Source organism: Nocardiopsis chromatogenes YIM 90109, assembly GCF_000341185.1.
Classification (GTDB): Bacteria; Actinomycetota; Actinomycetes; order Streptosporangiales; family Streptosporangiaceae; genus Nocardiopsis_A; species Nocardiopsis_A chromatogenes.
In genome coordinates this window covers 1-45,660 of record NZ_ANBH01000147.1, presented here as the reverse complement: position 1 = coordinate 45,660, position 45,660 = coordinate 1, and the positions used below count along the sequence as shown (strand labels likewise).

The 45,660-nt window shown below is 73.3% G+C and carries 49 protein-coding genes; 31 read left to right on the top strand and 18 right to left on the bottom strand.

Annotation, left to right across the window (positions count from 1 at the left end; translation table 11 throughout):
• The first annotated feature begins 753 nt into the window (after positions 1-753).
• From D476_RS0115565 to D476_RS0115545, 5 genes are all read left to right on the top strand, one after another.
• Positions 754-1,737 (top strand): siderophore-interacting protein, encoded by a 984-nt coding sequence (locus tag D476_RS0115565; protein WP_017624870.1) that lies wholly within the window; start codon positions 754-756, stop codon positions 1,735-1,737.
• 180 nt (positions 1,738-1,917) lie between these two features.
• On the top strand, positions 1,918-2,886 hold the full coding sequence (locus tag D476_RS0115560; protein ID WP_017624869.1) for an ABC transporter substrate-binding protein: 969 nt from the start codon (positions 1,918-1,920) through the stop codon (positions 2,884-2,886).
• Between the two features lie 118 nt (positions 2,887-3,004).
• The gene (locus tag D476_RS0115555; protein ID WP_017624868.1) at positions 3,005-4,000 is read left to right on the top strand and encodes a FecCD family ABC transporter permease; all 996 of its coding nucleotides are present in this window, start codon (positions 3,005-3,007) and stop codon (positions 3,998-4,000) included.
• A complete protein-coding gene (locus D476_RS0115550) occupies positions 3,997-5,109 on the top strand; it encodes a FecCD family ABC transporter permease (RefSeq protein WP_017624867.1) in 1,113 nt (370 codons plus the stop codon). The genes D476_RS0115555 and D476_RS0115550 overlap by 4 nt, the downstream gene beginning before the upstream one ends.
• Positions 5,110-5,287: 178 nt before the next feature.
• Positions 5,288-5,881, top strand: a complete 594-nt coding sequence (locus D476_RS0115545; RefSeq protein ID WP_017624866.1) for a hypothetical protein — start codon at positions 5,288-5,290, stop codon at positions 5,879-5,881.
• A gap of 13 nt (positions 5,882-5,894) precedes the next feature.
• Here the strand turns inward: D476_RS0115545 and D476_RS0115540 are convergent, their stop codons facing one another.
• The 3 genes from D476_RS0115540 to D476_RS33455 form a co-directional block, all read right to left on the bottom strand.
• Positions 5,895-6,800 carry an SGNH/GDSL hydrolase family protein gene (locus tag D476_RS0115540; protein WP_017624865.1) on the bottom strand — a complete coding sequence of 302 codons (906 nt, stop codon included), beginning with the start codon at positions 6,798-6,800 and terminating at the stop codon, positions 5,895-5,897.
• A gap of 279 nt (positions 6,801-7,079) precedes the next feature.
• Entirely contained in the window at positions 7,080-7,928 is an 849-nt protein-coding gene (locus tag D476_RS37965; protein ID WP_026123535.1) for a hypothetical protein, read from the bottom strand.
• 316 nt (positions 7,929-8,244) lie between these two features.
• Complete coding sequence (locus D476_RS33455; protein WP_083939530.1) at positions 8,245-8,736, bottom strand: MarR family winged helix-turn-helix transcriptional regulator; 492 nt, start codon at positions 8,734-8,736, stop codon at positions 8,245-8,247.
• A 316-nt stretch (positions 8,737-9,052) separates the two neighbouring features.
• On the opposite strand from D476_RS33455, the gene D476_RS33450 reads away from it, so the two are divergent.
• From D476_RS33450 to D476_RS0115490, 8 genes are all read left to right on the top strand, one after another.
• Complete coding sequence (locus D476_RS33450; RefSeq protein WP_017624863.1) at positions 9,053-10,765, top strand: CocE/NonD family hydrolase; 1,713 nt, start codon at positions 9,053-9,055, stop codon at positions 10,763-10,765.
• 146 nt (positions 10,766-10,911) lie between these two features.
• Positions 10,912-13,347 carry a crotonase/enoyl-CoA hydratase family protein gene (locus D476_RS33445; RefSeq protein WP_017624862.1) on the top strand — a complete coding sequence of 812 codons (2,436 nt, stop codon included), beginning with the start codon at positions 10,912-10,914 and terminating at the stop codon, positions 13,345-13,347.
• On the top strand, positions 13,344-15,404 hold the full coding sequence (locus D476_RS0115515; protein WP_017624861.1) for an acetoacetate--CoA ligase: 2,061 nt from the start codon (positions 13,344-13,346) through the stop codon (positions 15,402-15,404). Before D476_RS33445 ends, D476_RS0115515 begins: the two co-directional genes overlap by 4 nt.
• Complete coding sequence (locus D476_RS0115510) at positions 15,401-16,399, top strand: 3-hydroxyacyl-CoA dehydrogenase NAD-binding domain-containing protein (RefSeq protein WP_017624860.1); 999 nt, start codon at positions 15,401-15,403, stop codon at positions 16,397-16,399. Before D476_RS0115515 ends, D476_RS0115510 begins: the two co-directional genes overlap by 4 nt.
• A 44-nt stretch (positions 16,400-16,443) precedes the next feature.
• Positions 16,444-17,343, top strand: a complete 900-nt coding sequence (locus D476_RS0115505) for a 4-hydroxyphenyl-beta-ketoacyl-CoA hydrolase (RefSeq protein WP_017624859.1) — start codon at positions 16,444-16,446, stop codon at positions 17,341-17,343.
• 231 nt (positions 17,344-17,574) lie between these two features.
• Entirely contained in the window at positions 17,575-18,201 is a 627-nt protein-coding gene (locus D476_RS0115500) for a VOC family protein (RefSeq protein WP_017624858.1), read from the top strand.
• 131 nt (positions 18,202-18,332) lie between these two features.
• Positions 18,333-18,743, top strand: coding sequence for a VOC family protein (locus D476_RS0115495; protein ID WP_040726448.1), 411 nt, complete (start codon positions 18,333-18,335; stop codon positions 18,741-18,743).
• A 256-nt stretch (positions 18,744-18,999) separates the two neighbouring features.
• Positions 19,000-19,455 (top strand): pyridoxamine 5'-phosphate oxidase family protein, encoded by a 456-nt coding sequence (locus tag D476_RS0115490; protein ID WP_017624856.1) that lies wholly within the window; start codon positions 19,000-19,002, stop codon positions 19,453-19,455.
• A gap of 466 nt (positions 19,456-19,921) precedes the next feature.
• Here the strand turns inward: D476_RS0115490 and D476_RS0115485 are convergent, their stop codons facing one another.
• Positions 19,922-20,566: a response regulator gene (locus D476_RS0115485; protein WP_017624855.1), complete on the bottom strand. Its 645-nt coding sequence runs from the start codon at positions 20,564-20,566 to the stop codon at positions 19,922-19,924.
• Complete coding sequence (locus tag D476_RS0115480; protein WP_017624854.1) at positions 20,563-21,672, bottom strand: sensor histidine kinase; 1,110 nt, start codon at positions 21,670-21,672, stop codon at positions 20,563-20,565. The genes D476_RS0115485 and D476_RS0115480 overlap by 4 nt, the downstream gene beginning before the upstream one ends.
• Before the next feature lie 111 nt (positions 21,673-21,783).
• Between D476_RS0115480 and D476_RS0115475 the strand changes: the two genes are divergently transcribed.
• Positions 21,784-22,527: an ABC transporter ATP-binding protein gene (locus D476_RS0115475; RefSeq protein WP_017624853.1), complete on the top strand. Its 744-nt coding sequence runs from the start codon at positions 21,784-21,786 to the stop codon at positions 22,525-22,527.
• Here the strand turns inward: D476_RS0115475 and D476_RS0115470 are convergent.
• The gene (locus D476_RS0115470) at positions 22,524-22,928 is read right to left on the bottom strand and encodes a transposase (RefSeq protein ID WP_017624852.1); all 405 of its coding nucleotides are present in this window, start codon (positions 22,926-22,928) and stop codon (positions 22,524-22,526) included. The two genes, D476_RS0115475 and D476_RS0115470, sit on opposite strands and share 4 nt — an antisense overlap.
• A gap of 23 nt (positions 22,929-22,951) precedes the next feature.
• Between D476_RS0115470 and D476_RS0115465 the strand changes: the two genes are divergently transcribed.
• Entirely contained in the window at positions 22,952-23,755 is an 804-nt protein-coding gene (locus tag D476_RS0115465; RefSeq protein WP_017624851.1) for an ABC transporter permease, read from the top strand.
• Between the two features lie 118 nt (positions 23,756-23,873).
• On the opposite strand, the gene D476_RS0115460 is transcribed toward D476_RS0115465, so the two are convergent.
• Positions 23,874-25,001 (bottom strand): adenosine deaminase, encoded by a 1,128-nt coding sequence (locus D476_RS0115460; RefSeq protein WP_017624850.1) that lies wholly within the window; start codon positions 24,999-25,001, stop codon positions 23,874-23,876.
• A 95-nt stretch (positions 25,002-25,096) separates the two neighbouring features.
• Positions 25,097-26,473: a NupC/NupG family nucleoside CNT transporter gene (locus D476_RS0115455; RefSeq protein WP_017624849.1), complete on the bottom strand. Its 1,377-nt coding sequence runs from the start codon at positions 26,471-26,473 to the stop codon at positions 25,097-25,099.
• A 282-nt stretch (positions 26,474-26,755) separates the two neighbouring features.
• On the opposite strand from D476_RS0115455, the gene D476_RS0115450 reads away from it, so the two are divergent.
• Positions 26,756-27,754, top strand: a complete 999-nt coding sequence (locus D476_RS0115450; RefSeq protein WP_017624848.1) for a LacI family DNA-binding transcriptional regulator — start codon at positions 26,756-26,758, stop codon at positions 27,752-27,754.
• A gap of 164 nt (positions 27,755-27,918) precedes the next feature.
• On the opposite strand, the gene wrbA is transcribed toward D476_RS0115450, so the two are convergent.
• Positions 27,919-28,533 carry an NAD(P)H:quinone oxidoreductase gene (gene wrbA, locus D476_RS0115445; protein ID WP_017624847.1) on the bottom strand — a complete coding sequence of 205 codons (615 nt, stop codon included), beginning with the start codon at positions 28,531-28,533 and terminating at the stop codon, positions 27,919-27,921.
• Between the two features lie 227 nt (positions 28,534-28,760).
• On the opposite strand from wrbA, the gene D476_RS0115440 reads away from it, so the two are divergent.
• The 4 genes from D476_RS0115440 (at position 28,761) to D476_RS0115425 (ending at position 31,389) form a co-directional block, all read left to right on the top strand.
• Positions 28,761-29,345 (top strand): hypothetical protein, encoded by a 585-nt coding sequence (locus D476_RS0115440; protein WP_239648720.1) that lies wholly within the window; start codon positions 28,761-28,763, stop codon positions 29,343-29,345.
• Positions 29,346-29,456: 111 nt separating this feature from the next.
• A complete protein-coding gene (locus tag D476_RS0115435; protein ID WP_017624845.1) occupies positions 29,457-30,152 on the top strand; it encodes a DsbA family protein in 696 nt (231 codons plus the stop codon).
• On the top strand, positions 30,149-30,814 hold the full coding sequence (locus D476_RS0115430) for a vitamin K epoxide reductase family protein (protein WP_017624844.1): 666 nt from the start codon (positions 30,149-30,151) through the stop codon (positions 30,812-30,814). The genes D476_RS0115435 and D476_RS0115430 overlap by 4 nt, the downstream gene beginning before the upstream one ends.
• Before the next feature lie 206 nt (positions 30,815-31,020).
• Positions 31,021-31,389, top strand: a complete 369-nt coding sequence (locus tag D476_RS0115425; protein WP_239648719.1) for a hypothetical protein — start codon at positions 31,021-31,023, stop codon at positions 31,387-31,389.
• A gap of 61 nt (positions 31,390-31,450) precedes the next feature.
• Here D476_RS0115425 and D476_RS0115420 read toward each other — a convergent pair whose 3' ends face one another.
• The 3 genes from D476_RS0115420 to D476_RS0115410 all read right to left on the bottom strand — a co-directional run bounded on the left by D476_RS0115420 (position 31,451) and on the right by D476_RS0115410 (position 32,791).
• The gene (locus tag D476_RS0115420) at positions 31,451-31,636 is read right to left on the bottom strand and encodes a DUF397 domain-containing protein (protein WP_017624842.1); all 186 of its coding nucleotides are present in this window, start codon (positions 31,634-31,636) and stop codon (positions 31,451-31,453) included.
• A gap of 127 nt (positions 31,637-31,763) precedes the next feature.
• Positions 31,764-31,949: a DUF397 domain-containing protein gene (locus tag D476_RS0115415; protein ID WP_040726446.1), complete on the bottom strand. Its 186-nt coding sequence runs from the start codon at positions 31,947-31,949 to the stop codon at positions 31,764-31,766.
• Positions 31,950-31,951: 2 nt separating this feature from the next.
• Positions 31,952-32,791: a Scr1 family TA system antitoxin-like transcriptional regulator gene (locus tag D476_RS0115410; protein ID WP_017624840.1), complete on the bottom strand. Its 840-nt coding sequence runs from the start codon at positions 32,789-32,791 to the stop codon at positions 31,952-31,954.
• A 272-nt stretch (positions 32,792-33,063) separates the two neighbouring features.
• Here D476_RS0115410 and D476_RS0115405 point away from each other — a divergent pair, with 272 nt between their 5' ends.
• Positions 33,064-33,366 (top strand): hypothetical protein, encoded by a 303-nt coding sequence (locus D476_RS0115405; protein ID WP_017624839.1) that lies wholly within the window; start codon positions 33,064-33,066, stop codon positions 33,364-33,366.
• A gap of 92 nt (positions 33,367-33,458) precedes the next feature.
• Positions 33,459-33,989, top strand: coding sequence for a hypothetical protein (locus D476_RS0115400; RefSeq protein ID WP_017624838.1), 531 nt, complete (start codon positions 33,459-33,461; stop codon positions 33,987-33,989).
• Positions 33,990-34,257: 268 nt separating this feature from the next.
• Here D476_RS0115400 and D476_RS0115395 read toward each other — a convergent pair whose 3' ends face one another.
• A complete protein-coding gene (locus D476_RS0115395; protein ID WP_017624837.1) occupies positions 34,258-34,770 on the bottom strand; it encodes a hypothetical protein in 513 nt (170 codons plus the stop codon).
• 94 nt (positions 34,771-34,864) lie between these two features.
• Here D476_RS0115395 and D476_RS33440 point away from each other — a divergent pair, with 94 nt between their 5' ends.
• From D476_RS33440 to D476_RS0115380, 4 genes are all read left to right on the top strand, one after another.
• Positions 34,865-35,347, top strand: a complete 483-nt coding sequence (locus tag D476_RS33440; RefSeq protein ID WP_017624836.1) for a hypothetical protein — start codon at positions 34,865-34,867, stop codon at positions 35,345-35,347.
• 113 nt (positions 35,348-35,460) lie between these two features.
• Positions 35,461-35,787: a hypothetical protein gene (locus D476_RS33435; protein WP_152529360.1), complete on the top strand. Its 327-nt coding sequence runs from the start codon at positions 35,461-35,463 to the stop codon at positions 35,785-35,787.
• 303 nt (positions 35,788-36,090) lie between these two features.
• Positions 36,091-37,056, top strand: coding sequence for a LysR family transcriptional regulator (locus D476_RS0115385; protein ID WP_017624834.1), 966 nt, complete (start codon positions 36,091-36,093; stop codon positions 37,054-37,056).
• A gap of 139 nt (positions 37,057-37,195) precedes the next feature.
• Positions 37,196-37,750 (top strand): cysteine dioxygenase family protein, encoded by a 555-nt coding sequence (locus D476_RS0115380; protein ID WP_017624833.1) that lies wholly within the window; start codon positions 37,196-37,198, stop codon positions 37,748-37,750.
• Positions 37,751-37,857: 107 nt separating this feature from the next.
• On the opposite strand, the gene D476_RS0115375 is transcribed toward D476_RS0115380, so the two are convergent.
• Positions 37,858-38,421, bottom strand: coding sequence for an RBBP9/YdeN family alpha/beta hydrolase (locus tag D476_RS0115375; protein ID WP_026123534.1), 564 nt, complete (start codon positions 38,419-38,421; stop codon positions 37,858-37,860).
• A 54-nt stretch (positions 38,422-38,475) separates the two neighbouring features.
• On the opposite strand from D476_RS0115375, the gene D476_RS0115370 reads away from it, so the two are divergent.
• The gene (locus D476_RS0115370; RefSeq protein WP_017624831.1) at positions 38,476-38,826 is read left to right on the top strand and encodes a MerR family transcriptional regulator; all 351 of its coding nucleotides are present in this window, start codon (positions 38,476-38,478) and stop codon (positions 38,824-38,826) included.
• A gap of 55 nt (positions 38,827-38,881) precedes the next feature.
• Here the strand turns inward: D476_RS0115370 and D476_RS0115365 are convergent, their stop codons facing one another.
• Both D476_RS0115365 and D476_RS0115360 read right to left on the bottom strand, forming a co-directional pair.
• Positions 38,882-39,601, bottom strand: a complete 720-nt coding sequence (locus tag D476_RS0115365) for an adenosylcobinamide amidohydrolase (RefSeq protein WP_017624830.1) — start codon at positions 39,599-39,601, stop codon at positions 38,882-38,884.
• Positions 39,602-39,610: 9 nt separating this feature from the next.
• Positions 39,611-40,153: a hypothetical protein gene (locus tag D476_RS0115360; RefSeq protein ID WP_026123532.1), complete on the bottom strand. Its 543-nt coding sequence runs from the start codon at positions 40,151-40,153 to the stop codon at positions 39,611-39,613.
• Positions 40,154-40,323: 170 nt separating this feature from the next.
• On the opposite strand from D476_RS0115360, the gene D476_RS0115355 reads away from it, so the two are divergent.
• The gene (locus tag D476_RS0115355) at positions 40,324-41,802 is read left to right on the top strand and encodes a cellulase family glycosylhydrolase (RefSeq protein ID WP_017624828.1); all 1,479 of its coding nucleotides are present in this window, start codon (positions 40,324-40,326) and stop codon (positions 41,800-41,802) included.
• A gap of 176 nt (positions 41,803-41,978) precedes the next feature.
• Here D476_RS0115355 and D476_RS38515 read toward each other — a convergent pair whose 3' ends face one another.
• Entirely contained in the window at positions 41,979-42,143 is a 165-nt protein-coding gene (locus tag D476_RS38515) for a hypothetical protein (RefSeq protein ID WP_017624827.1), read from the bottom strand.
• Positions 42,144-42,218: 75 nt separating this feature from the next.
• Here D476_RS38515 and D476_RS33430 point away from each other — a divergent pair, with 75 nt between their 5' ends.
• From D476_RS33430 to D476_RS0115335, 3 genes are all read left to right on the top strand, one after another.
• Positions 42,219-42,395 (top strand): hypothetical protein, encoded by a 177-nt coding sequence (locus D476_RS33430; protein ID WP_017624826.1) that lies wholly within the window; start codon positions 42,219-42,221, stop codon positions 42,393-42,395.
• A gap of 102 nt (positions 42,396-42,497) precedes the next feature.
• The gene (locus D476_RS0115340) at positions 42,498-43,109 is read left to right on the top strand and encodes a TetR/AcrR family transcriptional regulator (RefSeq protein ID WP_017624825.1); all 612 of its coding nucleotides are present in this window, start codon (positions 42,498-42,500) and stop codon (positions 43,107-43,109) included.
• A gap of 122 nt (positions 43,110-43,231) precedes the next feature.
• Positions 43,232-44,479: an MFS transporter gene (locus D476_RS0115335; RefSeq protein ID WP_017624824.1), complete on the top strand. Its 1,248-nt coding sequence runs from the start codon at positions 43,232-43,234 to the stop codon at positions 44,477-44,479.
• 84 nt (positions 44,480-44,563) lie between these two features.
• Here the strand turns inward: D476_RS0115335 and D476_RS0115330 are convergent, their stop codons facing one another.
• On the bottom strand, positions 44,564-45,391 hold the full coding sequence (locus D476_RS0115330) for a DUF4253 domain-containing protein (protein WP_026123530.1): 828 nt from the start codon (positions 45,389-45,391) through the stop codon (positions 44,564-44,566).
• Between the last annotated feature and the right edge of the window lie 269 nt (positions 45,392-45,660).

The following is a 45,660-nucleotide window of genomic DNA, read 5'->3' as shown; positions in this document are numbered from 1 at the left end:
TGCGGGGCCGATATCGGCTACACGCGGTGACACTGGGCCCGGCAAATGGCCCCGGTGTGCCGTTTAGGGGCCTCGTGGCGCCAGAACCTGTTCCGGTATCGCGATGACCGTGCACCCGCGCCGCCTGTCGGGCCGCCCCGGCCGTCGAACGGTGCGCGGGAGGCGCCCCGGCGCCCGGGAAGCCGGGCGAAGCGGACACCGGGCCGGCAGCGGCAGGGCCGGAACCCGCCTTCCGGCCCCCGCACGCACCCCGGGGGCATCCTTAGTGGTGGAACCGCCACGAAATCGCCGATCGGGGGGCGGTTCCACCACGCTGGACCGCCGATCCCTATCCCGTGTGCCCGGTATGCACCCCCGGAGGGGGTGCCCCGCCGGGCCTGCGCACCGGCCCGGCGGCCGCCACGAGCGCGGGCGGGAACCCGCCCTCCCGGCCGCGCCGCCTTCCCGGACCACGGGGAACCCGCCGCCCTGCAGGCCGGGCCAGGGGACCCGCCCCGCTCGCTCCGTCGCCGCCGATCACGGCGACCACGCACACGCCCGCCACCCGACAACGCTGCCGGAAGGGGGCCGACCTGCTTCGTCGCCGCTGTTCTTCCTTGCGCCCCGGTGGCCCGCCGCCCGGCCGGGGCCCGCGAGCGGGGCACCTGTTCTGTCGTTCCGCCGGATCGTTCTACCTCGGTGACCGGCCGATTCGCGGCTGAGGCATCATGAAGCGGTCCTCGCCTGTCCCGCCGGGTTGGAGCCATCGCATTCATGCCGTCGTTCACCGCCTCCCCCAATGTCCTCTTCGACACGCGGGTGTGTGCCGTCCGGCGGCTCTCGCCCGGGTTCGTGCGGCTCACCCTCACCGGGCCGCACCTCGGGCACTTCGGACCATATGGGCTCGACCAGCGGGTCAAGATCCTCGTGCCCGACGGTCCGGTGCCGGACGTGTTCGATGCGGGGGTCGGGGGCGGCTCCGGCAGCTCCGGTGAATCCGGCGGCGGGCCGCCCACCGAGGCCGAATGGCGGGCGCGCTGGCGCTCGCTCCCCGTCGGGGAGCGGCCCCTCCTGCGCAGTTACACCGTCGCCGGCGTCCGCCCGGCCGACCGGGAGGTGGACATCGACTTCTACCTCCACTCCCGCCCCGGACCGGCCAGTGCACTCGCCGCGTCCGCGATCGGCGGTGAGCGGGTGCTGCTCTCCGGGCCGGACGTCCGCCGCGGCCGCCCCTCCCACGGCATCCAGTGGCGGCCGGGGCCCGCGCAGCGCGTGCTCCTCGCCGGTGACGAGGCCGCCTTCCCCGCGATTCGCAACATCCTCGCCGCCCTTGAGCCGTCCGTCCGCGCCGACGTCATCGTCGAGGCGGCGGACCGCGCGGACGCCGCCGTGGTGGCCGAGGGGGAGGGGGCGCGGCTAGGCACCGCCGCCGAGCCGACCGTGGTGCTCCGCACGCCGGACTCCGGCCACGGCGGCCCGCTGGCCGACGCGGTCGCCGACTGGGCGCGCGAGCACGCCCCCGGCGCGGCGGCCCTCGGCTCCGGCTTCTACGCCTGGACGGCCGCCGAGAGCACCCGCGTCGCGCGGATGCGGGACCTGCTGCGCGGTGCGGGCATCGCCCCCGACCGCGTCCACGCCCAGGGCTACTGGAATGCCAGGGGCCGCACCGGCGAGCGGCGCGACGCGGCCGGGGCCGCAGGGCCGGGCGCCGTCGATTCGGGGACACCTAGACCAGTGGGCTCCGGATCGGGGGCCTAGACGGCGGCGGGGCGGAGGGAGCGAGCGGCGACCCGGAGGCGGAGGTTCCGACGTGTGATCCGGTCGTCACCGCATTCGACCAGGCAGGGGGCTGGACAGGATGAGGTGAGCCTTTGCTAAGTTAGGGTCCGCTTAATTGGCCGGACCCGGCCACCCCCGTACCGGCGGATTGGATCCCCCATGCCCCAGACCACCCGTGGCCGCACCGTGCCGCGCCTGCTCCCCATCGCCCTCCCGGCCGCCGCCGTGCTCGCCGTGTCCGCGTGCGGAGGCGGCGCCGACTCCGGCGGCTCCGGCGGATCCGGGGACGCCTCCGGCGAGACCCGCACCGTCGAGCACGCCCGGGGCACGACCGAGGTCCCCGCCGACCCGCAGAAGGTCGTCGTCCTCGAACCGGTCCAGCTCGACACCTCGGTCGCCCTGGGCACGATCCCGGTCGGCGCAGCGCTCTTCGACGAGGCCGCCGGGGTCCCCGACTACCTCGGCGAGGAGGCCGCCGACGTGCAGGGCGTGGGCACCGTGCCCGAGCCGAACATCGAGGAGATCGCCGCCCTGGAGCCCGACCTCATCATCGGGACCGAGGCGCGCCACTCCGCCCTCCACGACAAGCTGTCCGACGTCGCGCCCACGGTCTTCATGGAGACCCAGACCGACCCGTGGCAGGAGAACGTCGACCTCGTCGCCAGCGCCCTCGGCAAGGAGGACGAGGCCGAGGAGCTGCTCGGCGACTACGAGGCGCGCTGCGACGAGATCGCCGAGAAGTACGGAACCGAGGGTTCGACCGCCCAGCTCATCCGCCCCCGCGACGACGTGCTCACCCTCTACGGGCCCACCTCCTTCGCCGGGAGCACCCTGGAGTGCGCCGGTTTCACCACCCCCGAGCACGAGTGGGAGGACATCTCCCTGGACATCTCCCCCGAGAAGGTGCTCGACGCCGAGGCCGACCTGGTCCTGGTCACCGCCGACGACCCGTCCGACCCCGAGGCCGTGCCGCCGTCGGTCCGCGACAACGAGGACGAGTTCCCCGAGCTGTACACGGTGGAGGACTCGTTCTGGATCGCCGGTGTCGGCCCCAAGGGCGGCATGACGGTCCTCGACGACCTCGACCGCATCCTGGACGAGTCCGACGCCTTCGAGGCTTCGGAGTAGGCTCCACGCGGCGCGCCGGACCCCCGGCGCGCCGCGGCGGGACCGGATCGGAACGGGGGCGCGGGTGGCAGGACGAGCGGTCACAGGGGAGAAGGCGGCGCCCTCCCCTGCCCGGCCCATGCGCGCACGCGCCCCGGTGTGGGTGGTCGGCGGCCTTCTGGCATTGGCCGCCGCCGTCCTGCTGTCCCTGCTGGTCGGCGCCAACCCCCAGCCCCCGTCGGCGGTGCTGGACGCGCTGTCGGGCGGCGGGGACTCCGAGGCCCGATTCGTGGTGTGGGAGCAGCGGGTGCCGCGCACCGCTGCCGGGCTCGCCGTCGGCGCCGCCCTGGGCACGGCCGGCGCCCTCATCCAGGCCTTCACCCGCAACCCGCTCGCCGACCCCGGCATCCTCGGGGTGAACTCGGGCGCCGCGTTCGCCGTCGCGATCGGCATCGCCTTCCTCGGGGTGACCACCCCCGCCGGGTACGTCTGGCTGGCCTGCGCGGGCGCCCTGGTGCTCACCGTCGTGGTCTACGCCGTCGGCGCCGCCGGGGGACCGGCGGCCGGGCCGGTGCGGCTGACGGTGACCGGGGTCGCGCTCGGCGCCGTCTTCTCCGGGCTGACCACCGGCCTGATGCTCACCCGCCCCGCCGCCTTCGACCGGATGCGCGGCTGGAACGCCGGGAGCCTGCTGGAGCGCGGCTCCGACGTGCTGCTGCCGGTGCTCCCGCTGCTGGCGGTCGGGCTCGTGCTCGCCGCCGCCGTGGCGCCGGGGCTGAACGCCATCGCACTGGGCACCGACGTGGCCCGGGCGCAGGGCGTGCACGTGGGCCGGGTGCGCACGGCCGTCCTGGCCGCCGTGACACTGCTCGCCGGGGGCGCCACCGCGGTCGCCGGGCCGATCGCGTTCGTGGGGCTGATGGTCCCGCACGTGGTGCGCTGGACGGTCGGCCCCGACCAGCGCCGCATCCTGCTCGGCACGCTCATCGCCTCCCCGGTACTGGTGCTGCTGTCGGACGTGCTCGGCCGGGTCGCGGTGCTGCCGAGCGAGATGCCGGTCGGCGTGGTGACCGCGTTCGTGGGCGCGCCGGTGCTCATCGCACTGGTGCGGCGACCGAAGGCGAGCGGCCTGTGAGCACCCCCCGGACACCTTCCGCCCCGGAGCGGTCCGCGGCCCCGGGCCGCCGCTTCGTGCACCGGCCCGCCGTCGACGGCGGGCGGCGGCGCGTCGTCGTCGGCCCCGAACGGGCCAACGTGGTGGTGCGGCAGCGCACGGCCGCCGTGGTGCTGGCCGCCGTCGGCGCGGTCGCCGTCCTCGGGCTGCTCGCCCTGGCCCTGGGCGACTACCCGCTCAGCCCCTCCCAGGTGGTCGCGGTACTCACCGGCCGCACCGACGGCTTCGAGCGCGTCGTGGTCGTCGAGTGGCGCCTCCCCCGCGCGTTGGCGGCGGCGGTGTTCGGCGCCGCGCTCGCTGTGGCGGGCGGGGTGTTCCAGACGCTGACGCGCAACCCGCTGGCCAGCCCGGACATCGTCGGCCTGGCGAACGGGTCGTTCACCGGCATGCTGGTGGCGCTGCTGTTCCTGGGCGGGGGCTGGACCCTGCTGACGGCGGGGTCGCTGGCCGGGGGCCTGGCCGCCGCGGTCGCCATCTACCTGCTGGCCTACCGGGGCGGGATCAAGGGCTTCCGCTTCATCGTGGTGGGCATCGGCGTCTCGGCCATGCTGGCGTCGGTGAACACCTGGCTGATCCTGCGGGCGGACGTGGAGACCGCCCTGTTCGCCTCCGCATGGGGCGCGGGGACGCTGAACAACGTCACCGCCCAGACCGCCTACCCGGCCGCCGCCGCGGCCGCCGTGCTGATGGCGGTGCTGCCGCTGGCCGCCCCGGCGCTGCGCCAGATGGACCTGGGCGACGACATGGCGCAGGCGACCGGCGTGCGCGTGGGACGGGCCCGCACCGCGGCGATCGCGGTGGCGGTCGCCCTGGTGAGCGTGGTGACGGCGGTGGCGGGGCCGATCGCGTTCGTGTCCCTGGCCGCACCGCAGATCGCCCGGAGGATCGCCGGGGCCCCGGGCATCCCCTTGGTGGCCACGGCCGCCTTCGGCGCCGGGCTGCTGCTGGCCTCGGACCTGATCGCCCAGCACGTGGTCCCGCTGACGATCCCGGTCGGCGTGGTCACCGTGGTCTTCGGCGGCGGCTACCTGGTGTGGCTCCTCATCCACGAGGCCCGCAAGGGCCGCTGACGGGGGCGGCGGCCCCGCGGCGATTCGGCGACGTGCCGCTTCGTCCGCATGTCGACTCGGTGTCCCGGGTGGTCCGGGCGGCCGCCGTCACAGGGACGCGTTCGGAACCCCGTTTCGGCCTCCCCGGACGGGGGACGTTCCGGGCGTTCCCGGCACCGTACCGATGGAGGACCCCCCGATGGCGCCCGTCACCGACCGCGTCCTGTTCAAGGTCGTCCACAACCTCTCGGTCGAGAAGGCCGGGATCAACCTGACCCGCCACACGAACCGGGAGACCCTGCACGTCGTCGCCCGCCCGGCGCGCGGCCACGCTGACGTCCTGGTGCGGTGCGGACAATGCGGACGCACCGAGCGCCACCGGATCCTCGACCAGGAGGGGACACGGGCCCTGCGCCGGGCCTCGGCGAAGAAGTGGGGCGGGATCGCGGCCGGTGTCGCGGCGGCCGAGGCACTGCTGATCTTCACCGGTGCGGCGGGGAGCTTCCCCGGCGCCCTGCTGGTCTTCCTCGGCCTCGTCGGGCTCCTGGTCACCACGGTGATGGCCGTGGCCGGACCGCGCGACCTGCACGGGACCACCCGGATCGACGAGGACGGGAACCCCTGGCAGCCCACCGCCACCAAGGAGGAGCAGAAGAAGGCCCTCAACGAGCGGGTGCCCGAGGGGGCCGGTGCCTTCTGCATGGTCATGGTGGAAGGGGTGGTCGATGGGGAGGACCGGAGGAATCAGCCGGGGCGGCGGCCCGTGGACGGTCCGGACAGCCTCCCCGGCTGATCTCAGGCGGGGCTCAGACCCGCCCGGCGGGGGCCGCGGGGGCCGTTCCCAGAACCGCGCCCGCCATGGCCTCGTGGCCCGCGGCGTTCGGGTGGACGGGGGCGGCGTCGACCGCGTTCAGCGGCTCCATCCACCGCACGTCCTCCGGCTGGCACAGGTCGTGGCCGATGGATCCGGTGTAGGTGTCCACGTATTCGGCGCCGTGCGCCTGGGCACGCTCGGCGAGCATGTCGTTCAGGCTCTTCTGGGTGTCGCGCAGCCAGGGCGCGTCCCCGGCGGCGATGGGGACGGTGCCGTGGCAGTTGGACCCGTCGTCGGGCATGATCACCGGGTAGCCGAGGAGCAGCACGCGCGCGTTCGGCGACCGCTCGGCGATCCCCTCCAGCACCCCGTCGATCTTCGGTGCCGTCTCCTCGATGCGCTCCTGCAGCTCGTCACTGCCGCCCGAGGTGAAGCTGTTCTTGCAGGGCCGGCCGTGCGGGTCGAACACGCCCAGGATCGCGCACCGGGTGACGATGTCGGCGAAGCCCATGTCGTTGCCGCCGACCTGCAGGGTGACCAGGTCGGTGCCCTCCTCCAGGGCGTCGAACTGCGGCGGGTTGGAGCCCTGCGGCTCGGTCATGTGCTCGGTGGTGGCGCCGCCGCAGCTGATGTCGGTGAAGGAGTCCGGGGACAGGTCGGCGGAGACCAGGGCGGGGTAGTTGCGGTCGGAGCGGCCGCACTCGGCGTCGACCTGGTCGGGGATGCCGACGCCGGAGGTGAAGGAGTCGCCCAGCGCGGCGTAGTCCGCCACAGCCGCCTCGGCGGGGGCGGGGGCCGCCGATGCGGGGGCGGCGCCCAGCAGTGGGGCGGCCAGGGCCGCGGCGGCGACGGGGACGGCGGCCAGGGAGAGCCGTCGGGCACGGGGGGATGGGGGCATGGCGCGACCTCGCGTGGTGTCCGGGGCGGCCGGGCACAGGGGGACCCGGGCCGCGGGGTGCGGGGGAGTCGGTGGACACGTGGGAGGCTGCGCGCAGCGGACGGAGCGGACGTCCGCGAAAAACCCTTACCGGTGAGTAATCCTCACCGCGGCGCAACAGGCGCGTCAATCCCCGCGGCGGGCCCATTTCCGGGCGCCCGCCCCCGCCCCGGCCGGGAGGGCGGGGTCCCGGAGGGCGCGTCCGCGGCGCGGCCCGGAGAGGTAGGGCCGCGGCGCGGATCAGGCCAGGTTGTTCAGCGCCTGGCGGGCCAGCTCGGGCATGAGCTGAGCGGTCGGCCCCCACGCCAGCGTGGGTGCGCCCGTGCCGCCCGCCCGGGGCTGGATCTCCCGTTCCACGGTGACGACCGTGTTCTCCAGGCGGGTGAAGGCCATGCCCTGGTAGGTGCCCTCCCCGTTGTCGACCAGGACCACCGCGCTCTCGTCGCCGACGCCGGGGTCCTCCTGCCGCACCACCTCGCCGAGGATGCCCGTCTGGTCTTCGGCCGCCGCATCGTAGACGGCGGCGGCGAGGTCCGGTGTGTCCGCGGACTCGTACCGGATCCGGAGCACGTGGAACGAGCCGTCATCGGCGAGCTGCTGCCACATGCAGCTCTTGCTGGGGGCCGTCCCCTCGGAGGACTCGGAGCGGGTGGGCTCGTCGCCCATCCCGAGGCCGCCGAGGGTCTGCGGGCCGACACCGGTGCAGGCGTCGGCGGGCAGCCGGTAGGGGCCGGGGCCGACGGCCACCTGGGTCGGGGTGTCCGGCCCGGTGTAGGCGGCGACCCCCTCGTACGGGTCGGGCGCGGACTCCTCGCCGGTATCCGCGCCGGAGCCGCCGTCCGCACCGGGGCCGTCGTCCGCACCGTCCGCGGCGCCGTCCTCCCGGCCGCCGCTCCCGGTGCCGGTGCCGCTTTCGGCCCCGGCCTCCCCGGCGGCGCCCCCGCCGGTGGCACTCTCCTCGCCGTCCCCGGCGACCCCCGTCACCACGACGACCCCCGTGACGACCACCAGGGCCAGCATGAACGCGCCCGCCCCCAGGGCGGCCCACCGGCCCGCACCGCTCGGCCGCGAGGCCGGGGGCGGCTGCACCGCCTCAGGAGGGGGAGGCGGCGCTGTCAAGGGCGGCCCCGGCGGTCCCGGGGGTGGCGGAGACTTCTGCATCGACACCGATTCCTCTCCTCACCGGATGCGGAACGCACCATAGCGGTCCCACTCTGATCGATCGATGCACAAGGTGGCGAATCGATCCGTCGGTGAATCGACCCGTCGACACCCCCGTCCGGTTCCCGGTCGCGCGGACCGGACCGCCGGATTCCGGGGGCGGGGTGCGGAGAAGGGCCGCCCGGTGCCGCCGGTCGGCTCCGGGCGCGCAGGGGCGGCGGAACCGGCCCGGGGGACCGGCGCCTCAGCGGTCGCGGGACAGTTCGGAGAGCTTCTCCATGCAGTGGACCAGGCTCTCCAGCACCAGCGCCCGCTGGGCCGGGGACAGGTCGCCGAGGATCTCGTCCTCCAGCTCGTCCACCGATTCCTGGGCGCGGGCCAGCACCTCGGCGCCCTCGCGGGTGAGGACCGTGCGGCGGACGCGGCCGTGGTCCGGGTCGGACGTGCGCTCCACCAGGCCGCGCTGCTCCAGGGAGCCCAGCACCTGGTTCATCGACTGCGGCGTCACCATCGACCGCCGTGCGAGCTGGGCGTTGGACAGGCCCGTGCGGCGGGCCAGGACCGACAGCACCGTCAGCTCCGGGACGCTCAGCCCGTGCGGGCGCAGCCGCCGGTTGAGCTCCCGGCGGATCCCCTGGTCCACGCGGCCGGCGACGTAGGTGAACGACGGGGGCGCCGCGGGGGCGGCCGGCACGGTCGTCTCGGGGGTCGCTGCTGTGGATTCCCTAGGTGGCACGGGCGCAGTCTAGCAGAATCGCATTCCAAGGCTTGTCAGGAAACCTGATGTCTCCCTACACTCGTGCCGCGCCTGCGCCGCTCGCCGGGAAATGGACTGCCATATGCAGGTGAGAGGTGGATATCAATGCGTCCGTCCTCGCCGCTCTGTCCGGTCGCATGCCCTTCTCTTTATAACAAGCTTCCTGATGCATTGGTGAGGGCGTCCGCCTCCAGGCCGCCGCCGCTTCCGACGGATGGACCGGGACGTCGACCGGTCGATGAATCGACAGATCCGCAGGTCCCCTCAGCACACCCCCTCAGAGGGAGGACGACACATGGACGCCGAACACATCCGGATCCAGCACACGGGACCGGCCCCCGTCCCTGACGCCGCCACCCAGTACATGGTTCCGATGCGCGACCGCGTGCGCCTGGCGACCGACGTCTACCTGACGGGCGACGGCTCCCCCGGGCCGGTCGTCCTCATCCGGCTCCCCTACGACAAGGACGGCCCTTTCATCTCCCTCCCCGAGATCGCCGCCTACATGGTCGGGCGCGGCTACCACGTGGTGGCGCAGGACGTGCGCGGCAAGTTCCGCTCCGAGGGTGAGACGCTGCTCTTCGTCCACGAGGCCGCGGACGGCCACGACACCATCGACTGGATCGCCGGGCAACCGTGGTGCGACGGCACCGTGGCCATGTGGGGCGACTCCTACTACGGGTACACCCAGTGGGCCGCCGCCTCGACCGGCCATCCGGCGCTCAGGGCCATCGCCCCCCGGGTGACCGGCACCCGCCTGGGCTCACTGCCCGAACCGGTCGGCGAGGACGGCGCCATGGAGGTGGAGATGAGCATCCACCGCATGTACCCGGTGACCTTCTTCCACGACAACGACGTCCATCTCTGGACGCCGGACTGGTCGCACCGCCCCTACATCGACAACGTGGAGCGCTTCTTCGCGCAGATGGGCGCCAGGTCGATCTCGTTCGACCTGTGGCACCCGGACAACCCGGTGTTCCTGCAGCGCTTCCCGTACGGCCACCCCTACGACGCCCGCCCCCTCCCGGTCCTGCACCAGATGGGCTGGTGGGACAACTGCGCGCCATGGCACTGGCAGGACGTCTTCGCCCTGGCCGATCGGCCGGGATGGGCGCAGGGGCAGTACCTGTTCATCGACTCCATCGACCACGTCAACGTCGGCCTGTCGGAGGCCGGAGGCCGGAGGGAGCGCACGGCCGAGGAGTTCCGCGCGTTCCTGCCGGAGTACCTCGAACCCGCCCTGGAGTTCTTCGACGTCTTCGTCAAGGGGCAGGGGTCGGCTGCCGACATCCCCAGGGTCCGGTGGAACCTGGCCCATACCGAGGGCTTCCGGACGAGTGCGAGCTGGCCGCCCGAGGGGCTGTCCCCGCTCACCCTCGCCCTGTCCCCCGAAGGGCGGCTGGTCCCCGGGGACGGCCCCGGCGCGGAGGCGGTGCCCGGCACCGTCGTGGAGTGGACCCACGACCCCGACGACCTGGTGCCCTCCCCGGTCACGGACCCGTTCGCCGCTTTGCGCGAGTACCCCGACGAGCGCGCATGGGCGGACCGCCCCGACGTGCTCGCCTTCGACGGCCCGGAGGCCGGGGACGACACCGACTACGCGGGGCCGGTGCGCTTCACCGGCGAGGTCGGCAGCACCGGCCCGAGGATGGACGTGTTCGTCCGGCTGCTCGACGTCGCCCCGGACGGCGCCGCCCACCTGGTGGCGCGCGGCCAGGTCCACCTGCCCGACACCGCGGGCGGCCGCCGCGTCGACGTGGACATGGGCCAGATCGGCTACCGGCTGCGCGCCGGGCACCGGTTCCGTGTGCACGTGGCCTCCAGTGACTTCCCCGAGTTCATGCCGCAGCCCGGAAACGGGCTGCACCCGTGGACGGCCGCGACATCGGAGAAGAACCACCAGACCCTGCGGCTCGGCGGCGCCGACGGGGCGCGTGTGCACCTGAACCGCCTGCCGGAGGCGCCCGGCGAAGGGGGGACCGCCCGGCTCGGCGGAACCGGAGAGTGAGGCGCCGGGCCGGAGCGCCGTTCCTGCGCCGGATCAGGGGGTGAAGGATGATTATGGCAGGTTTCCTGTCTCTCCTGTCAGGGGAACCGCAGTTTTCTCTCCTTCACCCCTTCCTCGTATATCAGGTAAATTGATATTGTTCTGGCGTGGATGAGAACTACCCCCCTCTCACGCACCCGCCCCTCACGCCCGGCGCGGGGATCGGTTCCTGGCCCCGCCGCCGTGCCCGTATCTCGCCCGGTGCCGTCGCCCTCCGCCAGGGCGGGCGGGCACTCACCTACCGGGAACTGGCCGACCGCACCGACCGCCTGGCGGAGGTGCTGGCCGGGCTCGGCGTGCGGCACGGCGACCGCGTCGCCTACCTCGGGCTCAACGACACCGCCACGTTCGAGACGATGTTCGCCGCCCAACGCGCGGGGGCGGTCTTCGTGCCGCTCAACCACCGGCTGGCCGCGGCGGAGCTGGACTACATGCTCGCCGACAGCGGGGCATCGGTCCTGGTCGTCGGCCCCGGCGGCGAGGAACCGGACGAGCGCCTGCGCGCGCTCGCCTCCCCGCACCGGGAACTGCGCCACCACCTCTCCTACGACGAGCTGGCAGGGGAAGGGCACGCGCAGGCCGCGGCCCCGTCCCCGTCGGCGTCCGAGGCCGGGTCCGACGCGGCCCCGCGCGAAGCGGTGTCCATGGACGACCCCGCGCTGTTCCTCTACACGTCGGGCACCACGGGCCGCCCCAAGGCGGCGGTCCTCACCCACGCCAACCTGACCTGGAACACCGTCAACCAGCTCGTCCACCTGGACTTCACCAGCACCGACCTCGGGCTCTGCATCGCGCCCCTGTTCCACGCGGTGGGCCTGGGCCAGATCTCCCTCCCGCTGCTCCTCAAGGGCGGAACGGTCGAGGTGGTCCCGCGCTTCGACCCGGCGGCCGTCCTGTCCCTCATCGAAGAGCGCCGGGCCACGTGCTTCTCCTGCGTGCCCACGATGATGCGGATGATGGCCGAGGACCCCGGCTGGTCCGAAGCCGACCTGTCCTCGCTGCGGCTGGTCCTCTACGGGGGCTCGCCGATGCCCGCCCATGTCGCCGCCCGATGGCGGCGGCGCGGGGTTCCCGTCCACCAGGGGTACGGGATGACCGAGGCGGCCCCCGGGGTGTCCATGGAGGCCGCGCTCCCCGACGGCGCCCCGTCCGCGGGCGCTCCGCACTTCTTCACCGACACCGCCCTCCTCGGGCCGGACGGGCGCCCGGCCCCGGCCGACGGCGGTGGGACCGGGGAGCTGCTGGTCCGCGGGCCGAACGTGTTCCCCGGCTACTGGAACCGGCCGGTGGAGGAGGCCGGGTTCCTCACCGACGGCGGCGCCCCGGGCGGGCCCGGCGACTGGTTCCGCACGGGCGACGCGGTGCGGGCGGGCGACGGCCTGCTGCACGTGGTCGACCGGGTCAAGGACGTGTACATCTCCGGCGGGGAGAACGTCTACCCCGCCGAGGTCGAAGCGGTGCTGAGCGAACTGCCCCAGGTGGCAGCGGCGGCGGTCGTCGGCCGCCCGGACGAGCGCTGGGGCGAGGCCGGGGTCGCCTTCATCGAGGCCGCCCCCGGGGTGGCGGCCGACCCCGCGCCGATCCGGGAGCACCTGGAGGCCCGGCTGGCCCGCTTCAAGCTCCCCAAAGAGGTCGTGTTCGTCGACGAGCTCCCGCGCACCGCCTCCGGCAAGGTCCTGCGGCACCGGCTGCGGGCCCGCGCGGGCGGCTCCGCCGGGGGGCCGGCGCCGGCCGCTCCCGCCCCCGCCCTGCCCGGGTCGCTGGAGGTTGAGCGCCGCGGTGCGGTCGCCGTGCTGCGGCTGTGCCGTGCGGCCAAGCGCAACGCGCTGGACGACGCCACCGTCACCGGGATCGGCCGGTTCTTCGCCGAGCCGCCCGCCTGGGCGCGCGCGGCGGTGCTGGACGCCGAGGGCGGCCACTTCTGCGCCGGGCTGGACCTGTCCGAGCTGGGCGGCCGCGACGTCGAGGGCGCCCTGCGGCACTCGCGCATGTGGCACAGGGCGTTCGCGTCGGTGGAGCGGGGCGGGCTGCCGGTGGTGGCCGCGCTCAAGGGCGCGGTGGTCGGCGGCGGAATGGAACTGGCCGCCGCCGCGCACATCCGGGTGGCCGACCGCACCGCCTTCTACGCCCTCCCGGAGGGGCAGCGGGGCCTGTTCGTCGGCGGCGGCGGGTCGGTTCGGCTGCCCCGGCTGATCGGTGCGCACCGGATGGCCGACCTGATGCTCACCGGGCGGGTGCTGGACGCCGAGGAGGGCGCGGCGGCCGGGCTGACGCAGTACCTGGAGCCGGAGGGCGGGGCGCTGGAGCGCGCCGTCGCGCTGGCCGAGGCGGCCGCCGCCAACGCCCCGCTCACCAACTTCGCCGTGGTCGAGGCGCTGCCCCGGATCGCCGAGGCCGCCCCCGAGCTGGGGTACCTCACCGAGGCGCTGATGGCCTCGGCCGCGTCGAGCAGCGCCGAGGCGCAGCGCCGGATGGAGGACTTCCTGCGCAAGCGCGCGGCCAAGGTCCAGCGGAACGCGCGGACGAAGGGAGAGGACGAGTGACCGCGACCGGACGCGTGCTGCGCGCACCGCGCGAGGACTGGAAGACCACGACCCGGATCGGCTCCTTCGCACACCGCGCCGAGGAGGCCCACGGGCTGCGCATCGACGGCTACCCGGAGCTGTGGCACTGGTCGGTGGACCGGCCCTCCGAGTTCTGGGCGCAGGTCTGGGACCACTTCGGCGTGCGCAGCACGACCGACCCGGGGCCCGCCCTGGCGGAGGAGGCCATGCCCGGCGCCCGCTGGTTCCCCGGGGCGCGCATCAACTACGCCCGCCACCTGCTGGAGGACGCCGACCCCGCGCGGCAGCGCGACGGGGACACCGCCCTGTTCGCCTACTCGCAGACGCGGGACGAGATCCGTATCGGCTTCGGTGAGCTGCGGGAGAAGGTCGCGCATGCGCGCGCGGGGCTGCGGCGCCTCGGCGTCCGCGAAGGCGACCGCGTCGTCGGCTATCTGCCCTCCGTCCCCGAGGCGGTCGTGGCGTTCCTGGCGACGGCGTCCCTGGGGGCGGTGTGGGCCTCGTGCGCCCCGGAGTTCGGCGCGCGCGGGGTCCTGGACCGTTTCGGGCAGCTGGAGCCGACCGTGCTCATCGGCGTGAGCGGGTACAGGTACGGCACGAAGCGGATCGACCGCTCCGCGGAACTGGCGGCGATCGCGGCCGGGCTGCCCGGTCTCCGCGCCGCCGTGCACGTGCCCTACGGGGAGTTCGACCGGCCCCCCGCAGCGCCGCCCGGAGTGCCGCCCGCACGCGCGGACGGGTCGGCGCGGCCGGACTGGACGGACTGGTCGGAGCTCACCGCCTCCCCGGATCCGGCCGCCCCCGCGTACACGGACGTGCCCTTCGACCATCCCCTCTTCGTCCTGTTCTCCTCCGGCACCACCGGGGCGCCCAAGCCGATCGTGCACGGGCACGGCGGCATCCTCGTGGAGCACCTGAAGAACCACGCGCTCAGCTGGGACCTGGGGCCGGGTGACCGCCTGCTCTGGTACACCACCACCGCCTGGATGATGTGGAACGCCCTCGTGTCGGCCCTGCTGGTGCGCGCCGGTGCGGTCCTGATCGACGGTGACCCGCTGCGCCCCGACCCCGAGCTGCAATGGCGGCTGGCCGCGCGGACGCGCGCCACGGTGGTCGGCGCCAGCCCCGGCTACCTGATGCGGTGCCGCGCCGACGGGCGGGACCCGGCGGGCGCGCACGACCTGTCGTCGGTGCGGCAGATCGCGGCGGCGGGCTCCCCGCTGCCGCCCGAGGGGTACCGGTGGGTGCTCGACCGCTTCCCGGACGCGCTGCTCAACGTGGGCAGCGGCGGCACCGACGTGTGCACCGGACTGGTGCAGGGCGGGCCCGCCCAGCCGGTGCGGGAGGGGGCGATCGCCGGGCCGTGCCTGGGGGTGCGCGCCGAGGCCTGGGACGACCGGGGGCGCCGGGTCACCGGGGAACTGGGCGAACTGGTGGTCACCCGCCCCATGCCGTCGATGCCGGTGGGGTTCTGGGGCGACGACGGGACCCGCTACCGGGACGCCTACTTCGCGCACTACCCCGGTGTGTGGCGGCACGGCGACTGGGTCCGCTTCGACGCCGACGGCGGCTGCACGGTGGCCGGGCGCTCGGACGCCACCCTCAACCGCGGCGGGGTCCGGTTGGGCACGGCCGAGTTCTACGGCGTGGTGGAGGAGCTGGACGGGGTCGAGGACAGTCTGGTCGTGCACCTGGAGGACGGTCCCGGTGGCGGTGGCGGCGGCATGGGGCGCCTGATCCTGTTCGTCGTCGTGCGTACGCCGCTGGACGAGGACGGGCGCGCCCGGATCACCGCGGCGGTCCGTGCGGCGCTGTCCCCGCGCCACGTGCCCGATGAGGTGGTGGAGGTTCCGGCCGTCCCGCGCAACCGGACCGGAAAGAAGCTGGAGGTCCCGGTGAAACGGATGCTCCAGGGGCATCCGCGCGCCGAAGCCGCACCGCCGGGCGTGGCGGCGGACGAGGCGGCGCTGGACCCCTTCGAGGAGATGGCGCGGTCCGAGGAGATGGCACGGGCCGAGGGGAGGTCGGCCGGGTGAGTTTCACGGGAAACATTGGGAGCGCGGCGGGACGAAACGGGCAGCGGGCCGACGGGCACGTCCTCCTGGTCGGCGGCGGGGTCATCGGCAAGGGCTGGGCCGTGCAGCTCCTCGCGCACGGGCACCGCGTCGTCCTGGCCGATCCGGCGGTCGGCGCGGACGAGGTCGCCCGGCACGTCCGGCAGAACCGACACGCCGTCGAGAGCCTGGGCGGCGACCTGGACGGCTGGGAGTCGCGCCTGCACGTCGTCCACGACACCGGCGGCGGCCTCGAAGCCGCCCTCGACGGAGCCGTCTGGGTCCAGGAGAGCGGCCCCGAGGACCCCGGATTCAAGTCCCGGCTGGCCGCCTGGCTCGACGAGCGCCTCTCCCCTGAAGTGGTGATCGCGTCCAGCACGTCCGGCACCATGCCGAGCGCGCTCGCCGCCGAGTGCACGAGCGCGCCGGGACGGGTGGTCGTCGGGCACCCGTTCCACCCGGTGCCGGTCATCCCGCTGGTCGAGGTGGTGGGCAACGCGCACACCGCCGACGAGACCGCCGAGCGCGCGTGCGACTTCTACCGGTCGCTGGGCAAGCGGCCGGTGCGCGTGCGGCGGGAGGTCCCCGGCCACCTGGCCAACCGGTTGCAGGCGGCGCTGTGGCGGGAGGCGTACTCGCTCGTCGAGCGGGGCGTGGCGACCGTCGCCGACGTCGACGCCGCGATCACGAACGGCCCCGGGCTCCGGTGGGCCCTGCTGGGGCCACTGCTCGGCCAGCACCTCGGGGGCGGCCCCGGCGGAATGGCGCACACCCTGGAGCACTTGGGGCCGCCCGCCCAGGAGTGGATGGACGACCTGCGGGACGCCCGCCTGAGTCCGGAACTGGTGTCGCTCTTGGTGGACGGGGTGGACCGGGAGGTCGGGGACCGCGGCGCCGACGAACTGTCCGCCGTGCGCGACGCCCTGCTGGTGCGCCTGCTCCAGGACAAGCGCGACGCGGGCCGTTCGCTGCCCTGACCCCCTCCCCGCCCTTCCGCCCCGCCTACTTCCGGAGGACCACCGTGCCCACACGCTATGAGCCCGCCATCGACCTGGACGCCGTCGAGGCCATCGACGTCCACACCCATGTGGAGGCCGACACCTGCGGCCACCACTCCCTCGACCCGGAGCTGATGGACGCCTCGGCCGCCTACTTCAAATCGACGGACCTGCGCACGCCCACCGTCGACCAGATCGCCGAGCACTACCGGGCCCGGTCGATGGCGGCGGTGGTGTTCACCGTCGACGCCGCCACGGCCACCGGCCACCCGGCGCTGTCGAGCGAGGAGATCGCCGAGGCGGCGGCCCGCAACAACGACGTGCTCGTGCCGTTCGGGTCGGTGGACCCGCTGAAGGGGACGGCGGCCGTGGACCGGGCGCGGCGCCTCGTCGAGGAGTACGGGGTGCGCGGCATCAAGCTGCACCCCAGCCTGCAGGGGTTCGCCCCGGACGACACCGCCCACTACCCGCTGTACGAGGCCCTGCAGGACGTGGGGGCGGTGGTGCTGTTCCACACCGGCCAGACGGGCATCGGCGCCGGGCTGCCGGGCGGGCGCGGGATCCGGCTGCGGCTGTCGGACCCGATGCGCATCGACGACGTCGCCGCGGCCTTCCCGGAGCTGCGGATCATCATGGCCCACCCGTCGGTGCCGTGGGCGGACGAGGCGATCGCGATCGCGACGCACAAAGCCAACGTGTCCATCGACCTGTCCGGATGGCTGCCCCGGTACTTCCCTACGGCGCTGGTCCGCGCGGCGGGGCGCTACCTCAAGCACAAGGTGCTGTTCGGGTCGGACTTCCCGCTGATCACCCCCGACCGCTGGCGGAAGTCCTTCGCCGACCTGGACATCCCGGAGGAGGCGCGCCCGCTGATCATGAAGCACAACGCGGCGCGCCTCCTCGGCCTCGACGGCGGGGAATGACGCCGCTCTGGCACAGGGGCGGCCGTCCGGGCATCCAGTGCGGTGAAAGGGGCGCTCCAGAGCGGATCGGGTGGCGCGAGCGCCGCCCTCGTCGCCTTCGGGCCGCCCGCTCGGACCGCGAGCGGCCCGCCGTTCGGTCGGCAGGGCCGGTGCACCGGCCCCGCGACCCGTGCGCGTGTCGGTCAGGAATCGAGAAGCGCTGGTCATGGGCGCGCATCTAGCGTTGGGGACATGGCGAACATCGACTTCATCACCCTTGGTGCGACGGACCCCGCGGCCGCCGAGAAGTTCTACTCCACCGCCTTCGGGCTCGACGGACGGATCCGTGTCCGTCAGGCGCAGGAGCCCACGGACGGGTTCCGCGGGTACACGCTCTCGCTCACGGCTGCGCAGCCGGGCGACGTGGACCTCCTCGTCGGGGCCGCGCTCGACGCCGGGGCGGAGGAGATCAAGCCCGCGACGAAGTCGTTCTGGGGCTACGGCGGCGCCCTGCGGGCGCCGGACGGTGCGGTCTGGACGATCGCGGCGTCCGCCAAGAAGGACAAGGCCCCGGCGGCCCGGCGGTTCGACGACATCGTCCTGCTGCTGGGACCGGACGACGTGGGCGCGAGCAAACGGTTCTACGTCGAGCGCGGGCTCGCCGTCGCGAAGAGCTTCGGCAGCATGTACGTGGAGTTCGACACCGGGCGGAGCCCGATCAAGTTCGGGCTGAACAAGCGGCGTGCCCTGGCCAAGAACGCGGGCGTGGCTCCCGGCGGGACCGGGTCCCACCGCCTGACGATCTGCGGGGACCTGGGCACGTTCACCGACCCGGACGGGTTCGTGTGGGAGGCGGCGGACCCGGCCTCCGAGGGGTGACCGCCGCGGGCGCCATGGCGGCAGCCGCCGCCGGGGCGCCCCCGTCCGCCCCGCCCCGGGACCCGCGACACGCGCCGACCCGGTCAGGAATCGAGAAGCGCCGGGAATCGGCCGCTCCTAGGGTGATCTGCATGGACATCACGATTCACACCACGCCGCTCCCGCACACCGACCCGGAGGAGTCGCTGGCCTTCTACCGCGACGTCCTCGGCTTCGAGGTCCGCACCGACGTCGGGCAGGGCACGATGCGCTGGATCACCGTCGGCCCCGCCGACCAGCCCGGCACCAACATCCTGCTGGCGCCGCCGACGGTCGACCCGGGCCTCACCGAGGACGAGCGCCGGATGATCCACGAGATGATGGCCAAGGGCACCTACGGGTGGATCCTGCTGGCCTCCCACGATGTCGACGGCGTTTTCGAGAAGGTGGAGGCCCGGGGCGCCGAGGTCGTCCAGGAGCCGACCGACCAGCCGTACGGCATCCGGGACTGCGCCTTCCGCGACCCGGCGGGCAACCTGGTCCGCATCCGGCAGGCCGACTGATGTGCCACCCCGCGTGGGGAGCCGCGCTCGCCGCCGACCACCGGTCCCGCGAGCGCGGCGGCCGAGAGCGGGAGCCGGAGCCGGAGAGCGGCCGAGAGCGGGAACCGCGGAGCGTCCAGGGGCGCGCACGGCGGCCGGGGGCCCGCGGCACCGGGGTCGGCCGCGGCCCTGCCGCCGGGCCGCCCGTACTCTGACTCGCCAGACGACCGACGCGATCCGCCGACTGCGGGTCCGCAGGAATCGACGGGAGACACGCATGACCGACGCTCCGCCGCGCGCGCTTGAGGAGAGGATCCGGGACACCCGGGCGAGGCTGGAGAGCGACGTCGACCTGTGGGTCGCCAGTGCGGGCGCCTCGAAGGGCGCCTACCTCGTCCCGCTCTCCTACATGTGGGACGGGAACACGTTCCTCGTCTCGACGGCCGCCGCCTCGGTGACGGGCCGCAACCTGCTCGCCGACGGGCGGGTCCGGCTCGCGCTCGGCCCGACCCGGGACGTGGTCCTCATCGACGGCCACGCCGAGCCGGTGGAGCTCACCGAACTCCCCGACGGGACGGGCGACGCGTTCGCCGAGGCGACGGGCTTCGACCCGCGCGAGAGCGCGGAGCCGTACCAGTACTTCCGGATCCGTCCGGACCGCATCCAGGCCTGGCGCGAGGTCAACGAGATGGAGGGCCGCCACCTGATGCGCGGCGGAGTCTGGCTCGGCTGACCGGGGGGAGCGGCGACGGCCCGGCCGGTGCCCCGCCCGGTGGCCCCGGACGGGCGGCGGCTCGGTGGGGTGCGAGGCGGATGGCGACGACGGCGGATGCGGGCGGTCTTTGCGGCAGCGCTGTCGGGCGGCGGGCGTGCGCGCCATCGCCCGCCACCTGGGACGCGACCCGGGCCGTGCCCCGGGAACCATCAGCCGCGAACTGCGCCGGGTACCCCCCGGCCGCGCCGCCCGGCAGGCGGGGCCGGGGAGCCGCCCCGGTCCCGCCGTCGCCGCCATATCCGGTGACCCCTGCGCGCGGTGCGGTTGACAGCGCCGCCGGAGGGGACACCCACCTCGCTCGCTGCGGCCTTCCCCCTTGCGCTCCGGTGGCCGGTCAGCCGGGGAGAACCCGTGAGCGGGGCACGTGTCGTTCCGTTGTTCTCAGGGCATGCGCCTTTTTGCCCACAGGCTGTGGACGAATCCTTTACGGCAGCACACCCTCGTGCAGGGCGCGCAGGACCGCGTTCGTGCGGTCGCGGGCGCCCAGCTTCACCAGGATCGCGGAGACGTGGTTCTTCACCGTCCCCTCGGCCAAATGCAGGACCCCGGCGATCTCCCGGTTGCTGTACCCCTCCGCGACCAGTCGCAGGACCTCGCGCTCGCGCCCGGTGAGGTCCTCGATCCGGACGGGGCCATCCGCCGCGGGCGGCGGGCCGTCCCGGACGGCCCGGAGCAGCCGGTCGGTGATGGACGGCGCGACCAGTGTCCCCCCGGCCGCCAGGGTGTGCACGGCCCGGGTGAGCTGGTCCAGCGTCACGTCCTTGAGCAGGTACCCGCGCGCCCCCGCCCGGAGCGCCTCCAGCACCAGCTCGTCGTCGTTGAACGTGGTCAGCACCAGCACCGGCACCCGCGACCCCTCCTCACGCAGCCGCTTCAGCGCCCAGATGCCGTCGTGGCGCGGCATCCGCAGGTCGAGGAGGACCACGTCGGGCCGGGCCTCGGCGATCACCTCCAGCGCCTCGGCCCCGTCGCCGGCCTCCCCCACCACGTCGATGCCCGCCAGGTCCAGCAGCCCGCGGATGCCCTGGCGCACCAGCGTCTGGTCGTCGACCACCACCACCCGGGTCATCGGACCGGCATCCACGCCGACACCCGGAACCCGTCGCTCCCGTCGAAGGCCGCGCCGCCCCCGAGGGCCTCGAACCGCTCCCGCATCCCGGTCAGCCCGTTGCCGGGCCGCGCGTCGGCGGCCCCGCGGCCGTCGTCGGCGGCGGTCAGCCGGACCGTGCCCCCGTCCAGGCCCAGGTCGATCCACAGTTCGCGGGCGTCCGCGTGGCGCAGCGTGTTGGTCACGATCTCCTTCACCGCCCGCACCAGCGCCGCCGCCTGCTCCTCGTCGGGCCGGACGCCGTCGGCGACCTCCACCGCCACGTCGAGCCCGGGCGCGTCGGCGCCGATCCGGGCCAGGGACGCGGCCAGCCCGTCGCGCGGGTCCGTGCGCAGCGCGTCCACCGTGGAGCGCACGTCGGCCAGCAGGTCCCGGGCGACCCGGCCGGCCTGGTCGACGTGCTCCCGCGCCCGGTCCCCCTCCCGGTGCCGGGCCGCCTCCAGCTCCAGGGTGAGCACGGTGAGCTGGTGCCCGATCAGGTCGTGCAGGTCGCGGGAGATGCGCAGGCGCTCCGCGGTGCGCGCGGACGCCTCCAGCAGCACCCCGGCCGCCTGCAGCTCCACGTGCGCCTCGGCCAGCTCGCGGCGCATGCGCTGCTCCCGGATGATGGCGGTCACGCTCAGCACCGCCGAGACGTGGATCAGCAGGTACATGCCGACGACGAACGCCCAGGACGACGGATCGTCCATCCGGTCGCTCCAGGCGGCCCCGATCACGGCGGTGTTGACGAGGGCGACGCCCAGGACCGCCCGGAGCGGCAGGACGCTGGAGCCGAAGGCGGCGATCACGACCAGGACGATGGCCAGGGGCTCGGCCTGCGGCGCTGTCAGCAGGACGCACCAGCCCAGGACGACCGCGGCGGCGTAGCAGCCGCGCTGGACGGCGGGCCGAGCCCCCTCGGCCAGCGCCGTGGCCAGCACCGCCGCGATGGTCAGGCCGAAGAGCAGGATCCATGCGGGCGTCGGGATGCGGAGCCCGGCCGGGCTGAACACCACGAAGACGCCGATGGCCACGCACACGGCGAGCATCGCGAAGCCCGACCAGGCCTCCAGGGGGACACGGCGCATGGCACAACGGTACGGGGGGCGGGTGGGGCCCACGGGTGCCGAAAGTCATGGCCGCCGCTCCTGACCTGTGGCACAGGTGCCCGCGGCCGGGCCGGATCTAGCGTCGTCGCCATGAACCGACCTGCCATCCAGGCGGAGAACCTCCGCAAACGCTACGGCGACACCGTCGCCGTCGACGACCTGAGCCTGAGCGTCGACGAGGGCGAGGTCCTGGGCATCCTGGGCACCAACGGCGCGGGCAAGACCACCGCCGTCGAGCTCATCGCCGGACTGCGCGCCCCGGACGGCGGCCGCGTCACCCTGATGGGCCTCGATCCGTGGCGGGACCGGGCGGCCGTGCGCCGGGTCCTCGGGGTCCAGCTCCAGGAGGCCCAGCTCCACGACGCCCTCACCGTCGCCGAACTCGTCGACCTCTACCGGAGCTTCTACCCCTCGCCGCGCCCCCGCGAGGAGCTGCTGGAGCTGGTGGAGCTGACCAAGCAGCGGGGCACCCGCTTCTCCCGGCTCTCCGGCGGCCAGGCGCAGCGGCTCTCGATCGCGCTCGCGCTCGCCGGACGCCCCCGGGTGGTGATCCTCGACGAGCTGACCACCGGCCTGGACCCGCGGGCGCGGCGGCGCATGTGGGCCACCGTCGAGCAGCTCACCGAGGAGACCGTGGTGCTGGTCAGCCACGCCATGGACGAGGTCGAGCGGCTGTGCGGCCGGGTCGCCCTGATCCGTGCCGGACGCGTGGCGGCCCTGGGCACCCCGGCGGAGCTGGTGCGCCGGGCCGGGGCCGCCGACCTCGACGGAGCGTTCCTCGCGCTCACCGGCGAGCGGCTCGGTGAGCCCGAAGAAGAGGAGGAGGCCGCCTAATGCTGTTGTCGAGCCACGCGACGGGGCGCGGGCCGGTCCTCATCGGGCCTGCGGTCGCGCAGGATCGCGAACAGCACGTTGACCCGCCGTCGGGCCGGGGCGATGAGCGCTTGGCGGTGCCACTCGCCCTCGGCGCGCTTGCCGTCGCAGAAGGTGCGGGAGGCCGGATGGCGCCGCAGAGCGCAGAAGGCCGACGGGTGGACGACGCGCTTGAGGGCCTTGTCCCCGCCGGTGGCGCCGCGCGAGTAGCGGATGCGCTCGGACCGGGACAGCACCGGGGCCAGGCCCGCGGCGGCCGCCAGGGCGTCGGGCCCTCTGGAACGGCCGTTGCCGCCTCCGCCGTCTCCGCCCCCGCCCCGCCCGCGCGGATCCGCCGCCGCGGCCTGGTCGGGCGCACGCAACCGACGGAAGAAAGGAGGGCGCCGTGACCTCGCAGACGGCGACGACGCCCGTACGGTCCCCCGCCCGCCCCGGTGTCCGGTCCTGGCTGCTCCTCGCGGTGTGCGAGGCCAAGATGGTCATCCGGGACACCGCGGGACTCATCGTCCCCTTCGGACTGCCGCTGCTCATCCTCGTCATGAGCGCCTCGTCGGCCTCGGAGACGGTGGTCACCGGCGGCCGGACGGCCCTGGACATCTACGTCCTCCCGCTCGTCTTCACGATGGTGGTCGGGCTGATCGGCATCGTGAACACGCCCAGCTTCCTGTCCGCCTACCGCAAGTCCGGGGTGCTGCGCAGGCTCGGCGCCACCCCGGCGTCGCCGATGATGGTCCTGGTGGCCCAGGTCGTGGTGGGCGTGGTGCAGGCCGTGCTCGGCATGGCGGTGGCCTTCGGGGCGGCCGTCGTGTTCTTCGGCGCCCATCCGCCGATCGACCCGGCCGCGGCGCTCGGCGCCGTGGCCCTGACGTTCGCCGCGATGTTCGCCGTGGGCATGGTGGTGGCGGCGGTGGCGCCCACCCCCAACTCCGCCGTCGCGCTCGGTCTCGTCGCCTACCTGGGGTTCGGGGCGCTCGGCGGGATGTTCGGCGGCAAGGCGTCGCTGCCGGACGGGGTGGCGCGCGTGGGCGAGTGGCTCCCGTTCGGCGCGGCGGTCGACGCGCTCTCCTCCGCCTGGGCCGGGGAGGGGGCCGCGGGCGGGCCGATGGCGGTGCTCGCGGCCACGGCCGCGGCCGCCGCCACGGCCGCGGCCGCCGCCGTGGTCGCGGCGGTGTTCTTCCGTTGGGAGTGACCCCGCCCCGGACACGGCAAAGACGGCGAAGGGGCCGCGCGAGGCGCGGCCCCTTTCGGCGTCGGCTCCCATCGGCGCTCGACCCGGTCGGTGCGCGACCCGGTCGGCGCCGCCTCCCTCAGGCGCGGCCGGGGGTGCGGAACAGGTGCTCGGAGCGCAGGGCGGCGTACCCTGGCTTGATCACGTCGTCGATCAGCACGATCCGCTCGTCGAAGGGCAGGAACGACGACTTCATCGCGTTCAGCGTGAACCACTGCATGTCGTCCAGGGTGTACCCGAACGCCTCGGACAGCTTCTCGAACTCCTCCGACATCGACGTGCCGCTCATCAGCCGGTTGTCGGTGTTGACCGTCACCCGGAAGCGCAGCCGCCGCAGCAGGCTGATCGGGTGCGCGGCGATCGACTCGGCCGCCCCCGTCTGCACGTTCGAGCTCGGGCACATCTCCAGCGGCATGCGCCGGTCGCGCACGTACTGGGCCAGGCGGCCCAGCTCGGCCGACCCGTCGTCGTGCACCTTGATGTCGTCGACGATGCGCACCCCGTGCCCCAGCCGCTCGGCGCCGCAGTGCTGGATGGCCTCCCAGATCGACGGGAGCCCGAAGGCCTCCCCCGCGTGGATCGTGAAGTGGGCGTTCTGGCGGCGCAGGTACTCGAAGGCGTCCAGGTTGCGGGTGGGCGGGAACCCGGCCTCGGGCCCGGCGATGTCGAACCCGGCCACCCCGGCGTCGCGGTGGCGCACCGCCAGCTCGGCGATCTCGGTGGCGCGGGCGTTCTGCCGCATCGCGCACAGCAGCGTGCGCACCAGGATGCGGTTCCCGGCCGCGGCGGCGCGGCGCCCGCCCTCGGTGAAGCCCTCCTGCACCGCCTCGACGATCTCGTCCAGGCCCAGCCCGCGCTCCTGGAACAGCTCGGGGGCGTAGCGCACCTCGGCGTAGACCACGCCGTCGGCCGCCAGGTCCTCGGCGGCCTCGGCGGCCACCCGCACCAGCGCCTCGCGGGTCTGCATCACGCCGACCGTGTGCGAGAAGGTCTCCAGGTAGCGCTCCAGCGAGCCGGAGTCGGCCGCGTCGCGGAACCAGCGGCCCAGCTCGGCGGTGTCGGTCGTGGGCAGCCGGTCGTAGCCGGACTCCGCCGCCAGCTCGGCCACCGTGGCCGGGCGCAGCCCGCCGTCGAGGTGGTCGTGCAGCAGCACCTTGGGTGCCCGGCGGATCTGGGCGGGGGTGGGCCGTTCGGACTGACCGAGCATCGGGACTCCTCCGGGGTCGGGGTCGTTGTGTGGTTCGGGTCTGTCGTATACGTGTGCGGCCCGCCCCGCGGGGGACGGGCCGCACGGTCCGGCGGCTAGCCGATGAGGATGCCCGCGATGGCGGCGCTCATCAGGTTGGCCAGCGTGCCCGCGATGATGGCGCGCACGCCCAGCTTGGCGATGCGCTTGCGCTGGTTGGGGGCCAGGTTGCCCAGGCCGCCCAGAAGCACGGCCAGCGAGCCGACGTTGGCGAAGCCGGTGATGGTGAAGGTGACGATGGCGACCGTCTTGTCGGACAGGTCGGCCATCTGCGGCGTGAAGTCCAGGAAGGCCACGAACTCGTTGAGGATGAGCTTCTGGCCGAGGAACCCGCCGGCGGTGACCGCCTCGCTCCACGGGACGCCGATGACGAACATCAGCGGGGAGAAGACCCAGCCGAGGATCTTCTGGAAGCTCAGGTCGTCCATGCCGAACAGGCCGCCCAGGGCGCCCAGGCCCATGTTGAGCAGGGCCACCAGGGAGATGAAGGCGAGCAGCATGGCGCCGATGTTCAGCGCCAGCTTCAGGCCCTCGGTGGCGCCGCGGGCGGCGGCGTCGATGACGTTGTGCGGCTTGGAGTCCTCTTCGCTCTCCATGGCGCCGGTGGCGCCGGGCTCGGCGTCGCCCGCGCCGGTGGAGGTGCCGGTGCCGTGCGCGTGGCTCTCGGCGACGGCCTCGTCGGCGGAGGCGGGGGCCGCGGCCTCGGCGGCGCCGCCACCGGGGACCGCGGGGACGGGCTCCTTGCCCTCGACCGCGAGGTCGGAGACCTCCTTCTCGGTCTCCGGGATGATGATCTTGGCCATCATCAGGCCCGCCGGGGCGGCCATGAAGGCGGCGGCGATCAGGTACTCCATGCTCGCGCCGAGCAGGTAGTAGCCGACGAGCACGCTCCCGGCGACCGTGGCCAGGCCGCCCACCATGACGGCGAACAGCTCCGAGCGGGTGAGCCGGGTGAGGTAGGGCCGGATCACCAGGGGGGCCTCGGTCAGCCCGAGGAAGATGTTGGCGGTGGCGTTCATCGACTCGGCCTTGCCGGTGCCGAGCACCTTCTGCAGGCCGCCGCCGATGATGCGCACGACCCACTGCAGGATGTTCAGGTAGTAGAGCACCGCCGTCAGGGAGGACACGAAGATGACGACCGGCAGCACCTGGAAGGCGAAGACCGTGCCGTCCTCCGGCAGGATCGCCCCGAACAGGAAGTCGATGCCCTCGCCGGAGGCGTCGATGAGGGACTGGAAGCCGAGCGCGACGGCCTGCAGTGCCGACTTGCCCCAGGGCGTGTAGAGCACGAGCACGCCGAAGACGACTTGGACCGCGAGTGCGCCGAACACGGTGCGCGGACGGATCGCACGGCGGTCGGTCGAGAAGGCGAACGCGAGCGCCAGGATGACCAGCATCCCGCCGATGCCCCACAGCACGTTGAGCACGTCCATGCCCCCTCCCTTCTTGGTGGATCTGCGACCGGGCCGGGCCGCGGGGGTCCGCCGGGCCGTCGCGGCGGGGGAGCCCGCCGGGGATGTAAACGATTACCGTGATGTCGCACACTGCAAGTGTGTTACATCTTTTGTCAACCCTTCAGAGTTGTCACAGAACATCGTAAATGAGCTGGTGAGTCCTTGATCGCAAGCCAGGAGGCGTGTCCTGACAGGGGTTCCGGCTCGTGAGAAAACGATTTCTCGACCCCCCGTCCCCGCCCGGTTCCGAGGAGTGAAGTGATGTCCGTCACCATCAGGGAGGTCGCCGAGCGTGCCGGGGTGTCCGTCGCCACCGCGTCGCGCGCGTTGTCCGGCGGCCGCGGGGTGCGCCCGGCCAACAGGGAGCGCGTGCTGCGCGCCGCCAAGGAGCTGGACTACGAGCCCAACGCGGTGGCCGCGGCGCTGCGCAGCCGCACCACCAACAGTGTCGGCATCGTCGTGCCGCGCATCTCCAACCCGTTCTTCGCGACCCTGGTCGAGGCGGTGGAGCGCGAGGCCGCGCGCGGCGGGCAGGGGCTGCTGCTGTCCACCTCCCGGTACGACCCGGAGGTGGAGGCGGGACAGCTCAGGGCGCTGCTGGACCGACGGGTCGACGCGCTGATCGCGGTGCCCTGCCACAGCGAGCGCAGCCGCGCCGCGATCGAGGCGGCCGGGCAGCGGGTGCCCACGGTCCAGCTGGACCTGTGCCTGGACGGGGGCGGCGGGAGCTGGGTCGGCGTGGACAGCGAGGCGGGCATCCTGGCGGCGGTCGAGCATCTGGTGGCGGGCGGGGCGCGCACGCTGGCCTACGTCGGGTCGGAGCCGACGGACTCCTCGGCGCAGGCGCGGCTCGACGGCTACCGCGGGGCGGCGCCGCTGTGCCCGGGCGGCACCGACCGGGTGCTGCTGGGCGACTTCAGCCTGGAGTGGGGGCACCGCGCGGCGCGGCGCCTGCTGGAGAACCGCCGCGAACTGCCCGAGGGCATCGTCTGCGGGAACGACACGATAGCCCTGGGGGTGCTGCGGGAGCTGGCCCGCAACGGGGTGGAGGTTCCGGGCCGGGTGATGGTGACCGGGTTCGACGACATCCCGTTCGCGGAACTGGCCGAACCGCCGCTGACCACGGTGCGCCAGCCGCTGGAACAGTTGGCGGCCGAGGCGGTGCGCACGCTGGCCACCCGCCTGAGGGGCGGCGAAGAGCCGCACCGCCGCGTGGCCATAGCCCCGGAACTGGTGGTGCGAGCATCGACCCGGGCGTAGGGGGGAGCGAGAGCGGTGGTTCCGCCACCCCGGACGGGGAGATCGCGCGGTAAAAGACTGTTCCCCGGGTGATGGAGGACGGCTCTCCATCACCCGGGGAACGGCTCATCATGCGGGAGTCGCTGTCGGCTCCCCCGCCACCCGGCCCCGCCGGGTGGGTGTCATTACAGGCTCGCGCCGGGCTTGAGGGCGCGGGCGACGCGGACCACGCGCTCGGCCTGCACCTGGGCGGCCTTGCGGGAGGTGTCGTCGACCGGGTTGTTGCCCTGGGCGTCCACGTGGGAGGTGCCGTAGGGGTTGCCGTCGACGAACTTGGAGCCGTCGGTGTAGCCGGGGGGCACGATGATCCCGCCGAAGTGGTAGAAGGTGTTCGACAGCGCCAGCAGGGTGCTCTCCTGGCCGCCGTGCTGCGTGGCCGAGGAGGCGAAGCCGCTGTAGACCTTGTCCGCGAGCTGCCCCTGCGCCCACTGCGGGCCCAGCGTGTCGATGAACTGCTTGAGCTGCGAGGCGATGTTGCCGTAGCGGGTCGGCGACCCGAAGATCACGGCGTCGGCCCAGACGACGTCGTCGGCGGTCGCCTCGGCGATGTCCTTGGTCGCCTCGACGTTGGCCGCCCACGCCTCGTTGCCGTCGATGGCGGCCTGCGGCGCCAGCTCGGCGGCCTTGCGCAGCCGGACCTCGGCGCCGGCCTTCTCCGCCGCCTCGGCGATCTCCTTGGCCAGCGCGCTGATGGTGCCGGTCGAGGAGTAGTAGATGACGCTCAGCTTCACGTCGCTCATGGTCGTGTCCCCCACGGTTCGGGTCGCTTGCCGGATGACTGCTTGCTAGAAAGAGTATGCGAATACATTTATTCCTTCGCAAGGGGGTGCCGGGGGGTTGTGTGTGGACGCACACTGAGGCCACGGCCGTCCGGGGGCGCTGGGGACCCGCTGCGCCGGGGCCCAGAGATGCGTGAGGGGCGGGAAGGGGAGGGACACCCGGTGGCGCCCGGGGTACCCTTTGCGCCGTGTACACGGTGCTGAAGCGAGGATGGAGGGCGCGCCCCGGGTGGGTGCTCGCCCTCGCCATCGTCCTCGCCCTGCACTACGTGTGCATCGTCTGCATGGCCGCGGCCGCGTCCGCCGCGGAGGCCCACGAGGTGCGCACCGCCGCCGTCGCCGGAAAGGCGGTCGTCGCCGAGGCCGACGCCGGGCCGGATGCGCCCGCCCCGGCCGCCGGGGCCGCCGACGTGCCCCCGGACGAGCTGGTGAAGGCGGGCGTCCCCCCGGTCCTCGCGGACGGGGACGACCGGCCCGGCGGCGCGTCCGCCCTGGCCCCCGACAGCGCCCACGACTACGAGTGCGACGCCCCCATCATCAACACGTCCGCCTTCTTCGGTGCGGACACCGACGAGGGCGGAGTGAAGTCGCCGGCCGACCACCGGACCGCCTCGACGGCCCTGCTGGTGATGCTGCTGCTCAGCGTCGCCCTGGCGGTCGCCCTGCGCCTGCCCCCGCTGTGGCGTGGGCCGGTGCGGCTCGCCGCGGCCCCGGCGGCCTGGCGCCCGAGCGGCATCCGGCTGCTCACCACCCTGTGCATCCAGCGGGTTTAGATGCCCGCGCGCCGTCCCACCCCCGGCGGCGCGCCTTCACCGGACCCCCCGTCCCTTTCCCGGCGTGCGCCCCCACCAGGGGCGGCGCCCCGAAACGAACCTGGTGAGGACATGTCCAGAAATCTCAGCATCACCTTCGGCCTCCTGCTCGTCCTGGCGCTCGCATTCGGCATCTTCGCCATCGTGCGCTCGGTGAACGGCGGGGGCCCGGCCGAGGCCGAACGGGTCTCCGCCGAGACGCTCGTCAACGACGAGAGCCACTACCTCGACGAGGTGGAGGGCGCCGACGTCACCGTCGTGGAGTTCCTCGACTTCGAGTGCCCGGCGTGCGGGCAGCAGTACCCCGTGATGGAGGACATCCGGGAGAAGTACGAGGGCGACATCAACTTCGTGGTGCGGTACTTCCCGCTGCCCGGACACGTGAACGCCGAGGCGTCCGCCGCCGCGGCCGAGGCGGCGGCCCGGCAGGGCTCCTTCGAGGAGATGTACCAGAAGCTCTTCGAGACCCAGCAGGAGTGGGGCGGGGCCTCCGAGCCCACCCCTGAGGTGTTCGTGGACTACGCCGAGGAGATCGGCCTGGACCGCGATCAGTTCGTGGAGGACATGAACGACCCTGCCATCCTGGAGCGGATCAACGCCGACCTCCCCGACGGCCAGGAGGCGGGCGTGCAGGGCACCCCGACGATCTTCGTGAACGGGCGGCTGATGTCGTCGATGCCGTCGGAGAAGCAGCTCAGCAGCGTCATCGACGAGGAGCTTGAGGCGGCGCAGGAGAAGGCGGCCGAGGAAGCCGAGGGCGAGCAGTGAGCGCACAGAAGGCCGCCGCCGAGTCGGCGGCCCCGTCTCCGTCGCCCTCCGCTGAGCCTCCGGGCGCCGAAGTCCCGATCATGGGTAAGGCGCTGCCGTGGATCCTGGCGGTCGGCGGCGGGATCGGGCTGCTGGCGGCGTTCGCGCTGGCGATCGAGAAGGTCAACTCGCTGGCGAACCCCGACTACGTGCCCACGTGCAGCGTGAACCCGGTGATCAGCTGCGGCACGGTGATGGACACCCCGACGGCGGAGGTGTTCGGGTTCCCGAACCCGCTGCTGGGCATCGCGTGCTTCGCGATCGTGACGGCGATCGGGATGGCGATGCTGTCCGGGGCGTCGTTCCGGCCGTGGTTCTGGTGGGGTCTGCAGGGCGGCGTGGTCTTCGGGATCGGGTTCGTGCACTTCCTGATCTTCCAGAGCCTGTACAAGATCAGCGCGCTGTGCCCGTACTGCATGGTGGTGTGGGCGGTGATGATCCCGATCTTCACCTACGTGACCCTGGACAACGTGCGGACGGGAAGGATCCCGCTCCCGGCGGGCGCCCGCTCGGCGGCGGGGGTGCTGATCCGTAACCACACGGTGGTGGTGACGGTGTGGTTCCTCCTGATCATCGCCGCGATCGCCCAGGCCTTCTGGTCCTTCTGGACGGGGCAGATCTAGACGGCGATGGCCCACCGACGGCCCCGGCCCCGCCAACGCGGGACCGGGGCCGCGGTGTTCGCAGGCCCTCGGCCCGCCGGTCGGCGTTCGGGAGTAGCGGCCGTAACGGCGACCGCGCCGTGGGCGCCCGGTCGGCGGGCGTTACGCTGAAGCCCGTGGCGACAAAACGGGCAAAGTGGGCAGGCGGGCGATGGTTGGCCGTCGCCTTGATCGCTTCTTCGGTGGTCACCTCGGGGTGTACGCCGATCGACCCGGACGAGTTGCCCGGCGTGTACCGCAACGAGGAGACCGGCGGCGAGGTCGTGCTCGATTCCGACGGGACGTTCTTGGTCACCGGCGTATCGTCGGACGAGTCGCTGGGAGGCGGCGGGGGTGCCCCCGCGGACTTCAGCGGCCGATGGGAGTTCGTCGACTCGGAGACGATGAGCGACTTCGTCTACCTGACGGTCGATGACGATGGACTCGGCAAGATCGGCGGCCTCCAGCTCTACCCGAACGGCCGGGGAGAGGTGAAGTTCCGTCCCGATCCGGATGGGCCGCCGTCCCTCGTGCTCACAAAGGTGGACGACCCGTAGGGCCCATGCCTCGCCGACGCGGCCCCGAGGGGCCCCGGGGCCGACCCCGTGTGCTGGCGTACTAGAGCTGTTCGGCCAGTGCGCTGGCGAGGAAGGCGCTCCATTCCATTGAGTGGAAGGCGAGGTGCCCGGCGCCGGGGTACTTGGAGTCCCGGACAGCGGCACCGATGGAGAGGTCGGCGACTTCGACGCAGTTGCTCCGATCGCCGCTGTAGCTGCTCTTACGCCAGATGTGGGGGATGGACATGGGGGCTCCTCCCATCGCAGGGGCTCCTGGAAGGTCCTTCCCCGGTTGAGCACGGGGGCTACACGGGACATGCGTCGGCCCCCGGAGGAGCCTCCGGGGGCCGGTGCCCTATGAGGAGTGGAGAAGGTCAGAGGCGCCGGTGCGCGACGTCGTCGAGGAACGCCTGCCACTCACCAGCAGGGAAGACGAACATCCCGGCGTCGCGGTTCTGCGAGTCTCGCACGGCGGCACCAGAAGTCAACGGGGCGTACTCGACGCAATCCTGCGCACCTCCGCCGCTGTACGACGATTTGCGCCAGGCAAGGTGTTCCATGGTCACTGTTCACTCTCCAGAGACGCCAGAAGGTCGTGAAGGAAGTCGCGGCTCTGAGCGGGGGTGAGGGCGGCGTTCACCACCTCATACCACATGGCGTTATACCGCTGCATCTCGGACTCATCCTCTACGAACAGGCTATCCGTGGGGGTCTCAGAGTAAGCGATCGATGGGTCGAGAGGGTCGGGGAAGTCCATGATTACGAAACTTCCAACGGTGGCCGCATGGAGACCTGCGCTGAACGGCAGTACATAGAGCTGCACATTCGTGCGCGTGGCTGCATGGTCAAGATGGGCTACCTGTTCGCGCATGATGGCGGTGTCGGAGGGGTGGCGGCGGAGCGCAGCCTCATCGATCACCGCTGAGTACTCCGGTGGGTAGAACCGGGTGAGGATCTGCTGGCGCTCTATCCGGGCGTGAACGTGGCGCTTCATCTCGTCATCGGCGAAGGCCCCCGTCCCACGAACGAGGGCGTCGGCGTACTCCGGAGTCTGCAATAGCCCTGGAATGACTTGACATGCGAACGTCCGGATGGCGGTGGCCTCGGCCTCGAAGTCGGGCAGCGCCCGAGTGCCGAAGACGTCGCGGTACCTGCTCCACCACCCCCGCTCTCCCGCGTCACGGGCGAGGCCGTGCATGGCTTCGCGCGTCCCGGTCTCGGTCACCTCATAGAGGTCGAGCAGGGCATCGAGGTCCGTCGTCTTCACCGTCTTCAGGTCGCTCGTCTCGATCCGGCCGAGTCGGCTGCGGGCGATGCCCGACTTCTTCGCGGCCTCTTCCAGCGTGTAGCCGCTCGCGTCGCGCAGGCGACGCAGCTCGGAGGAGAGGCGGCGCCGTCGCACGGTCGGGCTATGGGTTCGGGGAGTCCGAGACATGGCAGCAGTGTAGATCTAGATACTCATTTTTTGGGAATCCTATTGACGTCTGGGATTCCCGAGACATCATGGATGTAACTGTGAAGCTCTGATGACAGTCAGTAGCGATTGGGCATCCAGATGAAGCGACCATACACACGGGGTACCGCCGCGCGGAGCGGAATCCCGAAACCTCCGACCACGCTCCTCCCCTCGCCGGTTCGTCACGGGCGGCTCCGTCCTCCGCCCGAGGGTGCACCATGCTGATCGATCGTCACCCCTGCCCGTCGCTGCGCGACGACTACTCCGGGCGCGGGTGGCTCTTCTTCCGGAGTGGGCGGGGTGCCGAGCCCCCGCTCATCAACGCCGTCTTCTGCGCCCCGCTCCCGTCGCGCTGCGCGATCGCCATCGACGTCACCGAGTACTTCTCCGCCCCGCTCCACGAAGTACGTCCCGAGGTCGAGACCCGCGCCTGGGCCATCGAGCAGCACGCCCGCACCTGCACCCGCTGCGCCGACCTCCTCGCCGTCGCCATCGCACACGCCAGACTCGCCGCGCGCTGAACCACCACCTACGCGCACGGCTCCCCCNCGGGGGGGGGCCGCCCCCCCCCCTCCACATCCTTCTCTTCCGACTCCCACACGAGGTGAGCACCATGGCGACCATCGCCGCCCCAGCCCACGCCCCCGCACCCGCCCACGGGACCGTCCATGGAACCGACGCCGCCCAGAACGCCGAGCTCGCCCACCTGATCCGGCGCCTCGCCGCCGTGCGCCCCGAGATCGTCAACACCGCCCCCGGGCCGCCGACCACCGTCCCCACTCCCGACTGGCAGGTCCAGCGCCACCAGGTGCCCGCCCCGCGCCGCCCTGCTGCGCCCGAGCCCCCACCCCTCTTTCCACCCCACCTCACCGCCGAGGACTTCCCGCGCCCCAAGGAGGAGCGGGATTTCATCGCCCACCTGCGGGCCCAGTCCCTCGGGCGCATGCGGCCCAGTGACCACTGGCCCGCCCACGCCGACGACCGCTTCCGCGCCAAGATGCGCCGCCCGCTCCTGCGCCACCGCATCGCCGACGCCCTCCACCGCGCGGCGCGCCCGGCACGAGTCCTCCTCGGCGCCGTGAACGCGGCGGCGGCCGTGTCACTCCTCTACTGGTCAGCCACCACCGGGCCGCTGCCCCTCTGACCCCGACGTAGAGAATCGTCGAGTGGAGTGGGCCCACGAGGCATGACGAAGGCCCCGCACACAGCGGGGCCTCGCTCAGTCGGCGTCCAGAGTTCCTGGCTTAGTTCATCGGCTTCCCGACTCCCGAGCAGGTGCTCCGCCCGCCCGGGGCCTGGTGCATGGGGGTGGGCTGGCCCGGATCCCCGCTGGCGTAGCTCCCGCAGTCCGGGCAGGTTCCTTCGACAACGCCCATTCGGCGAATTCGTGCCCGCTCCACGGCGGCTCCCTCTCAGACGGCCTCCAGGACCTTGAACGCGTTCCCTGCGCTCGGCTGGTCGCCAGAGCGGAGGGTGTGCACGAACAACAGGCTGATCGCCGCCTTGGAGTGGAAGAAAACCTTGACCCCGAACTTCTGGGGGTCCGAGTAGGCCTTCGTCGTTCGCTCGGAGAACCGCTCCACGCCGCTGACCTCCCGCGACCCGGCGTTGGTGATGAGAGCGGCGAGGTAGCCCTCCACGTCGGCTGACCGGATCTGGCCGCCGCTACCGATCGGGTGCGCGGCCACCGGGGCGGGCGGCTCACCTTCCACGATGGGTTCCTCGTCCAACTTGTCCGAGCCGTCCCCGGCCGACCCTCGTACAACCTGGAGGTAGACCTGCCCACCGGAGGCCAGAGACAGAACGATCCCGTAGGGCCGCTCGGCGTACCCGGACTGCTCGAATGTCGCCGCCTGCGTGATGGCGGGGTCCCCGTCCTGGTTGATCAGGCCGAGGAACCAGTCCTGGAAGCGGTGGGCGCGCACGGGAGTCCCCCTGGTGTCGTCGCGGGTTGGTAGTGGTCAGGCTATCGTTGCTGTGCTGCCACGGCGTGCTGCTAGGGCAGCACGGTGGGGTGACTTGAACTGTGGTGCCGAGGGGCTGGCGCTGGGCAAGGTCGCCGACGCGCGAGTGACGGTGGTCGGCGGTCAGACAATCGCTCAGGCCATCACCACTCCGGATGGGCTGTTGGACTGGCGGCGCGGCGACTGGGGCCGCCTGCACTATGAACCTCTGGACGTCCCCGGCCCCGTCACCGAGAAGCTGCACGCCTACCTCGACCACTACAACCTCGAGTTCGGGGTGTTCGACTTCGCCCTGACCGGATCTGGGGACGACCCCGAACACTGGTGGTGGATGGAGTGCAACGCCAACGGCCAGTGGGGATGGCTTCCCGACTCCGAACTCATCGCCGACGCCTTCGCACGCACGCGCCCGCTCCCCTCATCCGCCAGACAGCGGCGAGTGGAAAGATCCTGCTGCCCCTGTCGGGGTGGCTGCATGGCAGCGCCCGGGTCCTGCTCACCGCCGATGGGAACGGCGGCGCCGAGGGGCCGGTGCTGAGTGGAACGATCTCGTTCATGCTCGCGCGCGCTCACGCCGCGCCCCGCGTGTCCAACCCCGACCAATGGGCACAGATAGCCTCCGACGCCGCTCCCAGGGAGGTCGCCCATTCCTTGGAGCGGATCGACACGGCCACGAAACAGGGGGCCTTCCTTCGGTTCTTGGCTCAGTGTGCCGTTTCCAATGCCCAGCAACTCCTCCCCGAGCACGGGTACTGCCTCGTGGACGCCGTGTCAGGCTCGGTGGCTGTAATCGAATCCCCGGACGGCGCCCTCCGAGTGCGCCAGGCTGGCCCTGTGCGGATGTGGGACCGCATCGAGGAAGTCATCGACGCCTATGACGCCGCCGGAAAACCGGACCAGACCGAGTTCCGGATGCGCATTAGTCCGCAGGGCCAACACATCGAGCACCCGGACATGCCCAGGATCGCCCTTGCATAGTTCAGGGCCCCACGGACCTCGCTCCATCCCGGCTCACTTTCGCCTGGCCCTTGGGCCGAGCGGCGCCCCTTGATGACCGCGACCCGGCACCACCGCGCGCGTTGGGGTGGGGTGGGCCCGCCAAGCAGGGGTGGCCACCCACCTGGACGGTGGGGATGGGAGGGGAGGAAACCTAGAGGCCCAGGAAGGGGCCGTTGTTGTCTGCCCTCGGGCTGAGAAGACTGTCGCGGAGCGTCCACAGAAGGACCAAAGGCCGGTCCAAGGCCCCTAAGCGGCCCCCGAACGCCTTCTTATACTCCCGGCATGTTCGACACCCGCCACCTGCGGACCTTCCACGCGGTCGTGGAACACGGCTCCTTCTCCGCGGCGGCGCGGGAGTTGGGCTACACCCAGCCCGCCATCAGCCAGCAGATGCGGGCCCTCGAACGCGCCGCCGGGACACCCCTGTTCACCCGGGTCGGCCGCCGCCTGCGCCCCACCGACGCCGGGGACATGCTCTTCCGGCACGCCTCCGGCATCCTCCGCGACCTCTCCGCCGCCGAAGAGCAGATCGCCACCGTCCGCAGGCTGCGCCAGGGCCGGGTCCGGCTGTGCACCTTCCCCAGTGCGGGCGCGACCCTCGTCCCGCCGTCCGTCGCCCGCCTCGCCGAGGAGCACCCGGGGATCCGCGTGGAGCTGGTCGAGACCGAGCCTCCAGGCTCGCTGTGCGCCCTCCAGGCCGGGCAGTGCGATGTGACCATCGCCTTCGGCTACGGCGGCACCGTCGCCTTCCCCGACGGCGTCGCCGAGGAGGACACGCTGGCGGTTCCCCTCCTGGACGACCCGGTCGTCATCGTCCTGCCCCGCGACCACCCGCTGACCCGCAAGCACGGCGTCCACCTGTCCGACCTGGCCGAGGAGCGCTGGATCGCCGGGTGCCCCCGCTGCCGCGGCAACTTCGTCACCGCCTGCGCCGACGCGGGCTTCGAGCCCGACATCGCCTTCACCACCGACGACAACCTCGCGGTGCAGAGCCTGGTCGCCGCCGGGGCCGGGATCGCCTGCATGCCCGGCCTGGTCCTGTCCTGCCTGCGCCACCCCGGCGTGGTCGGCCGCCGCGTGGAACCGCCCGCCCACCGCACCGTCGCCGCCTACACCCTGCGCGAGTACGCCCGTGTCCCGGCGACGCGGCTCCTCCTGGAGGTGCTGGAGGACACCGCCCGCCGCGTCGGCGGGAGAGGGGCGGGCACGGTCGGTGTCACCGGGGACGGCCCGATGCCCGGCTCGTGACCGGCACCGCGCACATGCGCGGACTCGGCGATAAGCACGGCTTTGGAACCGGCCGACCAAGTCGCCGTCGACACCGGCCGCAGGGGGGACGAGGCTCGGGACCCGACCGCCTTCCCTCCCCCAGTGCAACGGAGCAGCCGTGTCCACCGCTTCCGAAATCGCGACCACGCCCCGACTGGACGCGCTCGTCGGCGCCGTCCGGGCCGCCGTGAACCGACGGGAGGCCCCGACCCGCACCGCCGGGCTGGTCGCCGATGCCCTGTCCCCGTTCCTCACCGACCCCGCCCTGCTCCCCGCCTCCGCCCTGGAGGCCGACCCGGAGCGGTACACCCAGCACGTTCTGCACGTCGAGGAGGGCGGCGCCTTCTCCGTCGTCGCCCTGGTGTGGCTCCCCGGCCAGTGCACCCCCGTCCACGACCACGTCGCCTGGTGCGTCACCGGCGTGCACATCGGCGCAGAGGACGAGACCCGCTACGCCCTCGCCGGGCCCGAGGACGACCGCCACCTGGTCCCGGTCGCCGCGGTGGTGAACCGTGCGGGGAGCACCTGCGGCTTCGCGCCGCCCGGCGACATCCACCGGGTGTCCAACGCGGGCGAGGGTCCGGCCGTGTCGCTCCACGTGTACGGCGCGGACATCGGCCGCCTCGGCTCCAGCGTCCGCCGGGTCTACGACCTTCCGGTCCGCGAAGGGTGAGCCCCCAACAGGCCGTGTCGACCTCGGGGGCCGGACGCCACCGGAGCGGTTTCAGCGTCCGTCCCCCGGGATCGGCGCCGAGGTCGCGGGGCCGCGCGGCCGCCGCGTCATACGATCGCCTCAAGCGCCTGCGGCAGCGAGGTGACCCCCTCGTCCGCGAGGAAGTGGCCCGCTCCGGGGACGACGAGCGCCGTCGTTCCGAGGAGACCGGCCAGGCGGTCGGTGTGCTCGACGGGAACGTACGGGTCGTCGTCGGACCGCAGGACGGTGAGAGAGGCGACCTTCTCCCGTACCCCCGCCGGATCCGTCCCGTCCCCGATGAAGCCGTCGAGGACGGGCAGCGCCGGAAGCGTGTCCACGAACCCCGCGACCAGCACGAGATGCCCCAGGCGCCAGGGGGCGGAGAGCGAGGCGAGGTACCGCAGCACGGCCAGGCATCCGAGGCTGTGCGCCACGACCACCGACCCCTCGTCGGGCGTCCCCACCGCCTTCGCAACGGCCGCGACCCAGCGGTCCGGGGCCGGTGCCTGGGATTCCGGCAGCGCGGGCACGTCCGTCCGGAATCCCGCCCGGTCCAGGTGCTCCGCGAGCCACCCGAACCAGTGGTCCTCGGGCGTCGCTCCGTAGCCGTGGAAGATCGATGCCCGTCGTTGGGTTGCCATAGGTGCCATGCCCCGGAAGGTAGGGGTTCACGTCAGCGTGAAGGTCAAGTCGAAGGAGAGCCGGTGCTGATCAGCGAGCTCGCCGCGCGGACGGGGGTCTCCGCGCGTGCGCTGCGCCACTACGAGGAGCGCGGCGTCCTGGTCGCCGGGCGCGACCCCAACGGCTACCGGGCCTACTCCGAATCCGACGTCGTCCGGGTCCTCCAGATCAAGACCATGATCGACGCCGGGCTGCCCACGAGCACCATCCGCCGCTACATCGACTGCGCGAGGACGGGGGACCACGGCGTGACGCTGGAGATGTGCCCGGCCCTCCGCGCCGAGGTCGACGCCATCGCGGCCCGCATCGAGGAGCAGCGGGCGTCCTTGGAGGAGAAGCGCGAACGCCTCGGCGCTCTCACCCCTGAGGGGTGACGGGCCTCACGCCTGCCGCTGCCGACCGTAGGCGAATCGGCGGAGGGCCCCTCGCTCACTCCCTCCGGGCCGCGTCGTCCTGGGCCCCCGCCCGGACGGCCTCGTGGACCGCGCGTGCCGCGCGGCCGCCCCAGCGGGAGCGGGGGCCGCCGAAGGGGTCCGGGGCCTGGCCGGGGGTATCGGTCGGGCACGCCACGCAGATCGCGTCCGACGCGGTCCCCGTGCACGCGTACCCGGCCTCCATCACCGCCTGCACCTTCGCCTCGACCGCCGTGGCCAGCAGGTTCGCCAGCCCGGAGTCGGACAGCGGCGCCGGGACCGCCACCACGATGTTGATCGTGCCCGGCCGCGGCCCCGCCAGGGGGACGTCCAGCCGCAGCTCGTCCAGGTCCGGGGAGTCCGCCGCCCAGGTGGGCCGCCCGATGCCGACGGTGGCCAGCGCCTCCGCCCCGTCGTCGGAGGCGAACCGCGCCCGGGACACGTCGGCGGCGGTCATCAGTCCCACCCCGCGTCCGCGCAGGCCCGAGCGGGTCGCGATCCGCCGCAGGTGCGCCGCCGGGTCCAGGCGCCGGTAGTCGCCGGAGACCTGGGCGTTCACTACGAAGGTCCGCTCGCCCAGCCCGCCGCCGAGCACTGCGGAGGAGAGCATCCGCCAGCCGGGGCCCACGTCCCACGCCAGCGCCCGCAGCTCGCGCCCGTCCTCTCGGCGCGCGTGCAGGCGCGGTGCGATGAGCGCGCCGCCGGGTATCGCCGTCGTCCTGTCCAGCCTGTCCACGGCGCGACTTTAGCGGGCCGGAACCGGCTCCGGGCGGTGGACCGCCGCCGTGGCGGCCGCGCACACCCAGCCCAGGGCCGCACCCCACAGCAGGCCGACCACCGCGCCGCCCGCCGCGTGGGCGCCCCAGCCCAGCGGGCCGAGCCCCATCAGGGCCGCAGGAGCCGCCCCGCGCAGCACCCCGGCGAGCGCCGTCCCGAGGGCGAAGGCGCCCCACGCCGACAGCGCGGTGCGCGCCCGCCCGGCATGGGGGCGGCGCCGGACCGCGCGGGCGGTGAGCACCCCGGCGACGGCCGCGACCACGCCCACGGCCGCCAGGTCGGCGAGGAAGAGGGGCCAGGGCCCGCCGCCGACCGGAAGCGCGCGCAGGGGCGGCGGTCCGTAGGGGGCGCCCAAGGCGGAGGGGACGACGAGCCATGCTGCCCTCGCGTTGAACCAGGTGAGGAAGGCGGTAGAGCCGAACAGCAGGGAGGGTGCCAGGGCGGCGAGCGCGGCGGCGGCACCTGCGCGCCGGGAGGGGGAACCGGCCGGGCTATTGCGAATTTCTTTCACGTTTTGCAGGATAGTGACTCAGGTCTCACAAGGACAGGGGTTCGGCGGGGACTCCCCTCCTCCGCCGAACCCCTGGTGCGACCGTGCCCCCCCTGGGCCTCGCCGGGGCCGCTCCGGACGCGCATCGCCGGGGCGGCCCCGGTGAGGCCCCCTCCCCCGGAGAGGTGAGCGTGACGCCCACGACGCGAACCCGGCGCCCTGCCCTGCGGACCGCCGCCGTCGCCGCCGCACTGGTCCTCGCCGCGGCCGGCGTCGCGGCCGCCACCCGGACCGAGCCCGGACCCGTCCGCTACATCACCGACGACCGGGGGCGCGCCCTCCTCCTGCACGGCTTCAACACCTCCGGCTCGGCCAAGGACGACCCCGACTCCCTCCCCTGGATCACCGAGGAGGACGTGCAGCACGAGTACGACACCATGGGCACCAACTTCGTGCGCCTGCTCATCCAGTGGAGCGCCGTCGAACCGGAGCCCGGCGCGTACGACGGGGCCTACCTGGACGCCGTCGCCGAACGCGTCGACTGGTACGGCGAGCGCGGCTACCACGTCCTCATCGACATGCACCAGGACCTGTACGGGGCGGCGGTCTCCCCCGAGCGGCACTCCGGCAACGGGGCACCGGACTGGGCCACCCACACCGACGGCCTCCCCGTCGCCGAGCAGGACATGTGGGAGCTGGTGTACCTGGAACCGGGCACCATGCGCGCCTTCGACCACTTCTGGAACACCACCGGCGACCACCCCGAGCTGATGGAGCGCTACGCCGACGCCTGGGGCGCGGTCGCCGAGCGGTTCGCCGGCCACCCCGCCGTCATCGGGTACGACCTGATGAACGAGCCCTTCGGCGGCAGCCTGCAGGGGGCGGCGTTCGAGAGCGGGCCGCTCGCCGAGCTGTACCGCCGCTCGACCGAGCGGATCCGCCGGACCGACGCCGACACGTGGATCTTCGTCGAGGGCCAGGCCGTCGGCGTGAACTGGGGGGCGCCGTCGGCGCTGCCCCGGCTGGACGACCCGCGCCCGGGCGAGCCGCGCATCGTGTACGCGCCGCACGCCTACCCGCTCCCCATGGACCTCGGCCGCGCCTACACCGGCTCGGGGCGCGACCAGGTGGACGCCGCCATCGCACTCTGGGAGCAGAACGTCCGGGTGACCGCGGAGCGCCTGGGGGCGCCGGTCGTCCTCGGCGAATTCGGCCTGGACATGTCCGGGGAGGGCGCGGGCGAGTACGTGGAGAGGATGCTCGACGTCACCGACGGCATGGCGAGCGGGCGGGCCTACTGGTCGAACGACCACGACGGGTGGGGGCCCTGGGCCGACGAGGACCTGACGCCCGGTCCCCTCGCCGCGGTGATGGACCGCGCCTACCCGCGAGCCGTGGCGGGGGAGCCGGTCGGCATCGCCTACGACCCCGAGGGGCCCGAACTCACGGTGCGCTTCACGGCGGAGGAGGGCGTCTCCGGCCCGACCGAGGTGTACCTGCCGGAGGACGGATTCCCCGGCGGGGGCGAAGCGGCGGTCACGGCGGAAGGCGGTGCGGAGGGCGCCGTCGACACGGCCGAGGAGTGGGACGGCGAGCGACGGGTCCTGTCGGTCGGACTCGCCTCACCCGAGACCGGGACGGAGTACACCCTGAGCGTCCGACCGGCGTGAGGGGTGCTTCGGTGACGGCTCCTTGTGAGGGAGCGGGGCGAGGATGGGCTGAGGGGAGTGGGGTATGGATCGCTTCCTCGTCCTGGGGTGTGACCGGGGACGAATCAATTCCCACCCCCCCTTGACCGCGGAGCCCGGCAGGGCTCGTCCGACCGGCCCATCTTCCGGGAGGGAGGCTAGCCCTCCCCCACGACAGAACGCTGGGCCGATCCGGGCGGAGGGTCGGCGGGGGCGCCCGCCCCGCGCCGTGTCCGGGGCAGGACCAGGTAGGTCAGTCCCAGGCCGACCAGGCTCAGCACTGCTCCGGCCAGCCCGGTCCACCGCAGCGCGTCCGCGGCCACGATGAGCCCGCCGAGGGCGGAACCGCCACCATCGCCGCGGTCCTGCCGTGTCTGCGCGACGAGGGCGAGCGCCTGGTGCCGACCTGCCCGAACCTCCTCTCCGACCTGTCCAGGGAGCGGCAGCGGATCACCAAGGCCATCGCGGACCTGGAGTTCTCCCGGTCCGCGCTGGACGAGGTCATCGCCGCCGCGCCCGCCGAGGTCGCCGGACGCGCGGCCGGCCCGGAGGGGGCTCCGGCCTCCGCCGGGTGATCGCCTTGCCCCGGCGCCATCCGTCCGCCGGGCAGTGGTCCGGCAGGTGGGCCCCGGCAGAGTTATGGACCATGCGATCCAAAACCTGCTAGCGTTCCCGCCATGGGACGACCCCGGAAGTTCGACGAGGAGCGCGTCGTCGAGGCGGCGAGCCGCGTCTTCTGGCGCAAGGGCTATGAGGCCGCGTCCACCGACGAGCTGTGCGCCGCCACCGGACTGACGCGCAGCAGCCTGTTCAACGCCTTCACCTCCAAGGAGCACCTGTTCAAGCGGGCGCTCGCGCACTACCTCGCCGACCGCTCGGCCCGCCAGGCGGCCGTGCTCGACGCCTCTGACGGCACCGGTGCCTCCGGAGCCGAGCGGATCCGCCGCGTGTTCGCCCTGATCGTCGAGGACGAGGCGGCCAACCGCGGGGGGCCGGGCGAGGGCGGCCCCGGCTGCTTCTCGGTCAACACCATCACCGGGATGGCGCACCTGGACACCGAGATCGCACGTCTCATCGACGCCGACATGGAGAAGCGGCTGTCGGCGCTGCGCCTCGCCCTGATGGACGGCCGACTGGACGGGTCGGTCGCCTCCGGACGCGACCCCGCCGACCTGGCCTGGTACATCAACGCGGTCATCTCCGGCATGCGCATCGCCGGACAGGCCGGGGCCGATTCCCGGACCCTCGAAGCCATCGCGGCCACCGGGATGGACGCGCTGACGGTCTGAGGGGGCACCGCCGACCTCTCCGCCGTCCCGCCGACCGGCTGTTCGGGGCGCGTGCGCAGCTCCCCGGCCCAACGTTCACCCGTGTTTTGGACTATGTAGTCCATAATTGGAAGGAGACCACCATGGCCCGAACCGCGCCCGGCGCGTCCGCACCGATGGCCGAGGAGGCCGCCCCGGCGACAGGGACGGCGCAGCCCCCGGACGGGACCGGACGCCTCCCCGACAAGGTGCCGCCGACCGTCCACCTCATCGCCCTCGGCATCTTCACCATGGTCACCAGCGAGTTCGCCGTGGGCGGCCTGATGCCGCAGATGGCCGAGGGGCTGGGGACCGGGGTGCCACGGATCGGCTACCTCATCACCGCGTTCGCCCTGGCCATGGCTTTCGGCGGCCCGGTCGCGGCCACCGCCCTGCACCGGCTCCGGCCGACGACCGCCCTGCTCGTGCTCTTCGCGGTGTTCTTCGCCGGGAACGCGCTCGCGGCGGCCGCCCCCGGCTACACCACGATGCTCGTCGCGCGGATCGCCACCGGCGCCGCGTCCGGCGCCTTCTTCGGCGTCGGACTGAGCGTGGTCGCCCGGATCACCCGCCCCGAGCTGCGCGGCCGGGCCACCGGGATCGCGATGCAGGGGCTGATGGTCGGCACGCTGCTCGGGCTTCCACTCTCCATGTTCCTCGGCGAACTGTGGGGGTGGCGGGCCACCTTCGCCGCGATCGGCGTGCTCACCCTCCTCGCGGCCGGGGCGAGCGCCGCCGCCCTCCCCCGCCTGGAACACCAGGACGAGGCCGGTGACCTCAAGAAGGAGGCCGCGGTGTTCCGCGACCCCCGCCTCCTGGGCGCCATGCTCTCCTCGACCCTGATCATCGGGGCGACGTTCGCCGCGTTCTCCTACTTCACGCCCATCCTCACCGAACTGACCGGCTTCTCCCGGGGGACCGTGCCGCTGCTGCTCCTGGTCTACGGGGCCGCCACGGTGGTGGGAAACGCGGTCGTCGCGCGGTTCGCCGCCTCCCGGACCCTCACGGTGATCGGCACCGGGCTCGCCCTGAACACCCTCTTCCTGACGGTGTTCGCGCTGGCCGCCGAGCACGCCGTGCCCGCCGTCGCCGCGATGGTCGGGATCGGCCTCGTGGGGGTGACCATGAACCCGGCGATGATCACCCGCGTGCAGCGGGCGGGGAACGCACGGCCGCTGGTGAACACGGTGCACTCGTCGTTCATCACGCTGGGCGTGGTGGTCGGCTCCTGGGGCGGCGGGCTGGCGATCGGCACGTTCGGTCTGCGGGCACCCCTGTGGACCGGAGCGGTGCTGGCCCTCATCGGGCTGGTGACCCTGATCCCGAGCGCGGTGAAGGCCGGGAGGGGCTGACACGTCTCCTCCCCGGGACCGCCCACCCCCTCCCGGGCTCGCCCCGTCGCACCCCTCACCCCGTCCGGGGCCGGGCGGCGGGTGTCAGTCCCACCAGAGGAACCAGTCCCCCGTGGGGGCGACCCTCTCCGCGAGCGACTCGATGGAGCCGATGCCCTGGAGAACGATGTCCGGGCAGTACGCGTACATCTCCATCGCGGCGAGGGCGGCCCCTCCGGGGGAGGCCGGCGCCCGGTCCACCACCAGCTCGATCACGTCGCCCGTCATGCCGACCAGCTCCGCCCCGTACTCGGCGTGGAAGTGCCGGAGCACGGCCATGTGCTGGTGGCCCTCGATGCCGTGGTTGCACGCCCCGTCCCACCGGAGCAGGGCGGGCACCTCGTGCCCGGCGGACGCCCGCACCAGCATCAGCAGGGTCGTCGGGGAGGCCACGGCCCAGGGGGCCGACGGCTCCGGCTCGAAGAGCACGTCCCGGTCGGCCCCGGGGCGGTCGGGGGCCTCGTCGAGGTGGGCGAGGCGCTGGGCGAGGTCGGCGGCGTCGTGCACGAGGCTGGGCGCCGGGCCGTCGCCGGGCCCGGGGTCGGGGAACGTGCGGACATAGAGGTCCTGGAGGAGGGAGACCGGGTTGTGCTTGTTGCCCAACGCCAGCGCCGACGTGTCGACGGAGCCGTCGAGCATCTCCCAGGGGATGAGGGTCGGCGACGGGTCGCCGCTCAGGACGGGCCACCAACCACTGGAGTCGTGGAGCGCACGGAGAGAGGACCAGAGGGGAAGGACCTCCTTCTCGGGGACGCGGGCGACGTAGACGGGGGAGCCTGCGACGTCCATCGCGACCCGATCCATCTGCGGGAGCAGGCAGCCGCGCTGCGCGCATGCGGTGCGCAGTACGGGGATCGGCATAGGAAGGTGCATGTCGCGACCCTAAAGAGGCGCGAGGACAAGCAGGGCGTGATCCGGCGAAACCGTTGGCGCCCCGTGAAGGACGGAGTGCTGTCCGGCCCGGACCGCTCGGGGGTGAGGAGGGGGGAGGGAGGGGAGGGACAGGGAGGCGCAGAGCACAGAGCAGGGGCCCGCATCCGGTTTGGCGTAGGGGATTCGAGCGGCTATAGTCATCCAGGTCGCTCTGAGCGGGACCGCAAGGTCCGGGTTCGGGCGGCGGGTCTTTCTCGGTCGAAGCGAAC

Bases quoted from the DNA above. Each gene is read 5' to 3' on its own strand.
- D476_RS0115565 (WP_017624870.1), top strand. From the start codon at position 754: ATGCCGTCGTTCACCGCCTCCCCCAATGTCCTCTTCGACACGCGGGTG.
- D476_RS0115560 (WP_017624869.1), top strand. From the start codon at position 1,918: ATGCCCCAGACCACCCGTGGCCGCACCGTGCCGCGCCTGCTCCCCATC.
- D476_RS0115555 (WP_017624868.1), top strand. From the start codon at position 3,005: ATGCGCGCACGCGCCCCGGTGTGGGTGGTCGGCGGCCTTCTGGCATTG.
- D476_RS0115545 (WP_017624866.1), top strand. From the start codon at position 5,288: ATGGCGCCCGTCACCGACCGCGTCCTGTTCAAGGTCGTCCACAACCTC.
- D476_RS0115540 (WP_017624865.1), bottom strand. From the start codon at position 6,800: ATGCCCCCATCCCCCCGTGCCCGACGGCTCTCCCTGGCCGCCGTCCCC.
- D476_RS33450 (WP_017624863.1), top strand. From the start codon at position 9,053: ATGGACGCCGAACACATCCGGATCCAGCACACGGGACCGGCCCCCGTC.
- D476_RS0115500 (WP_017624858.1), top strand. From the start codon at position 17,575: ATGGCGAACATCGACTTCATCACCCTTGGTGCGACGGACCCCGCGGCC.
- D476_RS0115495 (WP_040726448.1), top strand. From the start codon at position 18,333: ATGGACATCACGATTCACACCACGCCGCTCCCGCACACCGACCCGGAG.
- D476_RS0115490 (WP_017624856.1), top strand. From the start codon at position 19,000: ATGACCGACGCTCCGCCGCGCGCGCTTGAGGAGAGGATCCGGGACACC.
- D476_RS0115485 (WP_017624855.1), bottom strand. From the start codon at position 20,566: ATGACCCGGGTGGTGGTGGTCGACGACCAGACGCTGGTGCGCCAGGGC.
- D476_RS0115480 (WP_017624854.1), bottom strand. From the start codon at position 21,672: ATGCGCCGTGTCCCCCTGGAGGCCTGGTCGGGCTTCGCGATGCTCGCC.
- D476_RS0115475 (WP_017624853.1), top strand. From the start codon at position 21,784: ATGAACCGACCTGCCATCCAGGCGGAGAACCTCCGCAAACGCTACGGC.
- D476_RS0115460 (WP_017624850.1), bottom strand. From the start codon at position 25,001: ATGCTCGGTCAGTCCGAACGGCCCACCCCCGCCCAGATCCGCCGGGCA.
- D476_RS0115455 (WP_017624849.1), bottom strand. From the start codon at position 26,473: ATGGACGTGCTCAACGTGCTGTGGGGCATCGGCGGGATGCTGGTCATC.
- D476_RS0115450 (WP_017624848.1), top strand. From the start codon at position 26,756: ATGTCCGTCACCATCAGGGAGGTCGCCGAGCGTGCCGGGGTGTCCGTC.
- wrbA (WP_017624847.1), bottom strand. From the start codon at position 28,533: ATGAGCGACGTGAAGCTGAGCGTCATCTACTACTCCTCGACCGGCACC.
- D476_RS0115435 (WP_017624845.1), top strand. From the start codon at position 29,457: ATGTCCAGAAATCTCAGCATCACCTTCGGCCTCCTGCTCGTCCTGGCG.
- D476_RS0115420 (WP_017624842.1), bottom strand. From the start codon at position 31,636: ATGTCCATCCCCCACATCTGGCGTAAGAGCAGCTACAGCGGCGATCGG.
- D476_RS0115415 (WP_040726446.1), bottom strand. From the start codon at position 31,949: ATGGAACACCTTGCCTGGCGCAAATCGTCGTACAGCGGCGGAGGTGCG.
- D476_RS0115405 (WP_017624839.1), top strand. From the start codon at position 33,064: ATGCTGATCGATCGTCACCCCTGCCCGTCGCTGCGCGACGACTACTCC.
- D476_RS0115400 (WP_017624838.1), top strand. From the start codon at position 33,459: ATGGCGACCATCGCCGCCCCAGCCCACGCCCCCGCACCCGCCCACGGG.
- D476_RS0115385 (WP_017624834.1), top strand. From the start codon at position 36,091: ATGTTCGACACCCGCCACCTGCGGACCTTCCACGCGGTCGTGGAACAC.
- D476_RS0115375 (WP_026123534.1), bottom strand. From the start codon at position 38,421: ATGGCACCTATGGCAACCCAACGACGGGCATCGATCTTCCACGGCTAC.
- D476_RS0115340 (WP_017624825.1), top strand. From the start codon at position 42,498: ATGGGACGACCCCGGAAGTTCGACGAGGAGCGCGTCGTCGAGGCGGCG.
- D476_RS0115335 (WP_017624824.1), top strand. From the start codon at position 43,232: ATGGCCCGAACCGCGCCCGGCGCGTCCGCACCGATGGCCGAGGAGGCC.
- D476_RS0115330 (WP_026123530.1), bottom strand. From the start codon at position 45,391: ATGCACCTTCCTATGCCGATCCCCGTACTGCGCACCGCATGCGCGCAG.